This window comes from Ramlibacter alkalitolerans (assembly GCF_016722765.1).
GTDB lineage: Bacteria > Pseudomonadota > Gammaproteobacteria > Burkholderiales > Burkholderiaceae_C > Ramlibacter > Ramlibacter alkalitolerans.
In genome coordinates, this window is sequence record NZ_JAEQND010000004.1 from 335462 (window position 1) to 389183 (window position 53722).

General features: G+C 70.6%; 58 protein-coding genes (2 of these 58 cut by a window edge). 32 read left to right on the plus strand and 26 right to left on the minus strand.

The genetic code is table 11. The features are described from left to right. The 3 genes from JI746_RS09055 to JI746_RS09065 all read left to right on the plus strand — a co-directional run. Window positions 1-181: the final stretch of an SMP-30/gluconolactonase/LRE family protein gene (locus JI746_RS09055; protein ID WP_408004086.1), read on the plus strand. It extends 749 nt beyond the left edge of the window; only the last 181 of its 930 coding nucleotides appear in the window; its start codon lies off the left edge, out of view; its stop codon occupies window positions 179-181. 66 nt (window positions 182-247) lie between these two features. Next, window positions 248-1075: an NAD(+) diphosphatase gene (gene nudC, locus JI746_RS09060; protein WP_201688672.1), complete on the plus strand. Its 828-nt coding sequence runs from the start codon at window positions 248-250 to the stop codon at window positions 1073-1075. Window positions 1076-1127: 52 nt separating this feature from the next. Then, window positions 1128-1862 carry an esterase/lipase family protein gene (locus JI746_RS09065; protein WP_201688673.1) on the plus strand — a complete coding sequence of 245 codons (735 nt, stop codon included), beginning with the start codon at window positions 1128-1130 and terminating at the stop codon, window positions 1860-1862. Window positions 1863-1891: 29 nt separating this feature from the next. On the opposite strand, the gene JI746_RS09070 is transcribed toward JI746_RS09065, so the two are convergent. Genes JI746_RS09070 through JI746_RS09095 form a run of 6 tightly spaced genes read right to left on the minus strand, consistent with a single transcriptional unit; the run spans window position 1892 to window position 7585 of the window. Next, window positions 1892-2968 carry an NAD-dependent epimerase/dehydratase family protein gene (locus tag JI746_RS09070; protein ID WP_201688675.1) on the minus strand — a complete coding sequence of 359 codons (1077 nt, stop codon included), beginning with the start codon at window positions 2966-2968 and terminating at the stop codon, window positions 1892-1894. A gap of 1 nt (window position 2969) precedes the next feature. Beyond that, window positions 2970-3950, minus strand: a complete 981-nt coding sequence (locus tag JI746_RS09075; RefSeq protein WP_201688677.1) for an NADPH:quinone oxidoreductase family protein — start codon at window positions 3948-3950, stop codon at window positions 2970-2972. Continuing rightward, on the minus strand, window positions 3947-5176 hold the full coding sequence (locus JI746_RS09080; RefSeq protein ID WP_201688679.1) for a CaiB/BaiF CoA transferase family protein: 1230 nt from the start codon (window positions 5174-5176) through the stop codon (window positions 3947-3949). The genes JI746_RS09075 and JI746_RS09080 overlap by 4 nt, the downstream gene beginning before the upstream one ends. Further along, complete coding sequence (locus tag JI746_RS09085; protein WP_201688680.1) at window positions 5173-6030, minus strand: MaoC/PaaZ C-terminal domain-containing protein; 858 nt, start codon at window positions 6028-6030, stop codon at window positions 5173-5175. The genes JI746_RS09080 and JI746_RS09085 overlap by 4 nt, the downstream gene beginning before the upstream one ends. Continuing rightward, window positions 6027-6791 carry a crotonase/enoyl-CoA hydratase family protein gene (locus JI746_RS09090; protein ID WP_201688681.1) on the minus strand — a complete coding sequence of 255 codons (765 nt, stop codon included), beginning with the start codon at window positions 6789-6791 and terminating at the stop codon, window positions 6027-6029. Before JI746_RS09090 ends, JI746_RS09085 begins: the two co-directional genes overlap by 4 nt. Window positions 6792-6820: 29 nt before the next feature. Beyond that, window positions 6821-7585 carry an SDR family NAD(P)-dependent oxidoreductase gene (locus JI746_RS09095; RefSeq protein WP_201688682.1) on the minus strand — a complete coding sequence of 255 codons (765 nt, stop codon included), beginning with the start codon at window positions 7583-7585 and terminating at the stop codon, window positions 6821-6823. Between the two features lie 271 nt (window positions 7586-7856). On the opposite strand from JI746_RS09095, the gene JI746_RS09100 reads away from it, so the two are divergent. The 15 genes from JI746_RS09100 to JI746_RS09170 all read left to right on the plus strand — a co-directional run bounded on the left by JI746_RS09100 (window position 7857) and on the right by JI746_RS09170 (window position 22819). Next, window positions 7857-8999, plus strand: a complete 1143-nt coding sequence (locus JI746_RS09100; protein ID WP_201688683.1) for an ABC transporter substrate-binding protein — start codon at window positions 7857-7859, stop codon at window positions 8997-8999. Between the two features lie 19 nt (window positions 9000-9018). Then, complete coding sequence (locus JI746_RS09105; RefSeq protein WP_201688686.1) at window positions 9019-9789, plus strand: ABC transporter ATP-binding protein; 771 nt, start codon at window positions 9019-9021, stop codon at window positions 9787-9789. Then, complete coding sequence (locus JI746_RS09110; protein ID WP_201688687.1) at window positions 9786-10520, plus strand: ABC transporter ATP-binding protein; 735 nt, start codon at window positions 9786-9788, stop codon at window positions 10518-10520. The genes JI746_RS09105 and JI746_RS09110 overlap by 4 nt, the downstream gene beginning before the upstream one ends. Continuing rightward, complete coding sequence (locus tag JI746_RS09115) at window positions 10517-11389, plus strand: branched-chain amino acid ABC transporter permease (protein WP_201688688.1); 873 nt, start codon at window positions 10517-10519, stop codon at window positions 11387-11389. Before JI746_RS09110 ends, JI746_RS09115 begins: the two co-directional genes overlap by 4 nt. Continuing rightward, a complete protein-coding gene (locus tag JI746_RS09120; protein WP_201688692.1) occupies window positions 11389-12393 on the plus strand; it encodes a branched-chain amino acid ABC transporter permease in 1005 nt (334 codons plus the stop codon). Before JI746_RS09115 ends, JI746_RS09120 begins: the two co-directional genes overlap by 1 nt. A gap of 1 nt (window position 12394) precedes the next feature. Then, complete coding sequence (locus JI746_RS09125) at window positions 12395-13558, plus strand: acyl-CoA dehydrogenase family protein (RefSeq protein WP_201688697.1); 1164 nt, start codon at window positions 12395-12397, stop codon at window positions 13556-13558. A gap of 8 nt (window positions 13559-13566) precedes the next feature. Further along, window positions 13567-14247, plus strand: a complete 681-nt coding sequence (locus tag JI746_RS09130; RefSeq protein ID WP_330892974.1) for a TetR/AcrR family transcriptional regulator — start codon at window positions 13567-13569, stop codon at window positions 14245-14247. Further along, window positions 14201-15535 (plus strand): phenylacetate--CoA ligase family protein, encoded by a 1335-nt coding sequence (locus JI746_RS09135; protein ID WP_201688699.1) that lies wholly within the window; start codon window positions 14201-14203, stop codon window positions 15533-15535. The genes JI746_RS09130 and JI746_RS09135 overlap by 47 nt, the downstream gene beginning before the upstream one ends. Beyond that, on the plus strand, window positions 15528-16628 hold the full coding sequence (locus JI746_RS09140) for a CoA transferase (RefSeq protein WP_201688701.1): 1101 nt from the start codon (window positions 15528-15530) through the stop codon (window positions 16626-16628). The genes JI746_RS09135 and JI746_RS09140 overlap by 8 nt, the downstream gene beginning before the upstream one ends. Window positions 16629-16655: 27 nt before the next feature. Further along, a complete protein-coding gene (locus tag JI746_RS09145; RefSeq protein WP_201688703.1) occupies window positions 16656-17474 on the plus strand; it encodes an SDR family NAD(P)-dependent oxidoreductase in 819 nt (272 codons plus the stop codon). Between the two features lie 48 nt (window positions 17475-17522). Continuing rightward, entirely contained in the window at window positions 17523-18719 is a 1197-nt protein-coding gene (locus tag JI746_RS09150; protein WP_201688704.1) for a thiolase family protein, read from the plus strand. Between the two features lie 16 nt (window positions 18720-18735). Then, window positions 18736-19992, plus strand: a complete 1257-nt coding sequence (locus JI746_RS09155) for an acetyl-CoA hydrolase/transferase family protein (protein WP_201688706.1) — start codon at window positions 18736-18738, stop codon at window positions 19990-19992. A 26-nt stretch (window positions 19993-20018) separates the two neighbouring features. Next, complete coding sequence (locus tag JI746_RS09160) at window positions 20019-21041, plus strand: cyclase family protein (protein WP_201688711.1); 1023 nt, start codon at window positions 20019-20021, stop codon at window positions 21039-21041. 28 nt (window positions 21042-21069) lie between these two features. Next, window positions 21070-22053 carry a Bug family tripartite tricarboxylate transporter substrate binding protein gene (locus JI746_RS09165; protein ID WP_201688712.1) on the plus strand — a complete coding sequence of 328 codons (984 nt, stop codon included), beginning with the start codon at window positions 21070-21072 and terminating at the stop codon, window positions 22051-22053. 67 nt (window positions 22054-22120) lie between these two features. Further along, window positions 22121-22819, plus strand: a complete 699-nt coding sequence (locus JI746_RS09170) for a TetR/AcrR family transcriptional regulator (RefSeq protein WP_201688713.1) — start codon at window positions 22121-22123, stop codon at window positions 22817-22819. 34 nt (window positions 22820-22853) lie between these two features. Here JI746_RS09170 and JI746_RS09175 read toward each other — a convergent pair whose 3' ends face one another. From JI746_RS09175 to JI746_RS09235, 13 genes are read right to left on the minus strand one after another with little or no spacing between them, the layout of a single operon-like run. Next, a complete protein-coding gene (locus JI746_RS09175) occupies window positions 22854-23324 on the minus strand; it encodes a MaoC family dehydratase (RefSeq protein ID WP_201688715.1) in 471 nt (156 codons plus the stop codon). After that, window positions 23321-24469, minus strand: a complete 1149-nt coding sequence (locus JI746_RS09180; protein ID WP_201688717.1) for a CaiB/BaiF CoA transferase family protein — start codon at window positions 24467-24469, stop codon at window positions 23321-23323. The genes JI746_RS09175 and JI746_RS09180 overlap by 4 nt, the downstream gene beginning before the upstream one ends. Window positions 24470-24477: 8 nt before the next feature. Next, on the minus strand, window positions 24478-25473 hold the full coding sequence (locus tag JI746_RS09185; protein WP_201688719.1) for a Bug family tripartite tricarboxylate transporter substrate binding protein: 996 nt from the start codon (window positions 25471-25473) through the stop codon (window positions 24478-24480). 26 nt (window positions 25474-25499) lie between these two features. Beyond that, window positions 25500-26474 carry a Bug family tripartite tricarboxylate transporter substrate binding protein gene (locus JI746_RS09190; RefSeq protein ID WP_201688721.1) on the minus strand — a complete coding sequence of 325 codons (975 nt, stop codon included), beginning with the start codon at window positions 26472-26474 and terminating at the stop codon, window positions 25500-25502. Window positions 26475-26500: 26 nt separating this feature from the next. Then, a complete protein-coding gene (locus JI746_RS09195) occupies window positions 26501-27478 on the minus strand; it encodes an acyl-CoA dehydrogenase family protein (RefSeq protein ID WP_201688723.1) in 978 nt (325 codons plus the stop codon). A gap of 14 nt (window positions 27479-27492) precedes the next feature. After that, window positions 27493-28650, minus strand: coding sequence for an acyl-CoA dehydrogenase family protein (locus tag JI746_RS09200; protein ID WP_201688728.1), 1158 nt, complete (start codon window positions 28648-28650; stop codon window positions 27493-27495). 12 nt (window positions 28651-28662) lie between these two features. Next, on the minus strand, window positions 28663-29436 hold the full coding sequence (locus tag JI746_RS09205; RefSeq protein WP_201688729.1) for an SDR family NAD(P)-dependent oxidoreductase: 774 nt from the start codon (window positions 29434-29436) through the stop codon (window positions 28663-28665). An 11-nt stretch (window positions 29437-29447) separates the two neighbouring features. After that, window positions 29448-30545 carry a thiolase gene (locus tag JI746_RS09210; protein WP_236599725.1) on the minus strand — a complete coding sequence of 366 codons (1098 nt, stop codon included), beginning with the start codon at window positions 30543-30545 and terminating at the stop codon, window positions 29448-29450. 56 nt (window positions 30546-30601) lie between these two features. Then, entirely contained in the window at window positions 30602-30979 is a 378-nt protein-coding gene (locus JI746_RS09215; protein ID WP_201688734.1) for a Zn-ribbon domain-containing OB-fold protein, read from the minus strand. A gap of 1 nt (window position 30980) precedes the next feature. Continuing rightward, complete coding sequence (locus JI746_RS09220; protein ID WP_201688735.1) at window positions 30981-31787, minus strand: enoyl-CoA hydratase/isomerase family protein; 807 nt, start codon at window positions 31785-31787, stop codon at window positions 30981-30983. A 10-nt stretch (window positions 31788-31797) separates the two neighbouring features. Next, a complete protein-coding gene (locus JI746_RS09225) occupies window positions 31798-32262 on the minus strand; it encodes a MaoC family dehydratase (RefSeq protein ID WP_201688736.1) in 465 nt (154 codons plus the stop codon). Then, entirely contained in the window at window positions 32262-33233 is a 972-nt protein-coding gene (locus tag JI746_RS09230) for a Bug family tripartite tricarboxylate transporter substrate binding protein (protein WP_201688738.1), read from the minus strand. The genes JI746_RS09225 and JI746_RS09230 overlap by 1 nt, the downstream gene beginning before the upstream one ends. A 35-nt stretch (window positions 33234-33268) precedes the next feature. Beyond that, complete coding sequence (locus JI746_RS09235) at window positions 33269-34492, minus strand: CaiB/BaiF CoA transferase family protein (RefSeq protein ID WP_201688740.1); 1224 nt, start codon at window positions 34490-34492, stop codon at window positions 33269-33271. Window positions 34493-34738: 246 nt separating this feature from the next. Between JI746_RS09235 and JI746_RS09240 the strand changes: the two genes are divergently transcribed. Beyond that, the gene (locus tag JI746_RS09240; protein ID WP_201688742.1) at window positions 34739-35533 is read left to right on the plus strand and encodes a crotonase/enoyl-CoA hydratase family protein; all 795 of its coding nucleotides are present in this window, start codon (window positions 34739-34741) and stop codon (window positions 35531-35533) included. Between the two features lie 72 nt (window positions 35534-35605). Continuing rightward, window positions 35606-36499, plus strand: a complete 894-nt coding sequence (locus JI746_RS09245; RefSeq protein WP_201688857.1) for a LysR family transcriptional regulator — start codon at window positions 35606-35608, stop codon at window positions 36497-36499. A 16-nt stretch (window positions 36500-36515) separates the two neighbouring features. Here JI746_RS09245 and JI746_RS09250 read toward each other — a convergent pair whose 3' ends face one another. Both JI746_RS09250 and JI746_RS09255 read right to left on the minus strand, forming a co-directional pair. After that, a complete protein-coding gene (locus tag JI746_RS09250) occupies window positions 36516-36962 on the minus strand; it encodes a type II 3-dehydroquinate dehydratase (protein ID WP_201688744.1) in 447 nt (148 codons plus the stop codon). Window positions 36963-36979: 17 nt separating this feature from the next. Continuing rightward, the gene (locus JI746_RS09255; RefSeq protein WP_236599681.1) at window positions 36980-37987 is read right to left on the minus strand and encodes a TRAP transporter substrate-binding protein; all 1008 of its coding nucleotides are present in this window, start codon (window positions 37985-37987) and stop codon (window positions 36980-36982) included. Between the two features lie 86 nt (window positions 37988-38073). On the opposite strand from JI746_RS09255, the gene JI746_RS09260 reads away from it, so the two are divergent. The 3 genes from JI746_RS09260 to JI746_RS09270 all read left to right on the plus strand — a co-directional run bounded on the left by JI746_RS09260 (window position 38074) and on the right by JI746_RS09270 (window position 41315). Continuing rightward, window positions 38074-38886, plus strand: a complete 813-nt coding sequence (locus JI746_RS09260) for an IclR family transcriptional regulator (protein ID WP_201688746.1) — start codon at window positions 38074-38076, stop codon at window positions 38884-38886. A 22-nt stretch (window positions 38887-38908) separates the two neighbouring features. Next, the gene (locus JI746_RS09265; protein WP_201688748.1) at window positions 38909-39601 is read left to right on the plus strand and encodes a DUF4286 family protein; all 693 of its coding nucleotides are present in this window, start codon (window positions 38909-38911) and stop codon (window positions 39599-39601) included. 163 nt (window positions 39602-39764) lie between these two features. Next, window positions 39765-41315, plus strand: coding sequence for an amidohydrolase family protein (locus JI746_RS09270; RefSeq protein ID WP_269129426.1), 1551 nt, complete (start codon window positions 39765-39767; stop codon window positions 41313-41315). A gap of 20 nt (window positions 41316-41335) precedes the next feature. Here the strand turns inward: JI746_RS09270 and JI746_RS27625 are convergent, their stop codons facing one another. After that, complete coding sequence (locus tag JI746_RS27625) at window positions 41336-41533, minus strand: hypothetical protein (protein WP_236599682.1); 198 nt, start codon at window positions 41531-41533, stop codon at window positions 41336-41338. Between the two features lie 267 nt (window positions 41534-41800). Between JI746_RS27625 and JI746_RS09275 the strand changes: the two genes are divergently transcribed. The 6 genes from JI746_RS09275 to JI746_RS09300 all read left to right on the plus strand — a co-directional run bounded on the left by JI746_RS09275 (window position 41801) and on the right by JI746_RS09300 (window position 48500). Beyond that, a complete protein-coding gene (locus JI746_RS09275; RefSeq protein ID WP_201688752.1) occupies window positions 41801-42772 on the plus strand; it encodes a Bug family tripartite tricarboxylate transporter substrate binding protein in 972 nt (323 codons plus the stop codon). A 7-nt stretch (window positions 42773-42779) separates the two neighbouring features. Next, window positions 42780-43895, plus strand: coding sequence for a DSD1 family PLP-dependent enzyme (locus JI746_RS09280; protein WP_201688753.1), 1116 nt, complete (start codon window positions 42780-42782; stop codon window positions 43893-43895). A gap of 22 nt (window positions 43896-43917) precedes the next feature. Then, window positions 43918-45369: an N-acyl-D-amino-acid deacylase family protein gene (locus JI746_RS09285; RefSeq protein WP_201688755.1), complete on the plus strand. Its 1452-nt coding sequence runs from the start codon at window positions 43918-43920 to the stop codon at window positions 45367-45369. A gap of 16 nt (window positions 45370-45385) precedes the next feature. Further along, entirely contained in the window at window positions 45386-46519 is a 1134-nt protein-coding gene (locus JI746_RS09290; RefSeq protein ID WP_201688757.1) for a DSD1 family PLP-dependent enzyme, read from the plus strand. A 9-nt stretch (window positions 46520-46528) separates the two neighbouring features. Beyond that, window positions 46529-47494: an ornithine cyclodeaminase family protein gene (locus tag JI746_RS09295; RefSeq protein ID WP_201688760.1), complete on the plus strand. Its 966-nt coding sequence runs from the start codon at window positions 46529-46531 to the stop codon at window positions 47492-47494. Between the two features lie 64 nt (window positions 47495-47558). After that, window positions 47559-48500, plus strand: coding sequence for a LysR family transcriptional regulator (locus JI746_RS09300; protein ID WP_201688761.1), 942 nt, complete (start codon window positions 47559-47561; stop codon window positions 48498-48500). A 31-nt stretch (window positions 48501-48531) separates the two neighbouring features. Here JI746_RS09300 and JI746_RS09305 read toward each other — a convergent pair whose 3' ends face one another. Continuing rightward, window positions 48532-49329, minus strand: coding sequence for an anti-sigma factor family protein (locus JI746_RS09305; RefSeq protein ID WP_201688762.1), 798 nt, complete (start codon window positions 49327-49329; stop codon window positions 48532-48534). After that, entirely contained in the window at window positions 49316-49900 is a 585-nt protein-coding gene (locus JI746_RS09310; RefSeq protein WP_330892975.1) for a sigma-70 family RNA polymerase sigma factor, read from the minus strand. Before JI746_RS09310 ends, JI746_RS09305 begins: the two co-directional genes overlap by 14 nt. A 194-nt stretch (window positions 49901-50094) precedes the next feature. Here JI746_RS09310 and JI746_RS09315 point away from each other — a divergent pair, with 194 nt between their 5' ends. The 3 genes from JI746_RS09315 (at window position 50095) to JI746_RS09325 (ending at window position 52217) form a co-directional block, all read left to right on the plus strand. Further along, complete coding sequence (locus JI746_RS09315; protein ID WP_201688765.1) at window positions 50095-50985, plus strand: metallophosphoesterase family protein; 891 nt, start codon at window positions 50095-50097, stop codon at window positions 50983-50985. 1 nt (window position 50986) lies between these two features. Continuing rightward, window positions 50987-51364 carry a cupredoxin domain-containing protein gene (locus JI746_RS09320; RefSeq protein ID WP_201688767.1) on the plus strand — a complete coding sequence of 126 codons (378 nt, stop codon included), beginning with the start codon at window positions 50987-50989 and terminating at the stop codon, window positions 51362-51364. 109 nt (window positions 51365-51473) lie between these two features. Continuing rightward, window positions 51474-52217 carry a sulfite exporter TauE/SafE family protein gene (locus JI746_RS09325; RefSeq protein ID WP_201688769.1) on the plus strand — a complete coding sequence of 248 codons (744 nt, stop codon included), beginning with the start codon at window positions 51474-51476 and terminating at the stop codon, window positions 52215-52217. Here JI746_RS09325 and JI746_RS09330 read toward each other — a convergent pair. Continuing rightward, window positions 52195-53109 carry a LysR substrate-binding domain-containing protein gene (locus tag JI746_RS09330; RefSeq protein WP_201688777.1) on the minus strand — a complete coding sequence of 305 codons (915 nt, stop codon included), beginning with the start codon at window positions 53107-53109 and terminating at the stop codon, window positions 52195-52197. The genes JI746_RS09325 and JI746_RS09330 overlap by 23 nt on opposite strands. A gap of 63 nt (window positions 53110-53172) precedes the next feature. Beyond that, window positions 53173-53722, minus strand: the 3' portion of a protein-coding gene (locus JI746_RS09335; protein ID WP_201688779.1) for an acyltransferase domain-containing protein. The gene runs 359 nt beyond the window's last position; the window shows 550 of its 909 coding nt (coding positions 360-909); its start codon lies off the right edge, out of view — the gene reads right to left on this strand; its stop codon occupies window positions 53173-53175.

Sequence of the window (53722 nt, forward strand, 5' to 3'; positions counted from 1 at the left end):
CGCCGGCGACGGCGTGCATTGCCATGCACCCGACGGCACGCTGACGGGCAAGATCCGGGTGCCCGAGGCGGTGGCGAACGTGTGCTTCGGCGGGCCCAAGCTGAATCGCCTGTTCATCTGCGCCACGACCTCGCTCTATGCGGTGTACCTGAACACGCGGGGGGCTGGGCGGCCCGTGTGACGCCGCTGCGGCACGAGCCGCCCCTCCCGGCGCGCCGGAGCTTGCCGGGCCTGCCTATCATCGGCCATGCTCGTCACACCCTCGCACTTCGTCGCGCTGCACGCGCCGCAGCCCGGCGCACCGGAGCACATCTTCGTCTTCCGCGGCGGCGCCTTGCTGGTGCGCGAACCGGACCTCGCCTTGCCGACCGAGGCCGAGTGCCTCGCACTGGGCGTGCCGCTCGCGGATTCGCGCCCCGTCGGCATGCTGGGCCCGCACTATTGCCGGGCCGCCTGGGTGGAGGCCGACGCGGCGGAGCCCGCCGGGGGTTTCGCCTTCCGGCCGCTGCGCTCGCTGTTCGGCGCCCTGGCCACCGACCTGATGGCGGTGGCCGGCCGCGCCTTCCAGGTGGCCGAATGGGCGCGCACGCATCGCTTCTGCGGCGCCTGCGGCGGCCTCATGGAAGCGCTCGCGGGTGAGCGGTGCATGCGTTGCACCGCCTGCGGCCATGCGGCGTACCCGCGCATCTCGCCGGCCATGATGGTGCTGGTGCGCAAGGGGGAGGCCATCCTGCTGGCCCGCAATGCAGCCTCGCCCACCGGTCGCTTCAGCGCGCTGGCCGGGTTCCTCGAAGCGGGCGAGTCGGTCGAGGATGCGGTGCACCGCGAGGTGTTCGAGGAGGTCGGGTTGCGCGTGCGCGACCTGCGCTACTTCGGCAGCCAGTCGTGGCCGTTTCCGCACTCGCTGATGATCGCCTTCACGGCGGAGTGGGCCGGCGGCGAGATCACGGTGGACGCGCGCGAGATCGCCGAAGCGCGCTGGTTCGGACCCGGCGACCCGCTGCCCGAGTTCGCGACCGGCGTGTCCATTTCCGGGGAGCTGATTCGCGCCAACCTGCCGCGCGCTGCGGCATAGCGGGCTGCGCAGCCCCGCATTGCTCCAGCGGGTGTCGGTCCACGGTGTGTCCATGGATTCCAGCGCTGCCCCGCGTGTCCGGCCGCCGCCCCTGTCGCTGCTCGCCATCGAGCCCGTGCGCGGTCTGTTCACCCTGGCGGCGGCGACGTTCCGCGCGCACTGCGAACGCGTCGGCGACGGTCACCCGGTCGTGGTGTTTCCCGGCCTGGGCGCCGGCCCCTGGACCACCCGTCCCCTGCGCCGGTTCCTCATCGACGCCGGATTCGACGCCCGCTGCTGGGGTCGCGGCATGAACATGGGCCCCGAGCGCGACTTCGACGGCTGGATCGACATCCTGGAGGCCGACGTGCGCCGCTGGCATGCGGACAGCGGCCGCAAAGTGAGCCTGGTCGGCTGGAGCCTGGGCGGGATCTATGCCCGCGAACTGGGCAAGCGGGCGCCCGCGTGCGTGCGGCAGGTCCTCACCCTGGGCACGCCGTTCGCCGCCATCCTCGGCGCGACGCGTGCCGAGCGCCTTTACCGGCTTCTGAACCGCAATGCGGCGCCGTTGACCGCAGAACTCGAGGCGCGGCTGCGCCCGACCCCGCCGGTCCCGACGACGTCCATCTACAGCAAGAGCGACGGCATCGTGGGCTGGCGCGGCTGCATCGAGCAGGCAGGCGCCCTGTCCGAGAGCATCGAGGTCCGTTCCAGCCACATGGGACTGGGAACCGACCCGCAAGTTCTGCGGATCGTGGCGAACCGGCTCGCGCAGCCTGAAGGCGACTGGCGCCCGCGGACCACGTAAACGGAGGAGGAGCACCTCGTGCAGGGGCCCTACCCCCCAGGCAGGTAGCGCAGCCTCCTCATCGCGTTCAGGTGCTGCACGATGCACTCCTCCGTGTCGATGCAATCCTGGAAGCCGTGCTGGCGCAGCTTGATCGTCGAGACGATAGGGGGAACCGGCAGCGGTCGCCGCGAAGCCCAGGTCGCGTCTGCGTATTGCCAGGACAGGCCGAGAAGCCGGTCGAGGTCAGGCACTGAGAGGCCTTCGCGCTCCGCCATGCGCCGCCAGGTCTGCGCATGGCGCGGCATCTCCTGCGCCATCTTCTGCTCGCTCGGCTCGCCGGGCTTCAGGCCGAACTCGCGCGCCAGCCGTTCGAAGAAGGTGCTCCAGACGATCACGTCGCCGTTGGCGATGTTGAAGGCCTCGGCGTGCGCGCGCGGTTCATTCCAGGCCCATTCGACCGCGGCCGCAATCAGGCGCGCGTCGGTGCATTCCGTCAGCAGCTGCGGATGGCCGGGATAGCGCAGCGGCTGGCCCAGCTCGCGCGCGATGGCGGCGTAGGCGCCCAGCGCCGCGACCGGGTTCATGGCGCTGCCGACGGCCACGCCCAGCACGATCTGCGGCCGCAGCACCGTCCAGCGAAAGCCCGCCGCGGCCGAGCGCGCCGCGACCAGGTCCTCCTGCTCGAAATAGAAGTTCGCGTGGTCGCGCACCGCGTCGTGCTCGCGCGCCGGCACGCGCATGGGCCGCCCGGTGTGCACGCCATAGGCCTTGGTGCCTTGCAGCAGCGTGAGGTGTTCCAGCGGCGCGCCCTGCAGCGCGTCCAGCAGGTTGCGGAGCATCGCCGTATTGAGCGCCGCGTTGCCCGCGTCGCGCCAGCCGCGCAGCAGGTCCGGCTGCTCCGACAGCGCCGCATAGACGATGTGGGTCGTGTCGCGATGCGCGGCGAGCGCGCGGGCGGTTGCCTCGGGGTCGCGCAGGTCCACCGCCACCCATTCGGCTTCGGGCGCGAAGTCCGCCGCCCGGCGCGACAGGGCAACCAACTCCACCCCCGCACGGCCGGCGAAGCGTTCGACCGCGGCGCGCCCCACCACGCCCAACGCGCCGGCGACGAGCACCTTGGCCACCTCAGGCTCCCGTCGTCAGCACGAACTTGCCCGTGACCTTGCGGTCCATGACCTGCTGCAGGGCCTCGGCGCAGCGTTCGAGCGGATAGACGCCGCTGATGCGCGGGTGCAGCCTGCCTTCGCGCACCCAGCCGACCAGCTCGCGCAGTTCCTCCTCGTTGCGCCGCGGCTCGGCGCGCACGAAGGCGCCCCAGAACACGCCCACGATGGAGCAGCCCTTGAGCAGCGCCAGGTTCAGCGGGATGCTGGGAATCGGGCCGGCGGCGAAGCCGACCACCAGGAAGCGGCCGCGCCACGCCATCGAGCGCAGCGCCGGCTCGCTCAGGTCGCCGCCCACCGGGTCGTACACCACGTCGACGCCGCGGCCGTCGGTCAGGGCCTTGATCCGCTCGCGCAGGTCCTGCGTGGCGTAGTTGATCGTGGCATCGGCGCCGTGCTCGCGGCACACCGCCAGCTTCTCGTCCGACGAAGCCGCCGCGATCACACGCGCGCCCAGCGCCTTCGCGATTTCGACCGCCGCCAAGCCGACCCCGCCGGCCGCGCCCAGCACCAGCACCGTCTCGCCCGCTTTCAGCGCACCGCGATCCTTGAGCGCGTGATGCGAGGTGCCGTAGGCGATCAGGAAGCCCGCCGCCGTCTCGAAGTCCATGTCGTGGGGCATGGGGATCACGCGCTCGGCCGGCGCCAGCACCTGCTGCGCATAGCCGCCCCAGGTGGTTGCGGCGATCACGCGCGCGCCGACGCGCAGGCCGGCCACGCCCTCCCCCAGCGCCTTCACCACGCCCGCCACTTCGGCGCCGGGCGAGAACGGCAGTTCCGGCTTGAACTGGTACTTGCCCTGGATGATCAGGGTGTCGGGGAAGTTCACGCCGGCGGCATGCACCTCGATCAGGACCTGGCCGGCGCCGGGCATCGGGGCGGGGACCTCCTCGACGACCAGCGACGAGGGCGGCCCGTATTGCTTGCACAGCACGGCTTTCATGCGGCGATGACTTTCTGTTGCGCGAGGCGCTCGATCTCCGCGTCGTCGAGCTGCAGCACGTCGCGCAGGATCTCGGCGGTGTGTTCGCCCAGCAGCGGCGGCGCACGGTGGTATTCGAGCGGGGTTTCGGAAAAGTTCAGCGGATTGGCGACGACCTGCATCGTCCCCGCGAGCGGATGCGGGACGGTGCGAACCATGCGGCGATGGCGGATCTGCGGGTCCTCGTACACCTGGTCGAAGTTGTAGATCGGCGCGGCCGGCACCACGGCCTCGCGCAGCAGCGGGATCCAGTGCGCGATCGGCTGCTCCTTCAGGAGGCCAGCAACGATGGGCAGCAACTCCTGCTTGTGCGCCACCCGGCTGGGCGTCGTGGCGAAGCGCTCCTCCTTCGCCAGATCGGGGCGGCCCAGCACCTTGCACAGCTGCGTGAACTGCTTGTCGTTGCCCACCGCGATCATGATCTTGCCGTCGGCGCAATCGAAGTCGCCGTAAGGCGCGGTGAGCTGCGAACCCATGCCCACGCGCACCGGAAGCTGGCCCGCGACCAGATAGCTCATGGCCATCGAGGAGGTCGCCGCCACCTGCGCATCGAGCAGCGCGAGGTCGATGTGCTGGCCGCGGCCGGTCACCGTGTCGCGGTGGTGCAGTGCCGCCAGGATGCCGATGGTGGCGTAGAAGCCGGACGTGAGGTCCGAGACCGGGTAGCCAGCGCGCTGGGGGCCGGCGCCCGGCTGGCCCTCCGGCACGCCGGTGAGCGCCATCACCCCGCCCATGGCCTGGAACAGCAGGTCGTAGCCGGGCATCTGGCTGTAGGGACCGCTCTGGCCGAAGCCGGTGATCGAGCAGTACACCAGCCGCGGGTTCACCTCGCGCAGCGATCCGTAGTCCAGTCCGTAGCGCTTCAGGTCGCCGGTCTTGAAGTTCTCGATCACCACGTCGGACTCCGCGGCCAGCCGCCGCACCAGCGCCTGGCCCTCCGGCTTCGTCAGGTCGATGGTGATCGAGCGCTTCGCGCGGTTGGTGGAGAGGAAGGTCGATCGCTCGCCGGTTTCCCGGCCTTCGCGGTCCTTCAGGCGCGCGCCCTGGTCCCGCAGGTCGTCGCCGCTGCCGGGACGCTCCACCTTGATGACGTCGGCACCGAAGTCGCCGAGCATCTGCCCGGCCCACGGCCCCGAGAGGACGCGGCTGAGATCCAGCACGCGGATGTTGGAAAGAATGCCCGTCATGCCGCCACCTCGAACCAGCCGTTGTTGACCACCACCACCTGGCGTGCCGGCACGCTGGTGCGATACGCGAAGCGGCCCCTGCCCTCGCGCCAGATCTCGATGCGCAGCGTGTCGCCGGGGAACACCGGCGCGGAGAAGCGGCCGCCGAGCGCGCGCACCGCGGCGGGGTCGCTGTCGCACAGCCGCTTCATCAAGCCGTGGCAGGTGGCGCCGAAGGTCGCGAGCCCGTGCAGGATCGGCCGTTCGAAGCCGGCGGCGCGCGCTGCGCGCGGGTCGGAGTGCAGCGGGTTGTAGTCGCCGGAGAGGCGGTAGACCAGGGCGCCCTGCGGAGACGTCGGATGCTCGATGGCGGTGTCCGGCGCGCGGTCCGGCAGCGGATGCGGCGCCGGGGCCTCGGTCTTGCCGCCGAAGCCGCCGTCGCCGCGGCAGAACACGGTCTGGTTCACCGTCGCGAGCAGCTCGTTCGTGGCCACGTCGCGGATCTCGCGTTCCACGTAGACGAGCGCGCCGCGCTCCCGGCCCTTGTCCACCAGGTCGACGATGCGGCTCACGCCGCGCACGTGGCCTTCGGCCGGCAGCGGACGGTGGATGCGGAAGGCGTGCTCACCGTGGACGGTCCTGACCGCATCGATCCCGAAAGACGGGTCGCGCATCCAGAAGCCGGGATAGCCCAGCACGTCCGCCATCGAGGGATGCACCTTCAGGCGCGTCTCGTCGAGGAAAGGCAGGTCGGCCTCGTCCATCGGATCGAGGCCGACGCCGATGCCGAGCGCATACAGCGCGCAGTCGCGCCAGCCGTAGCGCTGCTCGATCTCCGGAATCTGCGCGGAAAAAAGCTGCTTGGGATCGATCATCTGCCCTGCCACACCGGTTTGCGCTTCTCGGCGAACGCGGCGGAGCCTTCGCGCGCGTCCTGCGAGGTGAACACGTGTTCCGTCAGCGCCGCCTGCCGGTCCCACACTTCCTCGGCCGACCAGTCCTGCGACTCGACGATCACGCGCTTGCTGGCGGCCACCGACAGGGGCCCGTTGCCGGCGACGGTGGCGGCGAGGCGCCTGGCCTCGTCCAGCGCCTGGCCTGCGGGCACGAGCCGGTTGATCAGCCCGTACTCATAGGCACGCCGGGCCGGAAACATGTCTCCGGTGAGCGCGAGTTCCAGCGCGATGCGGTACGGCAACTGCCGCGGCAGGCGCACCAGGCCGCCGGCCGTCGCCGCCAACCCGCGCTTGACTTCGGGCACGCCGAACTGCGCCGACTCCGACGCGACCACCAGGTCGCAGGCGAGCACGAGCTCGAAGCCGCCCGCCAGTGCGTAGCCTTCGACGGCAGCGATCAGCGGCTTGCGCGGCGGCTTGCGCGTGAGGCCGCCGAAGCCGCGGCCAGGGATGCTCGGACGCTCGCCGCGCAGGAAACCCTTGAGGTCCATGCCCGCGCAGAAGGTACCGCCGGCGCCGGTGAGGATGCCGATGCGCAGGTCGTCCCGCGCATCCAGGTCGTCCAGCGCCGCGGCGATCGCGGTGGCGGCCGCGAGCGTCATCGCGTTGCGCGCTTCCGGCCGGTTGATGGTGATCGTGAGGATGCCGTCGCCGGCTTCGACCAGCACTTCGGATGTCATGGGGAATGCCTTTCGCGTTGGACGGGAACTCAGCGCGGCGCCATGCGCAGCGCGCCGTCGAGCCGGATGGTTTCGCCGTTGAGCATGGGATTCGAGAGGATGTGCAGCGCCAGGTCGGCATATTCCTCCGGTCGGCCCAGGCGCGCGGGGTGCGGCACCGAGGCACCCAGCGTCTTGCGCGCATCTTCGGAGACGCGCGCGAGCATCGGCGTGTCGAAGATGCCGGGGGCGATGGTGCACACCCGGATCAGCTTGCTCGCCAGGTCGCGCGCCGCAACGATGGTCATGCCCACCACGCCGGCCTTGGAGGAGGCATACGGGATCTGGCCGATCTGGCCTTCGTACGCAGCGACGGAAGCGGTGAGCACGCAGGCGCCCCGCTCGCCGTCGACCGGCTCGGTGCGGGCCATGCGGGCCGCCACCAGGCGCAGCGTGTTGAAGGTACCGACCAGGTTGATGCGGATGATGTTCTCGTAGGCGGCGAGCGAGCCGGGATTGCCTTCCTTGTCGAGCAGGCGCACCGGGCCCCCGCGGCCGGCACAGTGCACCAGCACGCGCAGCGGCCCCAGGCTTTCGGCGACGTCGAGGGCGGCCTGCATCGAATCCTCCGTGGTCACGTCGGCCGGCGCGAAGCGCGCGTTCGGCCCGAGGCTGGCGGCAGCCTCGGCGCCCGCTGAATCGGCCAGGTCGATCAGGACGACCTTCGCGCCCTGGCCGATCAGGCGCCGGGCACTGGCCAGGCCGAGGCCGGACGCCCCGCCGGTGACCACCGCGCTGATTCCTTCGATCTTCATCTGCGTGTGCTCCAGGTATGTCGTGTGCAACGCGCCGCATCCTACATACTGTTTGGTATGTTGGCAAACGGAAAGAGCCATCGGCCGCGTTGCTCAGCAGCGTTCCACAGTGGGGATATCCCTGAGGATCAGGTCTGCCGAATCGCCTTGACCTCGCGACATACCAGCAAGTATGCTGCGCCGGGTCGATGCATCCCCGCATGCACCGCGCACCCGAACCGCGCACGCCCCCGCACCGGGGCCATCCATCCACCCTTCGAGGAGACAGACGATGATCAAGTACGTTCGAAAGTGGGCCTTCGCGCTGGTCGCGGGCCTCGGCATCGCCGCCGGCGCCGCGGCGCAGGGCACGGTGAAGGTCGGCGTCATCTTCCCGCTGTCGGGCGGTGCCGGCCCGCAGGGGCAGCACGTGACGCAGGCGATCCAGACCATGGCCGCCCTCATCAACGAGAGCGGCGGCGTGCTGGGACGCAAGATCGAAGTCCTGTCGCGCGACGACGAGTCGACGCCCGCCGTCGGCGTCTCGCGCGCCAACGAGCTGATCGGGCAGAACGTCTCCGTGATCATCGAAGGCTGGAACAGCCCCGTCACGCTGGCGATGCAACCGGTGATCGCGCGTGCCGGCGTGCTGGACATCACCGCCATCTCCAAGGCAGACCCGATCCTCTCCGGCGAAGGCAACCCGCTGGCGGTGCGCCTGAACAGCTCCAACTCGCAGGACGGCGCAGTGATCGCCGCGTACATCGCCAATGCCAAGGCCAAGCGCGTCGCCTTCCTGACCGAGAACGACGCCTACGGCAACGGCGCCCAGGCTTCCATCGAGGCCGAACTGAAGAAGCTCAACTACCCCTACGAAAAAGTGGCGGAGGAGAAATTCCCATTCACGCAGGCCGACTTCCGCGTGGCGCTCACCAACGTGAAGGCGGCAAACCCCGACATCACCGTCGCCATCAACGCCAACGAGGGCCTGGGCATGCCGGCCACCATCCGCCAGGCGCGCCAGTCGCGCCTGGGCGGCAAGCTGGTCGCCGCGGTCGGCACGGTGGCGCCGAGCGTGATCTCCGTCGCCGGCGATGCCGCCAACGGCCTGGTCGGCGCTGACATCTACTTCCCCGGCGTGGAGCCCTTCGCCTCCAACCCGGCGAACCGCCGTTTCGTGGCCAAGAACGAGGAGATGTTCAAGTCGACGCCCGACAAGTTCATGGCGCTCGGCGCCACCGCGCTGCAGGTGTGGGCGATGGCGGCCAACGAACTGAAGACGCTGGACCGCGAAGCCATCGCCAAGCGCATCCGCGGTGGTTCCTTCAAGGGCACGGTGATGGGCGACGTCTCCTTCGAGCCGAACGGACAGATGAAGTCGCGCCACTACATCTTCAACGTCGACGGCGGCAAGATCGCCGTGCAGTCGCGGTAAGGCACCCGCGGTGCAGGCGATGCAGGCCCCTTGCGCGCTGCGCGTCGAAGGACTCGGCGTGCGCTATGGCGCGCTGGTCGCCCTCGAGGGCGTCGCGTGGGACGTCCGTCCGGGCGAGCTGCTGGGCATCATCGGCCCCAATGGCGCGGGCAAGAGTTCCTGCTACGAGGCCGTCACGGCGATGGTGCGGCGCCAGGGCCGCGTGTTCCTCGGCGAGGAGGACGTCACCGCCGTGCCCCCGCACGGTCTTGCCGGCCGGGGCCTGAAGCGCGCGTTCCAGCAGAACGCCTTCTTCGAGGACCTGAGCGTGCTGGACAACATGGTGGCGGTGCTCGGTGCCCGCGCGCATTCCGGGCTGGCCGCCAGCGTGCTGGCGCCGCGCGCGGCGGCCCGGCGCCGCGGCGAGGCCGCGCGCTTCGCCGCCGACCAGCTGGTGCGCTTCCAGGTGCCCGCCATCTACCACGATCGCCAGCCGAGGGAGATCCCCTACGGCGTGCAGCGCATGCTGTCGATCGCCCTCGCCTTCGGCGACGGTGCGCGCGTGCTGATGCTGGACGAGCCGGCCGCGGGCCTGGGCGGCGAGGACATGGCGCGCCTCGTGGCGCTGCTCACGAGCCTCAAGAAGGAAGGCGTGGCGCTGGTGGTGATCGAGCACCACATGGACCTGATCATGGCCGTGGCCGACCGCATCTGCGTGCTCGACCTCGGCCGGCAACTCGCGCTCGGTCCGCCGTCGCAGATCCAGCACGACGAGCGCGTGCTCGAAGCCTACCTGGGGAAGAAGCAATGAGCGAAGCCGTGCTGGACGTCCGGCGCCTGCAGGTGGCCTATGCCGGCAATCGCGCGCTGGACCTGGCGGCCCTCGCGGTCGCGCCCGGCGAGGTGGTGGGCGTGGTCGGCGCCAATGGCGCCGGCAAGTCCACCCTCGTCAACGCGATCGCGGGCTGGTCGCGCGGCGCGCCCCGCGTCACCGGCGAGATCACGCTGGCGGGCACGCGCGTCGATGCCTGGGCGACGCACCAGCGCGTGCGCGCCGGCCTGGTGCTGGTGCCGGAAGCGCGGGTGGCCTTCGGCAGCATGAGCGTGGACGAGAACCTGTGCGCCGCGTTTGCCGCGCTGGCGGAACCGGGGCGGCGCGTGTATGCACGCGACGAGGTCTACGCGCTGTTCCCGCGGCTGAAGGAACGCCGCAACCACCTGGGCAGCCAGCTCTCCGGCGGGGAGCGCCAGATGCTCGGCATCGGCCGCGCGCTGATGATGGGCCCGCGCGTGCTGCTGCTCGATGAACCCTCGATCGGCCTGGCGCCGAAGATGGTGTCGCAGGTGCTGGAAACACTGCGCTCCCTGGCGGGCACCGGCCTCGCCATCCTGCTCGTGGAGCAGAACGTGCGCGCCGCCATCGAGGTGGTGGACCGCCTGCTGCTGCTCGAACGCGGGCGCAAGGTACTGGAAGGCCCGGCGCGCGAAGTCGGCGAGGACCCGCGCATCGCGGAAGCCTACCTGGGAGCAACGGCGGCATGACCTACCTGCAGCAGATCATCAACGGCATCGTGCTGGGCCACGCCTACGCCCTGGTGGCGATCGGCTGGACGCTGCTGCTGGGCGTGGCGCGCCTGGTGAACTTCGGCCACGGCCAGATGTACATGCTGGGCGCCTTCGTCACCTGGTGGGCGGTGGTGAAGGCGGGTGTGCCCTACGCGCTGGCGCTGCCGATCGCCATGCTCGTGGGCGCCCTGTTCGGCCTGGTGATGCAGCGCGTGATGCTCAAGGCCACGCTGGAGCAGAACCTGGTGTCGATCATGATCATGACCCTCGGCTTCGGGTACGTCCTGAACGGCGGCGCCGCGATGGTATTCGGCTCCACCGGCCAGATCCTCGAGACCGCCCTGTCGCGGCGCGAACTGGCCTTCGGCGAGCTCTGGCTCACCTGGCAGGACGCCGCCATCGTGGTGGCCGCCATCGCGGTGTTCGTGACGCTCAAGTGGATCCTGGACGGCACCCGCGTCGGCCGGCTGGTGCGCATGGTCGCCGAGGACCCGAAGCTCGCGATGCTGGCCGGCGTCAACGTTCGGCGCGTCTACTACGGCGTGTTCGCCTTCGAGGGCGCGGCGGTGGCCTTCGCCGCTGGCATGGTGGCGCCGCGCACGCCGATCCTCACCTCCATGGGCTTCGAGGAGGTCATCATGACCTTCGTGGTGGTCGTGCTCGGGGGCATCGGCAGCGTGACCGGCAGCTACGTCGCCGGGGTGGCCCTGGGCCTTTTCACCGCCCTCTTCGGCGCCCTGGTGTCGCCGGCGTACACCACGGCGGCAGCCTTCCTGGTGCTGATCGCGGTGCTCGTGCTACGCCCGGGCGGGCTGGGCGCCGGTGCGGCGGCGGGAGTGCACTGATGCGACCGCACCGCATGCAACTGCTCGCGTGGCCCCTGCTGGGCGCGGCGACGATCGCGGCGCCCGCCTTGCTGGGTGGCAGCGCCGCGGTTTACAGCGCCGCCGTGCTGATCGCGATCTTCGCCGTGATGGCCTACGGGCTCGACATCATCGTCTCGGACCTCGGCGAGGTCAGCCTCGCGCACACGGTGTTCTTCGCCGCGGGCAGCTACACCACGGCGCTGCTGGCCACGCGCGCCGGCGTCGGTTCGGCCTGGATCACGCTGGCGGGCTCGATCGCCGTGGCGCTGCTGTTCGCCGGCCTCATCGGCCTGGTCACGCTGCGGCTGCGCGAATTCGTCTTCTCGCTGGTGACGTACGCGGTGGCGGTGGTGGCGATGACGGTCGCCTCGAACTGGGGCTTCCTCGGCGGCTCCGACGGCCTGCGCGGCATCCCGCTGCTGGACCTGTCCCTGCCCGGGCTGGCGCTGAAGGCCCGCAACGACCGCGAGCTGTGGCCGTTCGCCTTCGCGCTGCTGGCCGTGGTGATCTACCTCGTCGCCCGCTTCCGCCGCTCCGCGCTCGGCGTCGCGGCCATCATGACGCACCTCAATCCGCGCCTCGCCACCATGAGCGGGATCGATCCCGCGCGCGTGCGGCTGCAGGTCTTCCTGTTCTCGGCGCCCATCAGCGCCGTGGCCGGCTGGCTCTATGCCTACCAGCGCGCCTACGTCAGCGCCGACGTGCTGGAGAACTACTTCCTGATCCTGATGCTCACGGCCGTCGTGCTGGTGGGCCGCCGCCAGCTCCTGGGGCCGGTGTTCGCGACCGCGCTGGTGCTGGTGCAGGAGAAGTTCTTCTCCTTCGGCGGCAACGTCGACAAGATCGTCCTCGGCGCCGTGCTCGTCGTGATCCTCGCCTTCCTGCCCGAGGGACTGGCCGGCCTGGCCCGTCCGCTCGCGCGCCTGCGGCAGCCGCGCGGCGGCGCCGCCTCCACCCCCATCACCACCACACTGGAGAATTGAAATGACCGTGATCTGGAAGCCCACGCTGGACGAGGCTGCCGCGAAGTGGCAGTCGCTCGCCGACCGGCTCGGACGCGAGCGCTTCGGCCCGCTGGCCGAAGAACTGGACCGCGAGCAGCGCTATCCCTGGGAAACGATCGAGGCGCTGGTGGAGCACAAGTTCACCGGGCTGTTCCTGCCGCGCGATTACGGTGGCCAGGGCCAGAACCTGGTGACGACGGTGGCCGCGGTGGAAACGCTGGGCACGCACTGCTCCTCGACGGCCGCCATCATGTGCGCCTACCAGCTCGGCGCCTTTCCCATCCTGCTGGCCGGCACCGAGCAGCAGAAGGACTTCTACCTGCGCGAGATGACGCAGGGCCGCGCCACCAGCTTCGCCCTGTCGGAGCGCGGCGCCGGTTCCGACGCGGCGGCGATCGAGGCCACCGCCACCCGCGAGGGCGACGGCTGGCGCCTGCGCGGCGAGAAGTACTGGATCGGCAACGGCGGCGCCTCGCGCTACTACGTGGTGTTCGCCAAGACCGACCCGGCGGCCGGCGGCCGCGGCATCAGCGCTTTCATGGTCGACAAGGAACAGCCGGGCGCGGTGATCGACGAGCTGAGCGACAAGATGGGCATCCGGGGCACCCAGACCTCCAACCTGAAGGTGGACCTGGTGGTGCCCGATAGCGCCCGCATCGGCGACGTCCATCGCGCGCTGCGGCTGGCGCTGCAGACACTCAACGTCGGCCGCATCATGGTGGGCGCGCAGTCGCTCGGGCTGGCGCTGGCGGCGTACCGGGAGGCCTCGCGCCGCGCGGTGGAGCGCAAGACCTTCGGCCACCCGATCATCGAGAACCAGGGCATCGGCTTCCGCCTGGCCGACATGGCGACGGAGATTTCCGCCGCCCGCCTGATGCTGTACGAAGCCGCGCGCGTCTACGACCAGGGCGGCGACGTCTCCAACCTGGGCGCCATGGCCAAGCTGTTCTGCTCCGAGGTCGCGCATCGCGCCGCCGACGCCGCCGTGCAGATCTGGGGCGGCCTGGGCTACTGCAAGCCCACCGTGGCCGAGCGGCTGTACCGCGACCAGCGCATCCTGGAAATCTACGAAGGCTCCTCGGAGATCCAGCGCCTCGTGCTCGCCCGCAGCGTGCGCAAGGAAGTGGAAGACCAGGCCTCCTGAATCGCGCCGTGGCCGCCCCTTCCGCATCCGTGAGCACGAGGCAGTCGGCGAGCGACTCGCGCGAGGAGATCCTGCGCGCCGCAGCCGAGGTGTTCATGGAGTTCGGTTATGCCGCTACCTCGCTGGATGCGGTGGCGGAGCGGCTCGGTTCGACCAAGGGGCGCATCTACCACCATTACCGCAGCAAGGCGGACCTGTACTTCGACGTGCAGGCAACGGCCATGAGCCGGCTGCAGCAGGAGGTGGAGCCGATCGCGCGCGGGCCGGGCACGCCTGTGGAACGGCTCGCGGCCATGGCGCTGCGGCACACGCAGATCCTGCTGACCGAGCTGCCGATGCAGAAGGTGGCGGTGCAGGGCCTGGAGCGCCACCCGCTCGGGGCCGCGGTCCGGCGCCTGCGTTCGGTGATCCGCATGCGCGACGACTACGAAGCGCTGTTCGCCGAAGTGATCGACCAGGGCATCCGCGCCGGGGCGCTGATCGACCTGCCGCCGCAGCTCGCCACCAAGCCTTTCTTCGGCGCCATGAACTGGGCGACCGTCTGGTACAGCCAGCGGCGGCTGCAGGGCGCCGAAGCCATCAACGATATCGCCCACATGCTCGCGGCCTGCGCGATGCGGGGGCTCCTGAAGGACCCGAACCATGGATCAGCCCGGCAAGCAGCCGTACTCCGACACGATCTGGGATGAAGTCGAGACCTGGTCGCGCGACCGGATCGAGGCGTTCCAGCTCCAGGCGCTCAAGCGCCAGCTCGCCCGGGTCGGCGAGCGCAGCAACCACTACCGGCGCGTGTTCGCCGAATGCGGCTTCCGCGCCGGCGACCTGCGCAGCTTTGCCGACCTGCGGCGCCTGCCCTTCACGCGCAAGTCCGACTACGTGGCCGGGCTCGAGGCCGAGCCGCCCTTCGGTTCGCTGGCGGCCGTCAAGCCGGGCGAGGCGGTGCGGGTGCACTTCTCCTCCGGCACCACGGCGCGTCCCGCGCCCGTGCTGTGGAGCGGTGCCGACATCGAGCGCTGGGCCGACCTGTACGCGCGCTACCTGTACGCGCAGGGCCTGCGCCGGGGCGACGTGTTCCAGTGCATGTTCAACTACGCCTGGTTCGTCGGCGGCCTCGGGGCCACGCTCGCTGCGCAGCACGTCGGCGCGCTGGTGATCCCCGCTTCGTCCGGCGACACCGAGCGCCAGATCGACACGATCTTCCAGTACGGCTCGCAGTGCGTGATCGGCACGCCATCCTTCATGGCCCACGTGGCCGAAGCCGCCGCCAAGCTGGGGCGGGACCTGACCAAGTCGAAGGTGAAGATGGTCTGCGTGGGCGGCGAGCCCGGCGGCAGCATCCCCGGCACGCGCGAGCGGCTGGAAGCGCAGTGGGGCGCGCCCATGTTCGATTGCTACGGCGCGCTCGAGTGCCAGCCGATCGCCTGGGACACGGCGGCCAAGATCGGCCCGACCCTGGCCGAGGACTTCATCTACGTGGAGGTCGTGCATCCGGAAACGCACGAACCGGTGGCCGACGGCGAGCGCGGCGTGCTGGTGATCACGCACCTGGACAAGGAGGCCTGCCCGCTGGTGCGCTGGTGGACCGGCGACGTGGTGGTGCGCGACACCCGGCCCGCCGCCGATGGCCGCACGCATGCGCGCCTCGCCGGCGGCGTGCTGGGGCGCGCCGACGACATGCTGATCATCAAGGGCGTGAACCTGTTCCCGACCGCCGTCGAGGACATCGTGCGCGCCTTCCCCGGGCTCACCAACGAGTACGTGCTGGTGATCGACGACAGCGTCAAGGACCCGAAGACGAACTTCCTCACCGGCGTGAAGCTGCGCGTGGAACGCGAAAGCGGCGCGCCGGCCGACGTGGGCGAGCGCCTGGCGCAGCGCTTGCGCGAGAAACTGCAGGTGCGCTTCCACGTCGAGGTGCTGGAGCCCGGGACGCTGCCGCGCACGGTGCACAAGGCCAAGCGGGTCCTCCATGCCTGAAGCCGGCGTGCGCAGCCTGCCCCGGCCGCTGGCCGGCAAGCGCGTGATCGATCTGTCGCAGTTCATCGCCGGCCCCTCGGCCGCGATGTACCTCGCCGACTACGGCGCGGAAGTGATCAAGGTCGAATCGCCGCAGGGCGACGGCTCGCGCACGCTGCCGGGCAACGGCTTCGGCAGCTACTACACGCGCAGCTTCAACTGCGGCAAGGAAAGCCGCGTGCTCGACCTGCGCGATCCGGCGCAGCGCCGCCGGCTCGACGACTGGCTGGCGCAGGCCGACGCCTTCGTCTGCAACCTCGCGCCGGCCTCGCTGAAGACGCTGGGCCTCGACGGGCCGACGCTGCGCGGGCGCTTCCCGCGGCTCGTGATCACGCTCATCTCCGGCTACGGCCAGGACGATCCGCGCCCCTGCATGGACACGGTCGCCCAGTGCGAGTCCGGCTTCGCGCTGCTGAATGGCGACGAGGACGGCTCGCCGCGGCTGGCCACGGGCTGGCCGGTGGACATGGCCTGCGGGCTGGTCGCGGGCATGTCCTGCGCGATGGCGATGCTCGATCCCGCGCGGCAAGGCTGCGTCATCGACATCTCCATGATGGAGGTGGCGGCCAACCTCCTGCTCGGGCCGGCGGCGCTGGCGCTCGGCGAAGGCGGCGCCATCGGTCGGCCCATGGGCAACCGGGACCGCGCCTCCGCGCCCTCGAACATCTACCGCTGCGCCGACGGTCACGTCTACGTGCTGGGCGGGCTCGACGCCTACTGGGCGCGCCTGAAGCCCCTGGTCGGCTGCACCGAGGACGCGCCCATCGCGCAGCGCATCGCGCGCGCGCCCGAATTCGACGCACTGGTGGAGCGCTGGACGCTGCAGCACACGCGCGACGAGGTGCTGGCCGAAATGGCCCGCCTGCAGGTCCCCGCTGGCGCGGTGCGCGAGCCGGCCGAAGCGCTGGATCGCATGCGGCAGCGGCGGCCCGATGCGGTCACGCGGGTGCTCGCCAGCGGCGAGCACGTCCCCACGTTTCCCGCGCTGCTCGATGGACAGCGGCTGCCGCGCACGCCCACCCCTGCGGTCGGCGGCGCCCGCCGCGACGCCTGAAGCAGCCCAAGACCCGGAGATTCCTGGATGTCCTCCTCCCCTTCCGCCCCGGCCGCCGCCGAGACCGAGGTGCTGCGTCCCGGCCTGCTGGCCGGCCGCCATGCCTTCGTCACCGGCGCCGGCTCCGGCATCGGCCGCGCCATCACGCTGCGCCTGCTGGCCCTCGGCATGGACGTGTTCGGCACCGGCCGGCGCGCCGAGGTGCTGGCGAACACGCGCCGCCTGGCCGAAGGTCTGCCGGGCCGCTTCCGCTTCGAACCGTGCAACGTGCGTGAGACGGAGGCGATCGAGCAACTGGTCGCGCGCGCCGGCGGCGAGTCCGGCATCGACCTGCTGGTCAACAACGCCGGCGGCCAGTTCTTCGCGCCCGCCGCCGCCATCAGCCGCAAGGGCTGGGATGCGGTCCTGGACGTGAACCTCAATGCCGTCTTCGTGGTGACCAAGGCCGCCTACCCGTTCCTGCAGGCACGCGGCGGGGCCGTGGTGAACATCTCGCTGTCCGGCGTGGACCGCGGCTCGATGGGCATCGCGCATTCGATCGCCGCGCGGGCCGGCGTGCTCGGGCTCACGCGCACCCTGGCGCTCGAGTGGGCGCCCGACGGCATCCGCCTGAACTGCATCGGGCCCGGCGCCGTGCTCACCGAGGGCCTGGCCCACGAAGCGGCCAAGCCCATGCTGGACCGGCTGGTCGAAGCCACGCCCCTGGGCCGCGCCACCACGCCGGAGGAAGTGGCCGAACTCGTGGCCTTCCTCGCCAGCCCGGCCGCCCGGCTCATCACCGGGCAGCTGCTGCAGATCGACGGCGCCGCGCACCTCGGCTCCGGCCTCCACATGCTGCGCCCATGAACTCCCATCGTGCGCCCCGGCGCCCGCACCGCACCTGAAAGGAACCCCATGACGAAACCCACCGACATCGTGGCCGTCGCCGCCGCGCGCACGCCCATCGGCAGCTTCGGCGGCACGCTGCGCGACGTACCCGCCTACGACCTGGGCGCGGCCATCATCCGCGCCACCCTGGAGCGCGGCAAGGTCGATCCCTCCGCCATCGACAAGGTCATCTACGCCAACTGCCGCCAGGCCGGCAACGGCCCCAACCCGGCGCGCACCGCGGCCGTCCGCGGCGGCGTTCCGATCGCCTCGCCCGTCGTGACCATCAACATGGCCTGTCCGTCCGGCATGAAGACGGTGATGCTCGCCGCGCGCGAACTGCAGGCCGGCGACGCCGGCTTCGTGCTGGCCGGCGGCATGGAGTCCATGAGCACCATGCCCTACCTGCTGAAGGGAGCCCGCTGGGAGGGCTTCAAGGCCGGCGACAAGACCTTGATGGACAGCTGGTCCGACACCATCGACCCGCTGTGCGGCTTCGGCATGGGCGTGACGGCGGAGAACCAGGCCGTCAAGTACGGCATCTCGCGCGAGGAGCAGGACGCCTTCGCACTGCTGTCGCAGCAGCGGGCTGCCGCAGCGCAGAAGGCAGGCTGGCACGCCGACGAGATCGTGCCGTATCGCCTCGAGCCCGATCGCAAGAACCCGGAGGGTCGCCTGCTCTCCGAGGACCAGCCCGGCCGGCCCGACTCCACCATCGAGAAGCTGGCGAAGCTCAAGCCCGTGTTCCAGAAGGACGGCACCGTCACCGCGGGCAACGCCTGCACCATGGGCGACGCCGCCTGCGCCATCGTGCTGACCACCCGCGAGAAGGCGGCGGCGCACGGGCTGAAGCCGCTGTTCTCCATCCTCTCGTTCGCCGAGACGGCGGTCGATCCCGCCACCATGGGCGACGGTCCCGCCTACGGCATCCCCATGGCGCTCGAGCGCGCCGGCATGACGCTGCGCGACGTCGATTTCATCGAGGTCAACGAGGCGTTCGCCGCGCAGATCATCGCCAACGAACGGGTGCTGCAGTGGAACCGCGAGCGCGTGAACGTCTGGGGCGGCGCGATCGCGCTGGGCCACCCCACCGGCTTCAGCGGCGGCCGGCTCCTGATCACGCTGGACGCGATCCTGCGCCGCAACGGCAAGGAGTTCGGCGTGGCCGGCATCTGCGGCGGCGGCGGCGTGACGACCGCCATGGTCATCCGGCGCGAGTCGTGAGGCACGGCTGGACTGCATGAAGCCCTTGCAGGACCCCGGCGCGCTGTTCGCGAGCCTGCCGGCCGGCGCGACGATCGTGCTGCACAGCGGCTTCGCCGAGCCGCGCGGCCTGGCTCGCGCGCTGGCGCAGCACGCGGGCGCCATGCGCCGCCCGCGCGTGGTGGCGATGATGCCGATGGGGCATGCACCCTACGCCGACCCGGAACCGGCCTCCCATCTGGAGCTGTACACCTTCTTCCCCGGCAAGGGCCTGCGCGCCGCGCTGGATGCGGGCCGGGCCCGCGCGCTGCGGCATCCGCTGTCCGCCATCCCGCCGCTGTTCGACGCCGGCGAATGGCGCGCCGACGTGCTGCTGCTGCAGGTGAGCCCGCCCGACGCGACCGGCCACGTCTCGCTGGGCGTGTCCGTCGACTACATGCGCGCCGTGCTGGCGCAGCGGCCGCTGGTGGTCGCCGAGGTGAACCCGCGCATGCCGCGCACCACCGGCGACACGCTGCTGGCCGCCTCGGCGATCGACTGGTGCATGGACGCCACCGAGCCGCCGCAGGACCTGGCCCCGGCCGCAGCCGATGCGGTCGACGAGCAGATCGCCCGCAACGTCGCGGGCCTGGTGCGCGACGGCGCGGTGCTGCAGGCGGGAATAGGCGCGCTGCCGGACCGGGTGCTGGGCAGCCTCGGCCACCTGCGCCACCTCGGGCTGCACAGTGGCGTGATCACCAGCGCCGTGCGCCCGCTGATCGAAAGCGGCGCGATCGACAACAGCAGCAAGCGGCTGAAGCCCGGCGTGTGCGTGACTGCGATGGCGGGCGGCACGCAGGCCTTCTACGACTTCCTGCATCGCAACGCCGCCATCGAGTTTCACCCGTGCTCGCTGACGCACGACGCGCGCGTGCTGGCTGCCATGGACGGCCTCTGCGCCATCAACTCGGTGCTGCAGGTCGACCTGCAGGGCAGCGCGAACGCGGAGACGGCGGGCGGCCGCCGCATCTCGCTGCCGGGCGGTCTGCCCGATTTCGCCACCGGCGCGCGGCGCGCCCGCGGCGGCGTGAGCATCCTGGCGTTGCGCTCCACCGCCGGCCGCGCCGCGGCGAGCAGCATCGTCGCGCGCCTCGACGGCCCCGCCACCGTGGTGGCCGACCAGGTCGATTTCGTCGTCACCGAACACGGGGTCGCCGCACTGCACGGGGGCACTGCGGCCGCCCGTGCGGCGGCGCTCGTGGCGGTGGCCCATCCCGCCCACCGCGACGCGCTCGCGCGCGCCGCCCACGCATAGCACCTCACCCTTCCAGGAGACAAGCAATGGAAAACGCACGCTGGAAACAGCGCCCGCCGGGCTCGAACTGGGGCGACTTCGGCCCTGACGACCAGGTCGGGCGCATGAACCTCCTCACCCCGCAGCGGCGCCTGAAGGCGATCCGCGAAGTGGAGCACGGCCTCACCTTCTGCCTCAGCCTGCCGCTGGACTACCCGGGCGGCAACAAGCTGTTCCAGCACCGCAAGGAGCCGAAGTTCTTCCACGAGCGGCGCGGCCAGGGCCACAACTACAACTTTCGCCTCTCGTCCGTCTGCGGCTGCTTCACCGACGTCATCTCCGACGACGCAGTGATGCTGTACACGCAGTACTCGACGCAGTGGGATGGGCTGGGCCACGTCGGCCAGATGTTCGACGCGAACGGCGACGGCCTGCCGGAGAAGGTGTACTACAACGGCTTCCGCGCCGGCGTCGAGATCATCGGCCCCGACGACGCCACGGGCGGCCACGGCGCCAAGGCCATCGGCATCGAGCGCCTCGCCGCCGCGGGCGTGCAGGGACGCGGCGTACTGGTCGACCTCGAACGCCTCCACGGCCGCGAGCGCGTGTCGGTCGGCTACGACGGCCTCATGCGCGCCCTGGAGGCCCAGAAGGCGAGCGTGGAGCCCGGCGACTTCCTGTGCCTCTACACCGGCTTCGCCGACCTGGTGCTGGAGATGAAGAAGGACCCCGACACCGAGCTGCTCGCGCGCTCCTGCGCCGTCCTGGACGGCCGCGACGAGAAGCTGCTGCAGTGGATCACCGACTCCGGCATCGTGGCGATCTGCGCCGACAACTTCGCCGTGGAAGGCTACCCCGCCCGCCCCGGCGAAGGCGAGCACTACGCGGCCCTGCCGCTGCACGAGCACTGCCTGTTCAAGCTGGGCCTGAACCTGGGCGAGCTCTGGTACTACGGCGAACTGGCGTCCTGGCTGCGCAGCCACGGCCGCTCGAGCTTCCTGCTGACCGCGCCGCCCCTGCGCCTGCCCGGCGCGGTGGGCTCCCCGGCGACGCCGGTGGCCACGGTCTGAGATCCCGACAAACCCAAAGGAGACACCGATGCAAACCCGAATCCGGCGCCGCGCGCTGGCCGCCCTGGCGCTCGCCGCCGTCTTTCCCGCCGCAGCCCTGGCGCAAGACGCCGCCAACTGGCCCGCGCGGCCGGTGACGCTCGTCATTCCGTATCCGCCCGGCGGCACCAGCGACGTCGTAGGACGCCAGCTCGCCAAGCGCCTGCAGGAGGAGCTGGGCCAGCCCTTCGTGGCGGAGAACAAGGCCGGCGCCGCCACGGCGATCGGCGCCACCGCCGTGGCCCGCGCGCAGAAGGACGGCTACACGCTGCTGCTGTCGGCCGGCACGACCTTCACCGTGGTCCCGCACCTGAACGACAAGCTGCAGTACAAGCTGGCCGACTTCGAGCCGGTCGCCGCCGTCTGCAGCGTGCCCTTCGCCTTCGTCGTGAAGAAGGACTTCCCCGCGAAGACGATGCAGGAATTCGTCGCCTACGCGAAGGCGCATCCCGGCAAGATCAACAACGCCACCAACGGGCAGGGCAGCATGGTGCACCTGCTGGGCGAGCTGGTCGCCACCGGGCTGGACATCAAGATGGCCCAGGTGCACTACAAGGGCGCGGCGCCGGCCACCATGGACATGATCGCCGGCGTGGTGGATTCGAACGTGGAGGCGCTGACCAGCGCGGTGCCCAACGTCAACGCGGGCCAGTACCGCGCGCTCGCGGTGCTGAGCCCGGAGCGGCAGCCGCTGATGCCCAACGTGCCCACCTTCAAGGAGCTGGGCCACCCCGAGATCAACGGCGAAACCTGGTACGCGGTGTTCGCGCCGGCGGGCACGCCCAAGCCGGTGGTGGACAAGCTCAACGTGGCGCTGCGCAAGATCACCACCTCCGCCTCCTTCCGCGAGGCGATGCAGAAGATCGGCAACGAGGCGAAATCGAGCTCGCCCTCGGAGCTGCTGGAACTGACGCAGCAACAGAGCAGGCAGTGGGGTGACCTGATCCGGCGCCTGAACATCAAGGTGGATTGAGCCTGTCCGTGCGCGGCGCGGTCCGCCCGGACCCTGCCGCGACCGCACGGGCTATGCTTGGCACCGGATGGCCACGAACGGAAAAGCACGCAAGCCCCCCGCCAAGAAGGCCGACCCCGGCAAGGCGGACTCGCGCGGCGAGATCCTCCGCGCAGCCGCCGAACTGTTCATGCAGTTCGGCTACGCCGCGACTTCGATCGACGCCGTCGCCGAGTCGCTCGGCGCCACCAAGGGCCACATCTACCACTACTACGGCAGCAAGGCGGACCTGTTCTTCGACATCCAGACGGCCGCGATGCAGCGCCTGCTGGAAGGCGTCGAGCCGCTCGCCATGGGCAAGCAGCCGGCGCTGGAGCGCCTGGCCGCCATGGCGCTGCGCCACACCGAGATCCTGCTGACGGACCTGCCGATGCAGAAGGTGGCCGTGCAGGGCCTGGAGCGGCACCTGTTCGCCGGCGTGGCGGCGCTGCGGCAGTTGCGGGCGGTGCTCAAGCTGCGCGACGACTACGAGCAGCTGTTCGCCGAGGTGATCGACCAGGCGATCCGCGACGGCGTGGTGGTGGACCTGCCCCCGAAGCTGCTGACCAAGCCCTTCTTCGGCGCGATGAACTGGGCGACCGTCTGGTACAGCCAGCGGCGGCTGCAGTCGCCACAAGCGGTGGAGGAGATCGCGCGCGTGCTCGCCGGCTGCGCCGTGCGGGGGCTGCTGGTCGATCCGGCCGCGCCGGCCGTCCGGCGCCTGTCCCTGTTTTCCGAGCACGCCTGACCCGCCGGACGACCGGCTTCACGCGCCCGCGAGATCAGCCCTCCCTGCCCGCCAGCAGCCTCTTGGCCGTATACGTCATCACCAGCTCGTCGCGCTGGTTCAGGACTTCCACCCTGGAATCCACCACCGCGCGGTTGCCTTTCGAGGTCGGGCGGATGCCGGTCACGGTGACAACGGCATGGATCGTGTCGTTGACGCGCACCGGCTTGTGGACCTGCTGCGTCAGCTCCAGCATCGCCAGCCCCGTGCCCTGGATCATCGTCTGCAGGATGAAGCCTTCGATCAGCGTGTAGGTGAGCGCCGCCGGCACCGGCCGCCCGCCGATGCCGCTGGCCGCGCCCTCGGCATCGATGAAAATCATCTCCAGCATGCCGGTGACGCTGATGAAGTTCACCAGATCGGCCTCCGTCACGGTGCGGCGGTAGGTGCGCATGCGCTGGCCGACCTGGAGGTCCTGGAAATGGAAGCCCTGCCCCAGCAGGGGCAGCTTGTCGTGCTCGCTCATAGCGTCCTTTCGATGCCGGCTTCGCGCAGCACCTGCTGCGTATGTTCGCCCAGGCGCGGCGCCATGCCCACGGGCAGCGCCTGCCGGTCCAGGCGAACCGGCGGCGCGGTGAAGCGCAGCCGGCCCAGCTCGGGGTCGGCATGCTCGCGGAAGAAGCCGGTGGCCTGCAGGTGCGGGTCGGCTTCCAGGTCCTCCAGCCGGTTCACCCGCGCCGCGGGAATCTCCAGCCGCGCGCAGGCTTCCAGCCACTGTGCGCTGCTGCGGGTCGCCAGGATCTCCGCCGCCAGCGCATACAGCGCTTCAATGTTGCGGGTGCGGTCCGCCATGGTGGCGAAGCGCGCGTCGGCGGCAGCGTCGGGCCGGCCCGCTTCCGCGAAGAAGCGCTGCCAGTGCGCGTCGGTGTACGGCATCACGCACAGGTAGCCGTCCGCCGTGCGGTAGGGGCGCCGGTGCGCCGCCAGCACGCGCGGATAGCCGCAGCCGGCGCGCGGCGGCTCGAAGTGGTGCCCGAACAGGTGCTCCACCAGGTTGAAGGCGGTCATGGATTCGAACATCGGCACCTCCACGTAGGCGCCCTGCCCCGTGCGTTCGCGCGCGAACAACGCGGCGAGGATCGCGTGCGTGGCCACCAGGCCGCAGGTCTTGTCCGCCGCGATGGTGGGGAAGTACACCGGCGTGCCGCCCTGCCGCTCCATCAGGGCCGCGCAGCCGGAGAGGCCCTGGATGATGTCGTCGTACGCCGGCAGGCCGCCGTAGGGACCGTCCTCGCCGAAGCCATGCAGGCCCGCGTACACCAGCCGCGGGTTGCGCGCCCGCAGCGTGTCGGGGTCGAGCCCGAGCGGGGCGAGCTTCTGCGGCCGGATGCTGTGCATGAAGACGTCGGCCTGGTCGACCAGGCGCAGCAGCGCCTCGCGGTCGGTGGGCTGCTTCAGGTCCAGCACGATGCTGCGCTTGCCGCGGTTGACGCCCAGGAACACGGCGCCCATGCCGTGCTCCGCGCCCGGCCCGGTGCGGCGGGTGGAATCGCCCTCCGGGGGCTCCACCTTGATCACGTCGGCGCCGTAGTCGGCCAGGTTCTGGCTCGCGTACGGCCCCAGCACCACGGCGCTGAGGTCCAGCACGCGGATGCCTTGCAGGGGCAGCATGGGCGAGCTCACTCGATGGTGACGCCGGAGGCCTTGACCACCTTGGCCCAGCGCGCCAGTTCCTTCTTCACGTAGGCACCGTATTCGGCCGGCGTGGAGCCGAGCGGCTCGGCGCCCTGCACGGCGAGCTTGGCGCGCACGTCGGGGCTCTGCAGGGCCTTCACGACCGCCGCATTGAGGCGCTCGACAACCGGCTTCGGCGTGGCTGCCGGGACCATGATCCCCTGCCAGGCGCCCGTCTCGAAGCCCGGCATGCCCGACTCGGCCAGCGTGGGCACGTCGGGGAACAGGGACATGCGCTTGGCCGTCGTGACGGCGAGCATCTTCATCCGCTTTTCCTTCACGAAGCCGATCACCGAGTTGACGGTATCCGTCAGGAACTGAATGTCGCCGCTCACCAGGGCGAGGTCGGCCGGCGCGCTGCCCTTGAAGGGTGCATGCACGGCGTCGATGCCGTGGGCCTGCACGAACTGGAAGGCGCCCAGGTGCGTCACGTTGCCGTTGCCGGCCGAGCCGTAGGTCAGCTTGCCCGGATGCGCCTTGGCGTAGGCCACGAACTCCTGCACGGTGTTCGCCGGCACGCTCGGATGCACCACCAGCGCCAGCGGCACCACCGCCGTGAGCGCCACCGGCGCGAAGTCCTTCTCCACGTCGTAGCTCAGCGACTTGTACAGCGCGGGGCTGAGCGTGATCGACGAGGTGTTGTACAGGATCGTGTAGCCGTCGGCGGGCGCGCGGGCCACGGCCATGGCGCCGATGTTGCCGTTGGCGCCACCCTTGTTGTCGACGACCACGTTCTGCCCGAGCTGCTCGCCGATCTTCTGGGCCAGCACGCGCGCCACGAGGTCGGTGGGACCGCCCGGCGGGAAGGGCACGACCATCGTGATCGGCTTGGCCGGCCACGCTTGCGCCAGCGCGGGCGCACCGGCGCAGGCCAGGGTGGCGGCAGCGGCCACGGCGGCCAGGATGCGCAGGCGGCTGCGCTGCTGGGGAATGCGGTTCATGCGGGTCTCCTCGGGATCGTGGTCGTTCATTCCTGCTGCACGTTCGCCTTGGTGGCGATGCGCTTCCACAGCGCGATCTCGTCGGCCTGGAAGCGGCGCATCTCGTCGGCGCCGCCCTGCATCGTCTCCGCGCCGATCTTCTCGTAGAACTCGCGCGTCTCGGGCAGCCGCTCGATCTGCGCGAGCAGCGTCGCGAGCTTCGCGGTCTCGGCCTTGGGCGTCTTCGCCGGGACCATCGCACCCACCCACACGTAGGCGCCGTAGCCGGGCAGCCCCGCCTCGCCCATGTGCGGCACCGAAGGCAGCGCCGACGCGCGCCGGTCGGAAGCCACCGCGAGCGCACGCAGCTTGCCGGACTTGATCAGCTCGGTGGAGGCGGTGATGTCGGCGAAGGCGACATCGACGGTGCCGGACGCCACGGCGGTGAGCGCTTCCGAGGCGCCCTTGAACGGCACGTTGCGGATGTCGATGCCGGCGCGGTCGTTCAGCGCCTCGTTCATCAGCTGGTAGCCGGCGGAGCCGCCGCCGTGATTGAGCTTGCCCGGCTGCGCCTTGGCGGCGGCGATCAGGTCGGCCAGGGTCTTGTACGGCGACTGCGGCGGCACCACGATCACCGTGGGCGCGCGCATCATCATCGACAGCGGCGCGAAGTCGGCCTGCGGGTTGTACGGCAGCTTCTTGAACAGCGCCACATTGACGGCCAGCGTCGAATTGCTGCCGACGAACACCGTGTAGCCGTCGGCCGGCGCGGCCAGCACGTTCTGCACCGCGATGAAGCCGTTGCCGCCGGGCTTGTTCTCCACCACCACCGGCTGGCCCGTCATCTCGGTCAGCTTGCGGCCGAAGTAGCGGGCCGAGGTGTCGGTGCCGCTGCCGGGCGGGAAAGGCACCACGAACTTGATCGGCCGGCTGGGGAAGTCCTGGGCCAGCGCGGTGGCGCCAGGGGCGATGGCGCCCAGCGCCAGTGCGGCAGTGGCCAGCAGGAAGGGGATGCGTTTCATCGGGTCTCCTCGTCTCGTTGAACTGATCAGGCGGTGCGCACGAATTCCGCCAGGCTGGTGTCGGCGGCGAGCAGCCGCTCGCCGACGATGCGGTTCCAGTGGTCCTCGGAGCCGTGCGCCATGCGCCACTCGTGCAGCCGCCGCGTGAGCAGCTGCAGGTCGTATTCCTCGGTCACGCCGATGGCGCCGTGCAGCGCGTGGGCGGTGTTGGCCACGGCGACCACGGCTTCGCTGGCGCGGGCCTTGGCGACCGCGGCCGGCAGCAGGCGCGGCGTGCGGCCGTCGGCCTGGAACGCGGCTTCGGCCGCCATCGAGGCGGCTGCCACCAGTTCGGCCATCACGCTGAGCTGGTGCTGGATGGCCTGGAACTTGCCGAGCGACTTGCCGAACTGCACGCGGTCGTTGCAGTACTGCAGGGTCATCTCGAACACCCGCGTCATCGCACCGGCGAGCAGCGCCGCATGCAGGGCGGCGGCAAGCGGGGCCAGCGCCGCGGCGTCGCCGGGCAGGCGTTCGGCCTCGCGGGCGTCGCGCCACGTGAGCGTCGCGACCTGGCTGTGGTGCACGCCCGCGGCGCTGCGCTGTGCGCTCGCGCCGGACAGCAGCAGCAGCTGGTCGCCGTCCGCGGCGAGCACGTGCTGCGCGAGCGTGCCGAAGGGCACCAGCGGGCAGGCGATGCTCCCATCGGCGCTCCGGCGCAGGGCCGGGGCCAGCGTCAGCAGGCCGGCCGGCAGGCTGGTGCCGGGGGCGACGAGCGCCCGGGCGGCGATGGCCTGGCCGATCGGCAGCGGCACGGCGTAGCGCCCGAAGTGCGCCAGCACGGGGTACAGCTCGGGCAGCGGAAGCCCGGCACCGCCGGCATCTTCAGGCAGCAGCAGGTCCAGGAAGCCGGCGCCGGCCAGCGCTTCCCACAGGGCGGCCGGCGAGCCGCCGGCCTCGATGGTGCGCACCGCGGCAGGCGTGCACTGGTCGCGCAGGATGTCTTCGATGGCTTCTGCAAACATGGTCGTTCCTCCTCCTAGCGCAGGCCCAGGCCGCGGGCGATCATTCCGCGCAGGATTTCGCGGGTGCCGCCGCGCAGCGAAAAGGTGGGCGCCACCTGCACCAGGTAGGCCACCGTGGCCAGCAGGTCCGCATCCACCTCGGCGGACGGTTCCGCGCCCAGCACCGCCTCGAGCACGGAGGGGATCTCCTGCTCGAAGGTGGTGCCGATGTCCTTCACCAGCGCCGCCTCGACGATGGGGCTCTCGCCGCGCACCAGCTTGGTCGTGACGGCGATGGAGAGATTGCGCAGGGTGGCGAGGTGCGTGGCGAAGCGGCCCAGGGTGGCCGCGTGGCGGGCCGCATCGGGGCTCGCGCGCAGGCACGCCAGCCAGTGCTCCAGCAGCACGATGCTGGAGTAGATGCGCTCGGGGCCGCTGCGCTCGAACGCCAGTTCCGCGTTCACCTGCTCCCAGCCGCTGCCCTCGTTGCCGATCAAGGCGTCTTCCGCCAGCAGCACGTTGTCGAAGAAGACTTCGTTGAAGTGGGCGTCGCCAGCGAGGTCGCGGATCGGCCGCACCGTCACGCCGGGCAGCGAGAGATCCACGATGAACTGCGACAGGCCCTTGTGCCGGTCGGCCGGCTCGCCCGAGGAGCGCACCAGCGCGATCATGTAGTGGCAGTGGTGGGCGTTGGTCGTCCAGATCTTGCGGCCGTTCAGGCGCCAGCCGCCCTCGACGCGGGTCGCGCGGGTGCCGACGCTCGCCAGGTCCGAACCGGCATTCGGCTCGCTCATGCCGATGCAGAAGAAGGCCTCGGCGCGGGCGATCCTGGACAGGTAGAAGCGGCGCTGCGCCTCGCTGCCGAACTTGTTGATCAGCGGACCGCTCTGCCGGTCGGCGATCCAGTGCGCCGACACGGGCGCGCCGGCGGCCAGCAGTTCCTCCACCAGCACGAAGCGGGAGAAGGCGTCGAGGCTGGCGCCGCCGTATTCCTTCGGCAGCGTGACCCCGACCCAGCCCCGCTCGGCCAGCTTGCGGCTGAAGGCCGCGTCGAAGCCCATCCAGGATCGGGCCCGCACCTGCGGCGCGGGCGGCGTCCAGGCGGTGCGCAGGAATTCGCGCACTTCCGCGCGGAAGGCGTGGGTCGCCTCGGGCAGCGCGGCGTAGCGGAACGCGGAGAGCAACTGGCTCACGGGAACCTCCGATCAGGTGCCGATGGTGTAGCCGCCGTTGGCGGACAGGTGCTGCCCCGTGATGTAGGAGGCAGCGTCGGACAGCAGGAAGCACACGGGCCGTGCCACCTCGCCGGCCTGCGCCCAGCGCCCGAGCGGGATCTGCTGCAGGTAGGTGTCGGCGAACTTCTCGCTGCGGATGGTCTCGGTCATGGGCGTCTCGACGACGCCGAAGCCGACGGTGTTCACGCGCACGTTGTACTTGGCCCATTCGCGCGCGGCGCACATGGTCAGGCCCAGCAGGCCGGCCTTGGCCGCGCCGTAGTTGATCTGGCCGATGGTGCCGCGGCGGCCCGCATCGGAAGAGATGTTGACGATGGACGCGCCGCTCTTGTCGCCGGCGCGCGAGCGGGCCAGCGCATGGCGGCCCACGGCCTGCAGGAAGTGGAAGGAGCCGCTCAGGTGCACGTCGATCACCTGCTGCCACTGCTCCAGCGTCATCTTCTCGATCATCGCCGGGCGCGTGATGCCGGCGTTGTTGACGAGGCCGTGCACGGCGCCGAAACGGGCCACGGCTTGCTCCACGGCGGCCTGCGCGAAAGCGGGATCGGCCACGCTGCCGGCCAGCGCCAGCACGCGTTGCGGCGACTGCGCGGCCAGTTGCTCCAGCGCGGCCGCATTCAGGTCGATGGCCGTGACGGTGCCACCGAGTTCCAGCACGAGTTCGGCGATGGCGCGGCCGATGCCCTGGGCGGCGCCCGTCACCACGATGTTCCTGCCCTGCAGGTCCAGCACTTGTCGGCTCATGTTCGTTTCCTTCAAAGGGTTTCTTCGGTGCCCAGCACCAGGGTGGCCTGGCTGGAGAGTTCGCCGCCGTTGCCGTGCGCCAGCGCAAGCTGCGCATCCGCGACCTGGCGCTCGCCGGCGAGGCCCATCAGCTGTTGGGTGGCCTCCACCATCGTGAAGAGGCCGTACATGCCGGGATGCACGCAGGACAGGCCGCCGCCGTTGGTGTTGACCGGCAGCGCGCCGCCGGGGGCGATGCGGCCGCCTTCCACGAAGGCGCCGGCCTCGCCCTTGGCGCAGAAGCCCAGGTCTTCCAGGAACAGCAGCGTGTTGATGGTGAAGGCGTCGTACAGCTGCACCACGTCGATGTCCGAAGGCTTGACGCCGGCCTGCGCGAAGGCGCGCGCACCCGATTCGCGGGCTGCCGTCACCGTCAGGTCCGGCATCGAGGTGATGTCCTTGTGGTCCGTCGCCGCCGCTGCGCCCAGCAGGTACACGGGGCGGCGCGCCAGGTCCTTCGCGCGCGCCGCGCTCACCATCACCACCGCGGCCGCGCCGTCGGTGACCAGGCAGCAATCGCGCACGCTCAGCGGGTCCGACACCATGCGCGACTTCAGGTACTCCTCCATCGTGAGCGGGTCGCGCATGAACGCGTCGGGATTGCGTTGCGCCCAGCGGCGCGCCGCGATCGCCACTTCGCCGAGCTGCTCGCGCTTCAGGCCGTACTGGTGCATGTAGCGCGCCGCCGCCAGCGCGTAGGCGCCGACCGGCCGGCCCAGCTTGTACGGCCCTTCGTAGGGCGAGGGGCGCAGCGCGCTGATCAGGCCGCCGGCCGCCGTGCGCTGGTTGCTGCCGTAGGCGATGAGCGCCACGTCGCACTGGCCGGCCTCGATGGCCAGCGCCGCCCACATCGCGTGGGTGAGGAAGGCGGAGCCGCCGGTGCGGTTGTTCTCGGTCAGCCTCGGCTGGATGCCCAGGTACTCGGCGAAGGTCAGGCCGGAAAGGAAGTCGTCGGGCAGGCCGATGAACAGGCCGTCGACGTCGGACGGCTTCAGGCCGACCTGGTCGAGCGCGCGTACGCTGGCGGATACCGCCAGGTCCATGGAGCTCAGGCCCGGTGCCTCGCCCATGCCGTAGGTGGCAGCGCCGACGATGGCGGTCTTGCCGCGGGGGAACAGGTCGCGGCTCACGAGCGCACCCCCACCGGGTCGAACAGCAGGATGGGTTTCTCGTCCTGCATGCCGATGCGCGCCTGCACCGGCATGCCGATCTTCACCGCCTCGGGCGGCACGCCCTCGACGCGGCTCATCACCCGGACGCCCTCCTCCAGGTCCACCAGGACCACGTTGTAGGGCTGCTGCGGCGGCCTCGGCCGCATGATGGTGGTGGAGTAGACGGTGCCGCGGCCGCTGGCCGGCACCCATTCGAGGTCGCGCTCGCCGGTCTGCGGGGCGGCGACGCGCGGGTAGAAGAAGCAGCGGCCGCTGGCGCGCGAGCGCTGCAGCATGAAGCGCCCTTGCGCGAGGTGCGCGAAGTATTCCTGTTCCGGACGGGGATCGCTCATGTCAGGTGGATCTCGTTTTCTGTTCGGGCCACTGGTACAGCGGCGCCTCCTTGGCGAGGAAGCGGCGCACCGCCTCCTGGTGGAATGCGCTTTCGCGCGCCATGGCTTGGCCCATGGCTTCCTGCACGTAGACGGTGCGGCGCTCGGACTCGAAGGCGTGGTTCATCACGCCCTTGGCCAGGCCGATGGCCTCGGTCGGGGCGTGCGCGAAGCGCTGGGCGAATTCCAGCGCGGACTGCAGCACGTCACCGGTGCAGACCTGCTGCACGAGGCCGATGTCGAGTGCCTCCTGCGCCTCGACGACGCGGGCGCTGAACACCAGGTCCTTGGCGCGCGCGAGGCCGATGGCGCGCGGCAGCAGGTACATGGCGCCCATGTCGGGCACGAAGCCGAGCCGCGCGAACACGGCGCAGAACTTCGCCCGCGGCGAGGCGATGACGAAGTCGGCGGCCAGCGCCACCGACAGGCCGGCGCCGAAGGCGACGCCGTCCACGGCGGCGATCACCGGCTTCTCCAGGTCCACCAGCTCGTCGAGCCAGCGGTGGATGCGGCGGATGCGCTCGCGGCCTTCGTAGATGTCGCGCTGGCCCTGTCCGCCCTCGGAGATGGCCTTGACGTCGCCGCCGGCGCAGAAGTGGCCGCCGGCGCCGGTGAGCACGACTGCGCGCACGGCGGGGTCGTCACGCACCTCGGCGACCGCTTCGCCCAGGGCCTCGCGCAGGGCGGGGTCCAGGGCGTTGCGCGCCTGCGGCCGGTTGAGGGTGAGCACCGCGGTGGCGCCGTGGCGCTCGATCTGGATCACGGACATGGCCTGCCTCCTAGTAGCGGACCTGCATCAGCCAGTCGGCCACCATGGCCGGCCGCTCGGCGCCTTCGGCCTGCACCTTCACGGTCCAGAAGCAGCGCGCCTCGCCGGGCCGGATGTCCTCCACCTTCGCGAGCTGGAAGCTGCCCACCAGGCGCGACCCGCAGGGCACCGGGCTCGTGAAGCGCACCTTGTCGAAGCCGTAGTTCAGCGCCATCTTGCGGTTCGGGAACGCGAAGCAGCGGTGGTACCAGCCGGTGATCAGCGACAGCGTCAGCAGCCCGTGCGCGATGGTGGTCTTGAAGGGGGACTCCACCGCGGCGCGCGCGGGGTCGACGTGGATCCACTGGCGGTCCTGCGTGACGCCGGCGAAGGTGTCGATCATGGCCTGGTCGACCTCGATCGCCTCGCCCTGCACCGGCGGCTGGCCCACGAAGGCCTTCAGCGCCTCGACGGAATCGAAGGAATGCTGCGCCATCAGTCGGCCTTCACGCCCAGCTTCTGGGCCAGCGGGATCCAGCGGGCGCGCTCGTCGGCGATGAAGCGCGCGAATACCTCCGGCGAGCCGGGCATGGGCTGGGCGCCGATGTTGCGCAGCTTCTCCACCAGTTCCGGCTTCTTGAGGGCCTCGTTGATGGCCTTGTTCAGCTCGTTGACGACGGCCGCGGGCGTCTTCGCCGGGGCGACCACGCCGAACCAGGCGCTGGCCTCGGCGTTGCCGAAGCCGGTTTCCTTCAGCGTCGGCACGTCGGGCAGCGCCGGGAAGCGCACGGTGTCCAGGATCGCCAGCGGCACGATCCGGCCGGCCTTGGCCTGCTGCATGGACGAAGGCAGGGCGTCGAACATGATGTCGACGTTGCCGCCCATCATGCTGGTGATGGCGGGCGCGCTGCCGGCGAAGGGCACGTGCGTGACCTTGAAGCCCATCAGGTTGGCCGCGTACTCGCCGGCGAGGTGGGTGATGTTGCCGCTGCTGGCACTGCCCATGGTCAGCTTGCCGGGGTCCTTCTTGCCCAGCGCGATCAGCGACTGCACGTCGCGCACGCCCAGGTTCTGCCGGGTGACCAGCAGCAGCGGCGACTTGCCCATGCCGGCCACCGGCACGAAGGACTTCTCCGGGTCGTAGGGCATCTTCGCGTACAGCGCCTGGTTGATCACCAGCGGCGCATTGGAGCCCACGAAGAAGGTCTTGCCGTCCGGCTCGGCCCGGGCAACGATCTCGCCGGCGATCATGCCGGCCGCACCCGCCTTGTTGTCGATGACGATGGTCGTGCCGAGGATCTGCGCGGTCTCGTTGGCGACGAGCCGCGTGATCTGGTCGGCCGCGCCGCCGGCCGGGTAAGGCACGACGAACTTGATCGGCGCCTTCTGCGCCAGCGCGGGCGCGGCGAAGGTGGCGATCGCCAGCGGCAGCGCCGCCAGGAGGGTACGGGCCAGGGTGGATTTCATGCTTCTCGTCTCCGTGGTTTCAGGAATTGCGGCGCTCAGACGACGCCCTTGGCTTGCAGTTCGGCGAGGCGCTCCGGCGAGAGGCCCAGGCGCGCGCGCAGGATGGCGTCGTTGTGTTCCCCCAGCAGCGGGGCGGAACGCGTGTAGCGGATCGGCGTGTCGGACAGCCGGATCGGGTTGGCGACCGTCGGCGCCTCGACGCCGGCGCCGTGCGGCAGCGTTTGCTGCATGCCGCGGTGGCGCACCTGCGGGTCCTCGAACACCTGCTTCATGTTGTAGATCGGGCCGCAGGGCACGTTGCTGGCCTCCAGCAGCGGCACCCACTCCTCCATCGTCTTCGCCAGCATGGCCTCGGCGATCAGCGGGATCAGCGCCTGCCGGTTGCGGTTGCGCTGCGGCCCGGTCGCGAAATCGGGGTGCGTGGCGAGGTGCTCGCAGCCGATCACCTTGCAGAAGGCGGCGTACTGGCCGTCGTTGCCGACGGCGATGATGATGTCGCCCTCCCTGCACTTGAACACCTGGTACGGGACCATGTTCGAGTGCGCGTTGCCCATGCGCTGCGGGACCTTGCCCGAGAGGAAGTAGTTGATCGCCTGGTAGGAGTTGATCGTGACGACGCAGTCCAGCAGCGACATGTCGATGTACTGGCCTTCGCCGCTCACGTGGCGGTGCTCCAGCGCCGCGAGGATGGCCGTGGTGGCGTACATGCCGGTCAGCAGGTCGGTGATCGCGATGCCGCTCTTCATCGGCGCCGCGCCCGGCTCGCCATCCGGCACGCCGGTGATGCTCATGAGCCCGCCCATGCCCTGGAACACGAAGTCGTAGCCGGGCAGCGCCGCATAGGGGCCGTCCTGGCCGAAGCCGGTGACCGAGCAGTAGACGATGCGCGGGTTGACCTTGCGCAGGTCCTCATACGCCAGGCCGTAGCGCGCCAGCGTGCCGACCTTGTAGTTCTCCACCACCACGTCGGCGTCCTTCGCCAGCGCGCGGATGATCTCCTGCCCCTCGGGTGTGGCCAGGTCCACGGTGACCGACTGCTTGCCGCGGTTGGCGCTCAGGAAGTAGGAGGAATCGCGGGTCTCGCGGCCGTCGGGATCCTTCAGGAAGGGCGGGCCCCAGGTTCGCGTGTCGTCGCCCACGCGGGGGCGCTCGATCTTGATCACCTCCGCGCCCATGTCGGCGAGGTTCTGGGTGGCCCACGGGCCCGCCAGGATGCGCGTGAGATCGAGCACCTTGATGTGCCCCAGCGCCGTTTTCATGCCGTCTCCAAGCTCGTTCGGGAAAGGCGCGAGGATAGGAGCCGCAGGCATGGAGCGTCCAATATTTCTTTTCCTGAATCCGATATTGATCGGATATCAGATTGGACCAGCTTCCTCGAGTCACCTCGGCTTTTCCTCGATCCGGGCGATACCGAAGGAGTATCGAATCGCCGCGCATCGCTATTGGACTTTTGTCCGCGTCCCGCCTACGCTCGCGGCCTTCCAACGACAACCGGAGCCCGCCGCATGGCCGAATTCCTCCTCTACGAACAAGACGGTCCCGTGGTCACGCTGACCCTGAACGAACCCGCGCGCCGTAACCCGCTGACCGGCAACAGCGCGGTGGCCGACTTCCTCGCAGCGATCGACCGGATTCACGCCGACCGCAGCGTGCGCGCCGTCATCGTCACCGGCGCAGGCACCGCCTTCTCCTCCGGCGGCGACATCAAGGACATGGAGCGGCAGTCCTCCGGCGCCCTGGGCGGCATGCAGATCCGCCAGGAGTACCGCACCGGCATCCAGCGCCTGCCGCTGGCCCTGTACAACCTCGAGGTGCCGGTGATCGCGGCCGTCAACGGCGCGGCGATCGGCGCCGGCCTCGACCTCGCGTGCATGTGCGACATCCGCATCGCGAGCGAGCACGCCAAGTTCGCCGAGAGCTTCGTCAAGCTGGGCATCATCCCCGGCGACGGCGGCGCCTGGCTGCTGCCGCGGCTGATCGGCCTGTCGCGCGCGAGCGAGCTCTCTTTCACCGGCGAGGTGATCGGTGCGCAGCAGGCGGCCGAATGGGGACTGGTCTCGCGCGTCGTCGCGGCCGGCGAGTTGATGGCCACGGCGAAGGAGCTCGCGGGCCGCATCGCCGCCAACCCGCCGCATGCCGTGCGCCTGACCAAGCGGCTGATCCGGGAAGCGATGCACACGCGGCTGGACACGCTGCTGGAAATGGCGGCGGCCTTCCAGTCGCTGTCGCACCAGACCGCGGACCACCGCGAAGCCGTGGCGGCCTTCCTCGAGAAGCGCGCGCCCGTCTTCCACGGCTGACGCGTCATGGCGCGCGCCCGCGAGGCGGCGCAGGGCGTGGGCTATGCTTGGCCGGATCTCGAAGCCAAGCCCATGGACCTGCGCCGCATCCGCCATTTCGTCGTCCTGGCCGAGACGCTGAATTTCCGCCGCGCGGCGGAGCGCTTGCACATGGCGCAGCCGCCGCTGTCGGTGTCGATCCAGAAGCTCGAAAGCGAGCTGGGCACGAAACTGTTCGTGCGCGAGACGACGGGCGTCACGCTCACGCCCAGCGGCCGGGCCGTGCTCGTCGAAGCTCGCAAGCTGCTGTTCCACGGCACCCAGCTCGCGGAAACGGCCCGCAGCGCCGTGGAAGGCACGGGCGGAACGCTGCGCATCGGCTTCGTGGGCACCACCACCTGGGGCATGCTGCAAAGGCTCGTGCCCGCATTCCGCGCCGAGTATCCGGGCGTGGAACTGGAGCTGCGCGAAGCGACCTCCGTCTCGATCGTGCAGCAGCTCGAAGACCACAGGTTGGACATCGGCCTGGTGCGCACGCCGCTGTTGCAGCCCACCAGTGCCGCCCTGGTGCCCCTGGAGGAAGACCTGTTCGTGGCAGCGTTGCCGCGTGGGCATGCACTGGCCGGCAAGGGGCCGCTGCGCCTGGCGGAGCTGGCCTCCGAGACCTTCGTGATGTACGCCGCCAGCTCTGCCCCGGGCCTGCACAGCGCCGCGCTGCTGGCCTGCCAGGAAGCGGGCTTCCTGCCCCGCGTGTCGCAGCAGGCAGTGCAGGTGCAGACGCTGCTGGCGCTGGTGGAAAGCGGACTGGGCGTGGCCCTGGTGCCTTCGGTCATGCAACGCTATGCGAGCGACAAGATCGTGTACCGGCCGCTCACCGACGTGTCCGCTTCAGCGGCGATCGGGTTGGCCCTGGTGCACCTGCCGGAAGCCGAACTGGCCGCGGCTGCGCGCTTCCGGGAACTCGCGCTGCGCCAGATGGCGCGGTAGGCGCTGCATGCGCCCCTCATTGCGCCTGCGCCTCGCGCGCCAGCGCCACCACGGCGCGCAGCCCCATGAGGTAGGAATGGCGCCCGAGGCCCTGGAGGGTGCCCCTCACGGCCGGCGAGATGATGGAGTGCACGCGCCAGCTTTCGCGGGCGGCGATGTTGGTCATGTGCACCTCCAGCACGGGAAAGGGCATGGCCTTGATCGCGTCGTGCAACGGCACGCCGTGCTGCGTGAGCCCGGCGGGGTTGACGATGGCGCCCTGCGCCCCGTCGATGTGGAGATGCAGGAAGTCGACCAGCGCGCCTTCGTGGTTGGACTGGATCGTCTCGAGCTCGACGTCGAGTTCGCGCGCCAGCGCGGCGAGTTCGGCGTCGATCTCCGGCAGCGTGGTGCGGCCGTAGATGTGCGGTTCGCGGCGGCCGAACAGGTTCAGGTTCGGCCCATGCAGGACAAGGATTTTCACGGGGATGGCCTGTCCGGTCAGAACCTGGAGATGCGTTCCAGTTCGGACTTGAAGAGGGTCACGATGGCGGGGTCGTACGCGCCGGAGAACTTGTCGTACACCGGCCGCACCGCGGCGCGCATCTTCGCGAGTTCGGCCGGCGGCACGTCGTTGTAGACCATGCCCTTGGCGGTGAGCTCGCCCAGCGCCTTGCCGGAGACCTCGCGGCTCACCACGCGCTGCCAGTTCTGCGCCTCGGTCGCGGCCTCCTGGAGGATCTTCTGCTCCTGCGGGGAGAGCCGGTCCCAGAAGCGCTTGCTGATCTGGATCGGGTTGGTCGCATAGACGTGGTTGGTGCCGCTCACGTACTTCTGCACCTCGTAGAACTTGCTCGACGCGATGACGGCGAACGGGTTCTCCTGGCCGTCCACCGCCTTGCTCTCGAGCGCGCCGTACAGCTCGGCGAAGGGCATGGGCAGCGGGTTCGCGTGGAAGGTCTTGAAGGTCTCGAGGAACACGGGGTTGGGAATCACGCGCAGCTTCAGGCCCTCGAGGTCGGAGCCCTTCATGATCGGGCGCTTGCTGTTCGTGACGTTGCGAAAGCCCAGATCGAAGAAGCCCAGCACCACCACGCCCTTCTCGGGCAGCCTGGCCGCGAGGGCCTTGCCGAGCGGGCCGTCGACCATCGCATCTGCCTGCTTCGCGTTGGCGAAGAGGAAGGGGAAGTCCAGCAGGCCGAACTCCTTCACGATGCCGTTCAGCGAGGTGGTGGAGGCGACCAGCATCTCCTGCACGCCGCCCTGCAGCGCCGACTGCTGCTGCAGCTCGTTGCCCAGCTGCGAAGCGGCGAACTCCTGCACCTTGATCTTGCCGCCGCTCCTGGCCGCCACGATCTCGGCGAACTTCTGCACGCCCAGGCTGGTGGGATGGCCCAGGTTGTTCAGGTGGCCGAACTTGATGGTGCGCTCCTGCACCTGCGCGCCGGCGCTGCCCGCGGCCAGGAGGAAAGCGACGGCGGCGAGGCCGCGGCGGGTGATCGGATTCAAGCGTGTCTCCTGTGGATGGCGGTGGAATGTGCGGGCATGATAGGGACGCGGCTTGAAAGCCGTTCCAGGCTGGAATCCCGTTTCACATGACGAATCCAAACGCGCCCACAGGCACCGTCGATCGCACCCTGCGCATCCTGGAAACGCTCGCCGCGCAACCCGAAGGCGTGCCGCTCGCGGCCCTGGCGGACGAACTGAACCTGCCGCGCAGCGCGTGCCATCGCCTGCTGGCCGACCTGGTGCGCTGCGGCTACGTGCGCCAGTTGCGCGAGATGGGCGACTACGCGCTCACCACCAGGTTGCCGGCGCTGGGCCTGAGCTTTCTCGGCGCGGCCGGCATCGTGGACATCGCGCAGCCGATCATCGGCCGCCTCGCGGAAGTGTCGGGGGAGCTGGTCCGCCTCGCGCTGGTGGACGGCGACCGCCTCACCTTCGTCGCGAAGGCGCAGGGCGCGCGCGCCGGCCTGCGCTACGACCCCGACATGGGCATCGACGTGCGCCTTTCCTGCAGCGCAGGCGGGCATGCGTGGCTCATGACGCTGAGCGAAGAGCGGGCGACGGAGATCGTTGCCCGCCAGGGATTCGGCTCGCCGCGCGAATACGGCCCCAAGGCGCCGACCACCTTCAAGGCCTTGATGAAGGTGCTGGAGGAAGACCGCAGGCGCGGGTTCAGCATGATCGTGGAGATGTACGCGCCCGGCATGAGCGCCATGGCCGCACCGATGATCCGGCGGGGCGGCGAAGTCGCGGGCGTGATCACCATTGCCGGGCCGCTGCAGCGGCTGACCGTCGCGCGCATGCAGGAGCTCGGGTCGTCGCTGGTGCAAGCCGCCGGCGAACTGGCCATCGCGGCGACGACTTCGCCCCTGTTGCGCCGCCGGGAAGCCCGCGCGGTCTGAACGCAAAGGAGAAGGAAAGACGATGGCACTGCTGGGTGAATCCGCGCTGGCGATGTGGTGGGACATGGCGCCTTCAATGCGCGCCGAATTCGAACACTGGCACTCGCACGAGCACTTTCCGGAGCGGCTGGCGCTGCCCGGCTTCCTGCGCGCCTCGCGCTGGGCGGCGGCCGACGGCGGCGAGGGCTTCTTCATCCTCTACGAGCTGCAGGACCATGCCGCGCTCAGTTCCCCGGAGTACCTGGCGCGGCTGAATGCACCGACGCCCTGGTCCACCCGGCTCATGCCGCACCACCGCAACATGGTGCGCAGCCAGACGCGCGTGCTGCATTCGCACGGCGCAGGCGTGGCGCGGCATGCGATGACGCTGCGGCTGTCGCCGCGCGAGGGCGAGGCGCAGCGCCTGCAGGGCGCCCTGGGTTCGCTGGTGGAGGCGCTGCCGCTGCGCGAGGGCCTCGGCGGCGCGCACCTGCTGCGCACCGACACGCCCGCGATCGCGCCGACCACGGAGCAGAAGATCCGCGGCAATGCCGATCGCAGCGCGGACTGGGTGTTCGTCGCCTGCGCCTACGAGCTCGAGGCCCTGCAAGCGCAGGCCCGCGACGCGCTCGCGCCGGCAGCGCTCGAAGCGGCGGGCGCGGCGCCGGGGAGCGTCGCCGGGTGGTACGGCTTGTCGCTGTCGTTCGCGCGCGGTGAGAACGGGCCGCGGCGCTGAACAGTCGACGGACCTCCTCCAGGCAGAACAGGCTTCTCCCTTGTTCGGGACCGTCTCTTTCCCTTCGCGATGTAACACTGCTTTACTCCCGCAATCCTTCCCTCTATGAATGCGCCCCAGGCGCAGCCACCCCGGGCGACGCCCCACCCGAGGAGGCATCCGCATGTGCCATCTGTGCGATCTGGGAAGGCCGCAGGACCATCGTGATTCACTGGGTGATTCCCCAGGCCCTTCACGGCGGAACTTCCTGAGGGCCGGGGCGGCGGGGGCCGCTGCTGCGGCCGGGCTGGGCCTGTTCACCGAACGCGCGGCGGCAGCACCGGGTCACGATGATCCTCCCGACGATGCGGGCCGCCAGGGGCGGCGCTATGTCATCAAGGGCGGCCACGTCATGTCCATGGATCCGAACGTGGGCGATTTCGTCGAGGCCGACGTGCTGGTCGAAGGCAAGAAGATCCTCGCGGTGGGGCCGCACCTGCCGGCCTTCGGCACCCCGATCGACGCCCGCGGCAAGATCGTGATGCCGGGATTCATCGATACGCACCACCACCAGTTCGAGACCGCCCTGCGCAGCTTCCTGGCCGACGGCCTGCTGCTCAACGACGGCCAACCGCACGGCGCCATCAACTACTTCGACTACATCCTCGGCAAGTTCGCTCCCGTGTACCGGCCGCAGGACGTCTACATCAACGAGCTGTTCGGCGCGCTCAGCCAGATCGACGCGGGTGTCACGACGGTGCACGACGTCTCCCAGATCCACCACTCGCCGCAGCACTCCGACGCCGCGATCAAGGGCCTGGCCGACTCGGGGCGGCGCAGCGTGTTCGGCTACTTCGAGAGCGCGGGCAATGTTCCGGGCAACCAGTATCCGGCGGATGCCGCCCGCATCAAGTCGCGGTACTTCAGCTCCGACGACCAGCTGCTGTCCATGATCATGGGCGGCGAGATCTACCTGCCGGGCTTCGAGGCCGCCTGGACGATCGGGCGCCAGCTCGGGCTGCAGGTGGCGGCGCACATCGTGGGGCCCTTCGGCATGGCACCGACCTTCGATGCGCTCGCGGCATCGAACCAGTTCGGCCCCGACAACCTGTTCATCCACATGACCGGCATGTCCGACATGAGCTGGCAGAAGGTGAAGGATGCCGGCGCGGCCGTCTCGCTGGCCGTCCCCATCGAGATGAACATGCGCCACGGCATGCCGCCCATCCTCAAGACGCTGTCGCTGGGCATCCAGCCCTCGCTGAGCGTGGACGTGGAATGCACCCTGACGGCGGACATGTTCACCCAGATGCGCAGCGCCATGGCCTTGCAGAAGGCCTTCATCAACCAGATCGCGCTGGAGCAGAACAACCCACCCGGCCTGCCGGAACTGCTGACCACGCGCGACGTGCTGCGCTTCGCCACCATGGAAGGCGCGCGCGACCTGCGGCTCGATCGCAAGACCGGCTCGCTCACGCCGGGCAAGGAGGCCGACATCATCATCCTCGACGCCGAGGCGATCAACGTGGCGCCGCTCAACGTCGTGCCGGGTGCGGTGGTCTCGCTGATGGAGCGCTCGAACGTCGAGACGGTGATCGTCGCCGGCAAGGTGCGCAAGTGGAAGGGCAAGCTGCTCGACGTCGACCTGCGCCGCCTGCGCCGCGACCTGGAAGCCTCGCGCGACTTCCTCTTCAACGCGGCGGGCATCCCGCAGAACCTGTTCCGTCCCAACTGAGGGAACGGCGCGGATCGACGTCAGCGCCGGGTGGCGCGCGTCTCGACCGCGGCCTCCAGCAGCAGGCCGGGCACCGACGTGAGCCCGCCGTTGTCGTTGAAGCGCGTTCCAGGTGGCGTGGCGAGCCGTCGCTCGAACACGTAGCGGGCGCGGGCGCCCCGCCACAGCAGTCCATTTTCGTCATGTCCCAGCGCCGGTAGCCGCCGCGCTCGTCCCAAGCCAACATCACCGCGGCAAAGAATCCCGCGTGCATGCAACCCCCTGTGCCCGCCACGAGCGCCGCGCGACGCCCGATGGACCCACGACGATCTTAGCCGCCGTGAGGGTACGCATTGCGCAGGCGCACCCGGGGCGTCCGGGCGCCGGCGTGAAGCCCCGCTTAACAATGCCTGTAGGCGCACCTGCTTCCCCTGGCGCGCGCGCCGCGCCACACTGCTCGTTTCGGCGCGCACCAGCACGCCGCCCCTGATCCGGAGGTCCTTCCCATGGTTTTGCGTTGGCTGTCGCTCCCCCTGCTCGCGCTGGCGTTCGTGCTCGCGCCGATGAAGGCCGCATTCGCGGCCTATCCCGAGAAGCCGATCCGCCTGATCGTGCCATCCGCCCCCGGCGGCGCGCCCGACGTGCTGATGCGCGCGCTGGCCGACCAGCTCTCCAGGCAGATGGGCGTGGCCTTCGTGATCGACAACAAGCCGGGCGGCTCCTACGTGATCGGCACCATGGAACTGGTGCGCGCGCCCGCCGACGGCTACACGCTCGCCTATGCCAACGTGGTCTCGCTGGCCACCAACAAGTCGCTGCTGGCCAACGTGCCCTACGACGCCGAGAAGGATCTCACCCTCATCTCCAACGCCTTGCGCGTGGTGAACCTGGTGGTCGTCAACAACAACGTGCCGGTCAAGACCATCCCGGAGCTGGTCGCGTATGCGAAGAAGAACCCGGACAAGCTGGCCTTCGGCTCCGACGGCAACGGCACCACGGCGCACCTGGGCATGGAGCTGTTCAAGTCGATGACGGGCGTGCAGATGCTGCACGTTCCGTACAAGGCGGCCACTTCGGCGATCACCGACTTGATCGGCGGCGGCGTGCAGGTGCTGATGTCGAACACGCCCGTGATCGGCCCGCAGGTGCAGCAAGGCCGGGTGCGCGCGCTCGGCATCACCTCGACGCAGCGCTCCGCCGCCTTCCCCGACGTGCCGCCGGTCGCCGACGCGGTGCCGGGCTTCGAGGTGGTGGCCTGGGGCGGCCTGGTCGGCCCGGCCCACCTGCCGAAGGACATCGTCACGCGCCTGAACACCGAGATCCGCGCGGCCCTCGCCACGCCCGCCGTGCTGGAGAAGTTCAAGGCGCTCGGCGCCGAGGCCACGCCCAGCTCGCCGGAGGAATTCCGCGAACTGTCGCGCCGCGAGACCGAGAAGTGGGCCAAGGTGGTCAAGTCCTCCGGCGCCAAGGTCGACTGAAGCCGCGATGAGCCCCTGGAAGCCCGCGCGGCCCGGCGACCCGGTCGCGGCGATCGACACGCCCGCGCTGGTCCTCGACCTCGACGCCTTCGAGCGCAACCTGCGCCGCATGGCGCAGGCGCTGGCCGGCAGCGGCGTGCGCCTGCGCGCCCACGCCAAGAGCCACAAGTGCCCCGAGATCGCGCGCCTGCAGATGGCGCACGGCGCGGTAGGCATCTGCTGCCAGAAGGTGGGCGAAGCCGCCGTGTTCGTCGACGCGGGCATCCCCGACGTGCTGGTCACCAACCAGGTGGTGGGCGAGGCCAAGGTGCGGCGCCTGGCGCAGCTGGCGCGGCGCGCCCGCATCGGCGTGCTGGCCGACCACCCGGAGCAGGTCCGCGCGTACGCCGCCGCGGCGCGCGCGGCCGGTGCGGAACTGGACGTCTACGTGGAGGTCGACGTCGGCGCGGGCCGCTGCGGCGTCGCGCCGGGCGAGGAGGCGGTGCGCCTGGCGCTGCAGATCGCCGACAGCGCGCCGCTGCGCTTCGCCGGCCTGCAGTGCTACCACGGCCCGGCGCAGCACCTGCGCCAGCCGCACGAGCGGCAGGCGGCGATCGCCTCCGCCACGGCGCTGGCCCGCGCGACCCGCGACGCGATCGTGGCCCGCGGCCTCGAGGTGCCGCGGATCACCGGTGCCGGCACCGGCACCTTCGTGCACGAGCGCGACTCCGGCGTCTTCGACGAGCTGCAGGCCGGCTCCTATGTCTTCCTCGACGCCGACTACGGTGCCAACGAGGCGGGCGCGGGCGACGTCGCCTTCGAGCACGCCCTGTTCGTGCGCACCGCCGTGCTCAGTCACGCAACACCCACGCGCGCCGTCGTCGATGCCGGCCTGAAGGCCTCCAGCGTCGACAGCGGCCTGCCGCGCGTCTGGCAGCGCCCGGGCCTGCGCTACGTGAAGGCCGCCGACGAACACGGCACGCTGGCCGTGGACGAAGGCACCACCGTCGCCCTCGGCGAAACCCTGCTGCTGGTGCCCGGGCACTGCGATCCCACGGTGAACCTGTACGACGACCTGGTCTGCATCCGCGGCGACGTCGTCGAAGCCGTCTGGCCGATCGCCGCGCGCGGCGCCCTGCTCTGACCCCTTCCTCCCTTCGATTCCCATGCAGCAACCCTTCGACCTCCTGATCCGCAACGCCGACATCGTCGACGGCACCGGCGCGCCGCGCTTTGCCGGCGACATCGGCGTGCGCGGCGAGCGCATCGAGCGCATCGGCGACCTGGCCGGCGCCACCGGCCGCACCGAAATCGACCTGGGCGGCCGCATCGCGGCGCCCGGCTTCATCGACGCCCACACGCACGACGATCGCCTGCTGCTCTCCGGCGGCGCCATGGCCCCGAAGGTGAGCCAGGGCGTGACGACCGTGATCGGCGGCAACTGCGGCGTCTCGCTGGCGCCGATGCCCCGTCCGATCCCCGACCCGGTGACCCCGCCGCTCAACCTGCTCGATGACGAAGGCGGCTGGTTCCGCTACCCCAGCTTCGCTTCCTACCTGCAGGCGCTGCGCGAGCAGCCGGCCGCCACCAACTGCGCGATGCTGGTCGGCCACACGACGCTGCGCGTCGCCACCCTCGACGACCTCGAGCGGCCGGCCACGACGGCGCAGGTCGCCCGCATGCGCGCGCTGGTGCAGGAGGCGATGGAAGCCGGCGCGATCGGCGTCTCCACCGGCCTGTTCTACGAGCCGGCGATCGCCGCCCCGACCGAGGAGGTGATCGAGACCTGCCGGCCGCTGAAGGACTTCAACGGCCTGTACTGCACCCACATGCGCAACGAGGCCGACGGCGTGATGGACTCGCTGGAGGAGACCTTCCGCATCGGGCGCGAGGTCGGCGTGCCGGTCGTGATCTCGCACCACAAGGTGATCGGCCAGCCGAACTACGGCCGCTCCGAGGAGACGCTGGCCTTCATCCGCCGCAACATGGCGCTGCAGCCGATCTGCCTGGACTGCTATCCCTACACCGCGGGTTCCACCGTGCTCTCGACCGACCGCGCCGCGAGTTCCTCGCGCGTGATCGTCACCTGGTCCAAGCCCCTGCCGCAGTACAACGGCCGCGACCTGGACGCGATCGCGCGCGACCTGGGCGTGAGCCAGGAGGAGGCGGTGCGGCGCCTGCTGCCGGCCGGCGCGATCTACTTCCGCATGGACGAGGCCGACGTGCAGCGCATCCTGCAGTTCGACGAGACGATGATCGGCTCCGACGGGCTGCCGCACGACGCTTCGCCGCACCCGCGCCTGTGGGGCAGCTTCCCGCGCGTGCTGGGGCACTACCGGCGCGCGCTGAACCTGTTCCCGCTGGAGCAGGCGGTGCACAAGATGACCGGCCTCACCGCCCGCAACTTCGGCCTGGCCGACCGCGGCGTGCTCAAGGAAGGCGCGTACGCCGACCTCACGCTGTTCGACGCCGAGACCATCGACGAGGCCGCCAGCTACGAGCACCCGATCGCGCCCGCCCGCGGCATCGAGACGGTGGTCGTCAACGGCCGCGTGGTCTGGCGCGAGGGCCGAGCCACCGGCGAGCGGCCCGGCCAGGTCCTGCAGCGCACCGCCTGACGCGAAGGAGCCCGCCATGACGCAGCAAACCCTGGAGCAGCTGGAAACCCCCGCGCTGCTGCTGGACGAGGCGCAGATGCAGCGCAACATCGAGCGCATGCGCTCGCGCCTGCGCCGTCTCGGCGTGGGATTCCGGCCGCACGTGAAGACGAACAAGAGCATCGAGGTGTCGCGCCGGCTGATGGAAAGCCCCGAAGGCCCGATCACCGCCTCCACGCTGCTGGAAGCCGACTACTTCGCGCAGCACGGCGTGCGCGACATCCTCTACGCGGTGTGCATCGCGCCCAACAAGCTGCAGCACGTGATGAAGCTGCAGGACCAGGGCGTGCGCATGTCGCTGATCCTGGACAACATGGAGACGGCTCGCATCCTGGCCGATGGCGCGCGCGGCAGCGGCCGCAGCTTCGAGGTGCTGATCGAGATCGACTCCGACGGCCACCGCTCCGGCGTGCGGCCGGAGGCGCCCGAGCTGCTGGAGATCGCCCGCTTCCTGCACGGCAACGGCGTCACGCTCAAGGGCGTGATGACGCACGCCGGCGCCTCCTACGACTGCAAGGCGCCGGCGGAGATCACGGCGATGGCGGAACAGGAGCGCGCCGGTGCCGTGCGCGCCGCGGAGCGCCTGCGCGCCGCCGGCCTGCCCTGCCCGGTGGTGAGCGTGGGCTCCACGCCCACGGCCCTCTTCGCCGAGCAGCTCGCCGGCGTCACCGAGGTGCGCGCGGGCGTGTTCGTCTTCTTCGACCTCGTGATGGCGGGGCTGGACGTGTGCCGCACCGACGAGATCGCGCTGTCGGTGCTGGCTACGGTGATCGGCCACCAGCGCGAGAAGGGCTGGACCCTGCTCGATGCCGGCTGGATGGCGATGTCGCGCGACCGCGGGACGGCCGGCCAGCGGGTCGACCAGGGCTACGGACTCGTGTGCGACCTCGATGGCCGGCCGCTGGAGGACTTCATCCTCGTCGGCGCCAACCAGGAGCACGGGATCATGGCGCGCCGCAGCGGGGCGGCGGGGCCGCTGCCGGCGGTCGGCACCCAGGTGCGCATCCTGCCGAACCACGCCTGCTCCACGGCGGCGCAGTTCCGGCAGTACGAGGTGCTGGGGCCGGAGCATTCGGTGACGGCGACCTGGCCGCGCTTCAGCGGCTGGTAGGAGCCTGCGATGCGGATCCTTTCCGAAGCGGATGCCCGCGCACTGGTGGGCATGCAGGACGCCATCGAAGCCGTGCGCGCGTGCTTCGTCGCCATGGCCCGGGGGCAGGCCCGCAACTACAACGTCGTGCGCGAGGCGGTGGGCCACCAGGACGCCGTGTTCGGCGTCAAGACCGGCTGCAGCCAGGCCGGTCCGGTGCTGGGGCTCAAGGCCGGCGGCTACTGGCCGCACAACCACGCGCGCGGCCTGGCGAACCACCAGTCGGCCACGCTGCTGTTCGATGCGGACACCGGCCGCGCCGCCGCGCTGGTCAGCGCGAACTACCTCACCGGCGTGCGCACCGGTGCGGCCAGCGCCATCGCCACCGACGCCCTCGCGCGGCCGGACAGCAGCGTGCTGGGCATGCTCGGCACCGGCGGGCAGGCGCTGCACCAGTTGCTGGCGACGCTCGCGGTGCGTCCGATCCGGCGCGTGCACGCCTGGGGCCGCAGCGCGGACAAGGTCGCGGGCTTCGGCAGGGAAGTGGAGCAGCTGGGGCTGGAGTTCGTCGCCGGCGACCGCGAATCGGTGGTGCGCAATGCCGACGTGCTCGTGACCGTCACGCCGGCGCGCGAGGCGCTGGTGGAGCAGGCCTGGGTGCGGCCCGGGACGCACGTCAACGCGATGGGCGCCGACACCCGCGGCAAGCAGGAACTCGACCCGGCGCTGCTGGCCGGCGCCGCCGTGTTCGTCGACGAAGCCGCGCAGGCCGTGACCATCGGCGAGTGCCAGCACGCCTGCGCGGCGGGGCTGCTGCGGGAGCAGGACCTGCAGCCCCTGGGCGAGGTGCTCGCAGGCATGCGGCCGGGGCGCACGAGCCCCGGGCAGGTCACCGTGTTCGACGGCACCGGCGTGGCGCTGCAGGACCTCGTCGTCGCCGAACTCGCCTGGCGGCTCGCGCGCGAGCGCGGCGCCGGCAGCGTGGTGGATTACTAGCCAGGCTCCTAGCCGCGGCCACCCCGGCGCTCGCCACGGCAGAATGTCACCTGGACATTCCGCCATGGTGAACGACGCCTCCGACCTGCGCTTCTTCGTCACGCTCAGTGAAGCGGGCTCGCTGGCCGAGGCCGCGCGCCGGCTCGACGTCACGCCATCGGCCGTGTCCCAGCACCTGCGCCAGCTCGAAAGCCGCCTCGGCCTCGTCCTCGTGCGGCGCAGCACCCGCCGCTTCAGCCTGACCGACGAGGGCGAACTGTTCTACGCCGGCGCGCTCGACCTGCTCGCGCGGCTGGACCTGCTCACCGACAATCTGCGCGCCCGCGCCAGCGAGGTGGCGGGCAACCTGAACCTGTGCGGCCCGCTTGGCTTCGGCCGCCACTACCTGGCGCAGGCGGTCGCGGAATTCCACGCGCTGCACCCGAAACTGCTGGTCTCGCTGAACCTGACCGACGTCGTGCCGGCGGCCGACGCGCGGGGTTTCGACCTGATCGTGCACATCGGCGACCTGCCCGATTCGAGCCGCGTCGCCTGTCCGCTCGCCCCCAACGAGCGCTTCCTTTGCGCCTCGCCCGATTACGTGGCGCGGCGCGGCATGCCGGCGAAGCCGGAGGACCTGGCGCAGCACGACTGCCTGGTGCTGCGCGAGAACCAGGAGGACGTGACGCTGTGGCGCTTCACCCGCCACCGCAGGGAGCTGGCCGTGCGCGTGCCCGCCACCCTGTGCAGCAACGACGGCGAGGTCGTCAAGCAGTGGGCGCTCCTGGGCAAGGGCATCCTGCTGCGCTCCGAGTGGGACGTGGCGGACTGCCTGCGCGAAGGCCGGCTGGTGCGGCTGCTGCCGGAGTGGCAGCTGCCGCCGGCCAACGTCGTTGCGCTGCTCGGGCGGCGCGGTGCCACCTCGGCGCGGGTGCGCCTGTTCCTGTCCTTCCTGCAGGCGCGGTTCCAGCCGGTGGCGCCGTGGCGGGCGGGGGCGCAAGGGCAGAGGCTGCGGGTCGCGTCCTGAGCGCGCACGCGGTTCGGCAGGCTCGTTCCCGTCAGCCCTTGCCTTCCTCGCGGCGGCAGGCCTGCACGATCAGCTGCAGCTCGTGGGGGTCGAGGTCCGATACCAGCCTGTGCGCCATGCCCGAGCGGGTCCACTGGGCGATACGGATCCCGTTGACGACGGCCACCTTCACGGGGGCGTCGCCCTGCCGCGTCGGCCAGATGTAGTGGTCGACCAGGTGCTTGCCGTGCTGGTAGACGATCACGGCCACCCTGCGGCCCTCCACGTAGTCGACCCGACCGCCGAGGATCGACGTGCCGGGAACATCGAGCGGCCGCACGGGCGGTGAGTAGTCCAGCTGGGTCGCGAACCAGGGCTTGACCGTGTGCTGGTCGGAGGACGCGACGTCGATGGAGCGCTGCGCCATCGTGGCGCGCACATGGCTCGCCACGAGCTCCTGCTGCAGGCGTTCATCGTCGCCGGCGCGCAGCATCAGGGCGTTGACGGCGATCGTGGCGACGGTGGCCAGCACCACGCCGGTCGCCAAGGGCCGCAATGCGAGCCACGTGGCCAGGGTGCGACGCCACCTGGCCTGCCACTGCGGCCGTGCGTCGCCGGCCGCAGCCGCGCGCACGCCGGCCAGGACGGCGATGCGTCGTCGCAGCGCGTCGGGCGCCGCATGGTAGTCCGCCTCGCTGCGCAGCGACTGCGACAGCTGCTGCACAGCCTCGACCTCCCGGCGCAGGTCGGCATCGAGCTTCAGGCGCTCCTCGAATCGAAGGTGCGTGGCCAGGTCCAGCTCGCCGTCCACGTAGGCGTTGAGCTGCCGGTTCTCGCTATCGGCGTGCATCTGAGGCCTCCTTGTCCTTCGTCCCGATGACCCGCTGCAGTTGGGGCCGCAGCTCGCCTGCCAGGACCCGGCGCAGCAGCTCGCGCCCGCGGGCCAGCCGCGACATCACGGTGCCCACGGGGATGTCGGCGATGCGCGCGATGTCCTTGTACGACAGGTCCTCCAGCTCGCGCAGCACGATGACCTCGCGATAGGCGACGGGGATCGTGCTCAGCGCCCAGTTGATCTGCGCGCGCTCCGCATTGCGCGCCGCGACGGCCTGCGGTTCGTCCGCCGTCGGCGCGGCGACCTCGCGCCAGCCGTCCTCGCCATCGTCCAGCGACACCACTTCCGCGGGCCGGTTCCGCTCCAGCCACGAATAGCAGGTGTGGCGCACGATCTGCAACAGCCACGGCCGCGCGTTCTCCCCGCGCATGGCGTGGAAGTAGCGCAGCGCGCGCAGGCTCGCCTCCTGCACCACGTCGCTGGCATCGTGGTCGTTGCGCGTCAGCCAGCGGGCGAGGTTGTACGCAGCATCCAGGTGCGGAAGCACCATGCGCTCGAAGCGGCGCTGCTCTTCATCATCGGCCACGGGAGCTCCTTGTCTCGTCCTGCCTGTACCGCAGGCAGGACCGGCGTATTCCCGCTCGAGCTCGCCTGCGCCGGAAGTCCCGACGAGTGGCGGCGGGACGCTCGGAACCGGAATAAGTGCGCCGGGCATGCGGTCATGCAAGCGGGTGGACCGACACGCACATCCGCCCCGCCCTTCCCACCAGGAGCACCCTCATGGATTCCATAGCCCGCAGGAAATTCCTCCGCCTGTCCGCCTACGGCGGCCTCGTCTTCAGTTCCGGCCTGCCCCGCGCGCGAGGCCAGGACGCCCACAGTGCCGAGGACGGCTTCTACTTCGTCCAGCTCTCCGACACGCACTGGGGCTACCAGGGCGAAGCCAACCCCGATGCCGGCGTCACGCTGCCCAAGGCGATCGCGGCCGTCAACGCCCTTGCCGTGCAGCCGGACTTCGTGGTGTTCACGGGCGACCTGACCCACACCACCGACGATCCGCGCGAGCGGCGCAGGCGCATGGCGCAGTTCAGGGAGATGGTCGCCGGCCTGCAGGTGAAGACCGTGCGCTTCCTCGCCGGGGAACACGACGCGGCGCTGGACCAGGGCCGCGCCTTCCGGGAGTTCTTCGGCGCCAGCCGCTACACCTTCGACCACAAGGGCGTGCACTTCATCGCCCTCGACAACGTCAGCGACCCGGCGGCGCGCCTCGGGGACGAGCAGCTCGCGTGGCTTGCGGCCGACATCCAGGAGCAGCCGATGGACGCGCGCATCGTGGTGCTCGCGCACCGGCCGCTGTTCGACCTGTACCCGCAGTGGGACTGGGCCACGCGTGACGGCGCGCGGGCGGTCGAGATCCTCCTCGCGCGTCCGAACGTCACCGTTTTCTACGGCCACATCCACCAGGAGCACCACCACACCACCGGGCACATCGCGCACCACTCGGCGCGCTCGCTGATCTTCCCCCTGCCCGCGCCGGGCTCGCAGGCGAGGCGCACGCCGCTGCCCTGGGACGGCGCCCACCCGTACGCGGGACTCGGCTTCCGCGAAGTCGAGGCGCGGCGGGCCGAAGCGGCGTATGCGCTGGTGGAATTCCCCGTCGCGAAGGCCTGACATGGACGCACCGCTGCAACGTCGCGCTTTCCTCGGCAGTGCTGCCGCCGTGGTACTGGCGGGTGGCGCCTGCGTGACCATCACCTGCGCAGCCGCGCCCAAGGGCCGCGTCGTCCCGGTCGTGGCGCGCAAGTTCGCGTTCGTTCCCGCGCGCATCCAGGCGCGCAAGGGCGAACGCCTGGTGCTGCAGTTCACGGCGCCGGAGGTCCCCATGGGCGCCAGCTTCCCGGACTTCGGCGTGCGCGCCGACATCGTGCCGGGCCGGGTGACGAAGCTCGAATTCGTGCCGGACAAGGTCGGAACCTTCACCTTCGTGTGCGACGTGTTCTGCGGCAGCGGGCACGAGGACATGAGCGGAGCGCTGGTCGTCACCGAATGAGGCGCACCGGACGGCCGCGGCTGTCTCCGCGTCCAGGTTCGGCGCAGACTAAGGGTGGCTACGGAAGATCCGACGCGACAGAAGCTTGCCGGCCGCACAGACTCGCCGCATGGACATCCTGTTGTTGGCCGGCGTCTCGGCAACGTTCTTCGCCGCCGGCGCCACGAAAGGCATCTCCGGAATGGGGCTGCCCACCGTCTCGATGGGTTTGCTGGGCCTGTTCATGCCGCCTGCCAGCGCCGCTGCGCTCCTGGTCATGCCGTCCTTGCTCACGAACGTGCTGCAATGCCTGGGCCGGCATTTCCGCGGGATCGCGGCCATGCTCTGGCCGATGTGGCTGGGGACCTTCGGCGGCGTCCTCCTGGCACCCCTGCCCTCCCTGGCCAGCGGCGCGGCGACGGTGCGCCTCGGCCTGGGAGGGCTGCTCCTCGCGTACGCGGCCTACGGACTCCTGCGTCCCTCCATCACGCTGCAACTGCGTCAGCGCACGCTCCTTTGGGTCGCACTGCTCGTGGGCTATGTCACGGGTGCACTGACCGCCGCCACGGGGGTCTTCATCGTGCCGATGGTGATGTTCATCCAGATGCTGGCGTTGGGGAAGGAAAGGATGGTGCAGGCGCTGGGCCTCTCGTTCACGGTGTGCACCGTCGCCCTGGGTGTTTCCCTGGGCTGGAGCACGTCATGGAATGCGCTGTCCAGCCTGGAGGGGGCAGTGGCACTCGCATGCGCCTTCGCCGGCATGGGCGTGGGGGTGAGGATGCGCGAACGCATTTCCGGTGGAGCGTTTCGCGTCATGCTCTTCGTCGTCTTCGGGGTCCTCGGTGCAGCGCTCATGACGAAGGAGCTGCTATGACGCCCGCCTTCTGGCGCAGCAGGAAGGCCAGCATCTTCTCGACGTGGGCAGGCAGTTCCTCCCTCCTGCGCGTGCAGACCATGAGCGATCGCTGCGCCCACGCATCGAGCAGCCTGACGGCGCGGATGCCCGCGCTGCGACGCGCCCGCCGGGCGACGGCTGCGGGTACGATTCCCACACCGATCCCCTGGCCGACCACGGCGCACACGTTCTCCAGGCTGCGCACCCGCACCCGATAGGTGAATCGCCGGCCGGACCTTTTGATCTGGCGCGTCACCAGCTGCTGCAAGGCGCTGTCCTCCCCGAGCGCCACGAACTCGGTCTCCGACAGCTCGGCGAGCGAAAGGGTTCGGCGGCCCGACAGAGCGTGGCCTTCGGGCACGACGAGCACCAGCGGGTCGGGGCGGAACGGATGGCATTCCAGGCCGGCGGTGTCGGCCGCGTCGGAGAGGACGCCGAGATCGCAGATCCCGTCCCGGATGGCGTCGGCAATCTCCTGGCTGGATCTCTCCTCCAGGTCGATGGAGATGGCCCGATGGTTCCCGAGGAAGCTGGCGACCAGGCGTGGAAGGTGCTCGCTCACCGCAGAGGTGTTGCACAGGATGCGGACGCGGGCTTGGGCCCCACCCCCGAAGTCCTGGAGCTCTCCCTCCATCTGCTGCATCTGCTGCAGGATGGCCCGGGCGTGGCGCAGGACGGCCGTGCCGGCGTCGGTCAGGGAGACACCCTTCTTTCCTCGCACCATCAAGGGCCCACCCAGCGCGTCCTCCAGTCCCTTGATGCGCTCGCTGGCGGAGGCAGGCGTCAGGAAGGTCGCCTTGGCGCCTCCGCTGATCGTCCCGACGTCGATCACGTTGACGAAGAGCTGCAGGTCGGTGAGGTCGTAGCGCATGCAATCAGCCTGGGGATGAGCCCCGTAGCTTAGGCGCGATGGACGCCTGGCCCTCCTGCGGTTTCAACCCTGCCGGAGGACCCATGCCGCTGCGCCCTCGGCGCTGCGGAACTCGTCCAGTGAACGGACGGGCACCTCCGGGTACCGGGCGGCCCACATCCGCGCCAGCGCGTTGCCGCCGCCGATCTCGATCACGCAGGCCGGCCTGCGCTCCGCGATCGCGGCCATGCAGGCTCCCCACTCCACGGTCTGCCCGAGCTGCGCGGCCAGGGCCGTGACAAGCACCGGCACTTGGCGGCTCGTCGTGCCCGTTGCGTTCAATGCGAGCGGCGACTCCGGCGGGCGCAGCCCGGCGCCCTGCACCACCGGGAGGAACGCTTCCGCTGCGCTGCGCATCCAGGAGGTATGCGAAGCCAGTGCCACGCAGATCGGCTTGAACTGCGCCCTGTGCTGGAGAGCCTCTCGCACGGCGGCCAGCGCCTTGCGGTCCCCGCCGAAGATGCCGTGGTCCGGATCGATGCGGATCGCGCACTCCACGCCGGGGGCAGCGGAAAGTACCTCCGCCTCGTGGATCCCGCTGATCGCCACAAGTCCTGTGTCGTGGCCCTGCACC

Excerpts from the sequence above, each read along its gene's own strand:
- nudC (WP_201688672.1), top strand. The coding sequence starts at position 248 with ATGCTCGTCACACCCTCGCACTTCGTCGCGCTGCACGCGCCGCAGCCC.
- JI746_RS09065 (WP_201688673.1), top strand. The coding sequence starts at position 1,128 with ATGGATTCCAGCGCTGCCCCGCGTGTCCGGCCGCCGCCCCTGTCGCTG.
- JI746_RS09075 (WP_201688677.1), bottom strand. The coding sequence starts at position 3,950 with ATGAAAGCCGTGCTGTGCAAGCAATACGGGCCGCCCTCGTCGCTGGTC.
- JI746_RS09080 (WP_201688679.1), bottom strand. The coding sequence starts at position 5,176 with ATGACGGGCATTCTTTCCAACATCCGCGTGCTGGATCTCAGCCGCGTC.
- JI746_RS09085 (WP_201688680.1), bottom strand. The coding sequence starts at position 6,030 with ATGATCGATCCCAAGCAGCTTTTTTCCGCGCAGATTCCGGAGATCGAG.
- JI746_RS09090 (WP_201688681.1), bottom strand. The coding sequence starts at position 6,791 with ATGACATCCGAAGTGCTGGTCGAAGCCGGCGACGGCATCCTCACGATC.
- JI746_RS09095 (WP_201688682.1), bottom strand. The coding sequence starts at position 7,585 with ATGAAGATCGAAGGAATCAGCGCGGTGGTCACCGGCGGGGCGTCCGGC.
- JI746_RS09100 (WP_201688683.1), top strand. The coding sequence starts at position 7,857 with ATGATCAAGTACGTTCGAAAGTGGGCCTTCGCGCTGGTCGCGGGCCTC.
- JI746_RS09105 (WP_201688686.1), top strand. The coding sequence starts at position 9,019 with ATGCAGGCCCCTTGCGCGCTGCGCGTCGAAGGACTCGGCGTGCGCTAT.
- JI746_RS09110 (WP_201688687.1), top strand. The coding sequence starts at position 9,786 with ATGAGCGAAGCCGTGCTGGACGTCCGGCGCCTGCAGGTGGCCTATGCC.
- JI746_RS09115 (WP_201688688.1), top strand. The coding sequence starts at position 10,517 with ATGACCTACCTGCAGCAGATCATCAACGGCATCGTGCTGGGCCACGCC.
- JI746_RS09120 (WP_201688692.1), top strand. The coding sequence starts at position 11,389 with ATGCGACCGCACCGCATGCAACTGCTCGCGTGGCCCCTGCTGGGCGCG.
- JI746_RS09125 (WP_201688697.1), top strand. The coding sequence starts at position 12,395 with ATGACCGTGATCTGGAAGCCCACGCTGGACGAGGCTGCCGCGAAGTGG.
- JI746_RS09135 (WP_201688699.1), top strand. The coding sequence starts at position 14,201 with ATGGATCAGCCCGGCAAGCAGCCGTACTCCGACACGATCTGGGATGAA.
- JI746_RS09140 (WP_201688701.1), top strand. The coding sequence starts at position 15,528 with ATGCCTGAAGCCGGCGTGCGCAGCCTGCCCCGGCCGCTGGCCGGCAAG.
- JI746_RS09145 (WP_201688703.1), top strand. The coding sequence starts at position 16,656 with ATGTCCTCCTCCCCTTCCGCCCCGGCCGCCGCCGAGACCGAGGTGCTG.
- JI746_RS09150 (WP_201688704.1), top strand. The coding sequence starts at position 17,523 with ATGACGAAACCCACCGACATCGTGGCCGTCGCCGCCGCGCGCACGCCC.
- JI746_RS09155 (WP_201688706.1), top strand. The coding sequence starts at position 18,736 with ATGAAGCCCTTGCAGGACCCCGGCGCGCTGTTCGCGAGCCTGCCGGCC.
- JI746_RS09160 (WP_201688711.1), top strand. The coding sequence starts at position 20,019 with ATGGAAAACGCACGCTGGAAACAGCGCCCGCCGGGCTCGAACTGGGGC.
- JI746_RS09165 (WP_201688712.1), top strand. The coding sequence starts at position 21,070 with ATGCAAACCCGAATCCGGCGCCGCGCGCTGGCCGCCCTGGCGCTCGCC.
- JI746_RS09170 (WP_201688713.1), top strand. The coding sequence starts at position 22,121 with ATGGCCACGAACGGAAAAGCACGCAAGCCCCCCGCCAAGAAGGCCGAC.
- JI746_RS09175 (WP_201688715.1), bottom strand. The coding sequence starts at position 23,324 with ATGAGCGAGCACGACAAGCTGCCCCTGCTGGGGCAGGGCTTCCATTTC.
- JI746_RS09180 (WP_201688717.1), bottom strand. The coding sequence starts at position 24,469 with ATGCTGCCCCTGCAAGGCATCCGCGTGCTGGACCTCAGCGCCGTGGTG.
- JI746_RS09185 (WP_201688719.1), bottom strand. The coding sequence starts at position 25,473 with ATGAACCGCATTCCCCAGCAGCGCAGCCGCCTGCGCATCCTGGCCGCC.
- JI746_RS09190 (WP_201688721.1), bottom strand. The coding sequence starts at position 26,474 with ATGAAACGCATCCCCTTCCTGCTGGCCACTGCCGCACTGGCGCTGGGC.
- JI746_RS09195 (WP_201688723.1), bottom strand. The coding sequence starts at position 27,478 with ATGTTTGCAGAAGCCATCGAAGACATCCTGCGCGACCAGTGCACGCCT.
- JI746_RS09205 (WP_201688729.1), bottom strand. The coding sequence starts at position 29,436 with ATGAGCCGACAAGTGCTGGACCTGCAGGGCAGGAACATCGTGGTGACG.
- JI746_RS09210 (WP_236599725.1), bottom strand. The coding sequence starts at position 30,545 with ATGGGCGAGGCACCGGGCCTGAGCTCCATGGACCTGGCGGTATCCGCC.
- JI746_RS09215 (WP_201688734.1), bottom strand. The coding sequence starts at position 30,979 with ATGAGCGATCCCCGTCCGGAACAGGAATACTTCGCGCACCTCGCGCAA.
- JI746_RS09220 (WP_201688735.1), bottom strand. The coding sequence starts at position 31,787 with ATGTCCGTGATCCAGATCGAGCGCCACGGCGCCACCGCGGTGCTCACC.
- JI746_RS09225 (WP_201688736.1), bottom strand. The coding sequence starts at position 32,262 with ATGGCGCAGCATTCCTTCGATTCCGTCGAGGCGCTGAAGGCCTTCGTG.
- JI746_RS09230 (WP_201688738.1), bottom strand. The coding sequence starts at position 33,233 with ATGAAATCCACCCTGGCCCGTACCCTCCTGGCGGCGCTGCCGCTGGCG.
- JI746_RS09235 (WP_201688740.1), bottom strand. The coding sequence starts at position 34,492 with ATGAAAACGGCGCTGGGGCACATCAAGGTGCTCGATCTCACGCGCATC.
- JI746_RS09240 (WP_201688742.1), top strand. The coding sequence starts at position 34,739 with ATGGCCGAATTCCTCCTCTACGAACAAGACGGTCCCGTGGTCACGCTG.
- JI746_RS09245 (WP_201688857.1), top strand. The coding sequence starts at position 35,606 with ATGGACCTGCGCCGCATCCGCCATTTCGTCGTCCTGGCCGAGACGCTG.
- JI746_RS09260 (WP_201688746.1), top strand. The coding sequence starts at position 38,074 with ATGACGAATCCAAACGCGCCCACAGGCACCGTCGATCGCACCCTGCGC.
- JI746_RS09265 (WP_201688748.1), top strand. The coding sequence starts at position 38,909 with ATGGCACTGCTGGGTGAATCCGCGCTGGCGATGTGGTGGGACATGGCG.
- JI746_RS09270 (WP_269129426.1), top strand. The coding sequence starts at position 39,765 with ATGTGCCATCTGTGCGATCTGGGAAGGCCGCAGGACCATCGTGATTCA.
- JI746_RS09275 (WP_201688752.1), top strand. The coding sequence starts at position 41,801 with ATGGTTTTGCGTTGGCTGTCGCTCCCCCTGCTCGCGCTGGCGTTCGTG.
- JI746_RS09280 (WP_201688753.1), top strand. The coding sequence starts at position 42,780 with ATGAGCCCCTGGAAGCCCGCGCGGCCCGGCGACCCGGTCGCGGCGATC.
- JI746_RS09285 (WP_201688755.1), top strand. The coding sequence starts at position 43,918 with ATGCAGCAACCCTTCGACCTCCTGATCCGCAACGCCGACATCGTCGAC.
- JI746_RS09290 (WP_201688757.1), top strand. The coding sequence starts at position 45,386 with ATGACGCAGCAAACCCTGGAGCAGCTGGAAACCCCCGCGCTGCTGCTG.
- JI746_RS09295 (WP_201688760.1), top strand. The coding sequence starts at position 46,529 with ATGCGGATCCTTTCCGAAGCGGATGCCCGCGCACTGGTGGGCATGCAG.
- JI746_RS09300 (WP_201688761.1), top strand. The coding sequence starts at position 47,559 with ATGGTGAACGACGCCTCCGACCTGCGCTTCTTCGTCACGCTCAGTGAA.
- JI746_RS09305 (WP_201688762.1), bottom strand. The coding sequence starts at position 49,329 with ATGCACGCCGATAGCGAGAACCGGCAGCTCAACGCCTACGTGGACGGC.
- JI746_RS09315 (WP_201688765.1), top strand. The coding sequence starts at position 50,095 with ATGGATTCCATAGCCCGCAGGAAATTCCTCCGCCTGTCCGCCTACGGC.
- JI746_RS09320 (WP_201688767.1), top strand. The coding sequence starts at position 50,987 with ATGGACGCACCGCTGCAACGTCGCGCTTTCCTCGGCAGTGCTGCCGCC.
- JI746_RS09325 (WP_201688769.1), top strand. The coding sequence starts at position 51,474 with ATGGACATCCTGTTGTTGGCCGGCGTCTCGGCAACGTTCTTCGCCGCC.
- JI746_RS09330 (WP_201688777.1), bottom strand. The coding sequence starts at position 53,109 with ATGCGCTACGACCTCACCGACCTGCAGCTCTTCGTCAACGTGATCGAC.